Genomic DNA, 57,183 nt, shown 5'->3' on the forward strand with positions numbered 1-57,183 from the left:
CTTCGGACACCGTCACGACTTCGATGGTTTGGTTGTTCCTAGTCATACTCACAGTCATATTCCCATCCGTTAGGATACAGCATCGACTGTGTCTGGTGAATCAAGGGGCTATCTCACCATCGCATACCAATGGCCTCGCTGGCAGCTACTTCGCAGTTACGTTCACCATCCCCTTGAAGTCATACGGAATCACCACCGTCTGCACCTTGCCCTCGGCAATGCCTTCCGCAATCTTCATCTGGGCCTGCGCCTGCATGTAGCTGATCGCGCCCGCATTCGCGTTCAGCGCGGCGATGCGCTCGGCTTCCTTCTTCGCGATCTGGACCTCCACTTCCTTGGTCTTTTCCTCGTTCTTGGCGCGCACCAGGTTGTCGGCGCTGGCCTTCACGGCGTCGCTCGGCACCATGCTGCCCACGCGTACCTGCGAGATCACGATGCCGCTCAGCTTTTCCTCGTTGAGCGTGGCAGCCATGATCTCCTGGATTTCCTGCTCGATCTGGGCGCGGTTGTCGTTCATGTTCAGCGCCTCATACTTGCGCGCGGTTTTGTACACGGCATTGCGTGCGGTCTGGTAGATGTAGGCGTGCATCAGGTAGATGTCGCCGCTGTCGTCCACCGTGTGGAAGGAACGGCTCTTGTTGATGTACAGGTCGGACACCGAAGCCGGCGTGATGTTGTAGATCACGCTGATGTCGAATTCCTTCATGGTCGAATTGTCGGCCGCCAGCGGGGTAAGGTTCTGCACGTCGACGCTCACGTCCTTCACCGGGAAGGTCAGGATCTTGCCGACCATGGTCTGGTTGAAGCTGCCGGCGACGCGCTCTTCCGGCTCGATGGTCTTGTCGAAATTGACGCGCAGGCCCACTTCTCCGGTATCGACGATGGTGCAGCCGCTCACGAGTACGCCCATGGCGCCGGCCACGGCAATGGCGAGGATGCGTTTTTTCATTGTTCTCTCTTTCAGGATGTTCGCAGTGCGCGGCCGTAGCGGCGCGCGCTGCGAAAACGATAGCAGAGCCTGGCCGTGCGGAAATCCTCGCATTCTCACGCTCGCCGCGTCAGAGGGGCATGCCTCTAGCGTCCGGCGCGCAGGAAAGGCAGGGCCCGCGCCAGCAGCGCCTCGGGCGCTTCCTCGGGGATGTAATGGCCGCAGTCCAGCGCCTCGCCCTCCGCCAGCGTCGCGGCCTTGCGCCATTCGGCGAGCGGATCGAAGCAGCGCGCCACCACGCCCTGCGCGCCCCACAGGGCCAGCAGCGGCGTGTCCACCTTGCGGCCTGCTGCGCGATCGAGCCGGTCGTGTTCCAGGTCGATGCCGCTGGCGGCCCGGTAGTCTTCGCAGATGCCGTGGGCGGCGCCGGGCAGGGCCAGGCAGCGGGCGTATTCGGCCAGTGCGCGTGGGTCGAAGGGCGCCAGGCCCGCGCTGCGGCCGCCCAGCACGTCGCGCAGGTAGGCTGCCGGGTCGGCCTCGATCAGGCGTTCCGGCAGCGGGGCGGGCTGGATCAGGAAAAACCAGTGCCAGTAGGCGCGTGCGAAGGCTTCGTTCGTGCCCTCGTACATGGCCAGCGTCGGTGCGATGTCGAGGACGACGGCGCGCTCGACGGCGTGCGGGTGGTCCAGCATCAGGCGGTGCGCGACACGCGCGCCGCGGTCGTGCGCCATCACGGAAAACCGTTCATGACCGAGCGCGCGCATGGCCGCCAGCATGTCGAGCGCCATGCAGCGCTTGCTGTAGTTGGCGTGGCCGGGCGCACCCGGCGGTTTCGACGAATCGCCGTAGCCGCGCAGGTCGCAGGCCACCACGGAGAAGTGCGCGCTCAGGGCCGGCGCCGCCTTGTGCCAGATGGCATGGGTCTGCGGATGGCCGTGCAGCAGCAGGAGCGGCGGACCGGCGCCGCCGGCCACGCCGGCGATCGTGACGCCCTCAGCAGTGGTGATGCCGATGCTGCGGAAGCCGGGAAACAGGGAGGCATTCATGACGGGCTCGCGATGGTGGAAGAAAGCAGTGTAGCAGCCGCCCGCAGCACGGGCTTACGCCATCCTGACGTGCAGGAGGTGTTGTAAATATGCCGATCGTAAATATACGGTTTGACATCTTTTGGCTTGCCCAGCAGTATCGAATGGCGCCCGTTGGAACAGTGTCCAGGCATTCAGGCAAGCACACCGGGCGGCATGCTACGACAACAAAAGGAAAAACCACGATGCAGAAACATGTAACGGAAAAGACGGTCCTCGCACTCGCCATCGCCTCGCTGTTTTCCGGCGCGGCCCATGCCCAGGACGCAACGGGCGCAACGGGCGCTCCGGCGGCCACCGACCCGGGCGCCGCGGCCACGGTGGTGGTCACCGGCACCAGGGTAGCCAACCGCACCGCGCTCGACACCGCAGCCCCGGTCGACATCATCTCCGCCGAGACCCTCAAGAACTCCGGCAGCACCGAGATGACCCAGGCCCTGTCGATGGCGCTGCCGTCGCTGAACTTCCCGCGTCCGGCCATCACGGACGGCACCGACACCATCCGTCCCGCCACCCTGCGCGGCATGGCGCCAGACCAGACCCTGGTGCTGGTCAATTCCAAGCGCCGCCACGCATCCTCGCTGGTGAACGTGAACGGCTCGATCGGCCGCGGCTCGGCGGCGGTGGACATGAACGCGATCCCGACCGCCATCATCAGGAGCGTCGAGGTGCTGCGCGACGGCGCCGCCGCCCAGTACGGGTCGGATGCCATTTCCGGCGTGGTCAACCTGCGCCTGCGCACCGACCGCAGCGGCGGCGAGGCGAGCATCACCTACGGCGCCCGCAAGACCGAATACGATTTGTGGAACGGCGCGGCCCCGGCGGGCGCCACCTGGACCGCGCCCGCCTCGCGCGAGCGCACCGACGGCCAGACCGCGACCCTGAGCATCTGGAAGGGCCTGGCCCTGGGCGAAAGCGGCTACCTGACCCTGGCCGGCGAATACAAGAAGCAGGAACGCACCGAGCGCAGCGGCTACGACATGCGCCAGCAGTACCCGCGCTTAGGCAACGGCGCCTTCGATCCGCGCGAGCTCACCATCAACCGCTTCAATGCCTGGTACGGCGAGCCGGAGATGGAGCAGGTCACGTTCTTCGCCAATGCAGGCCAGAACCTGGGCGACGGCGTCAAGCTGTATGGCTGGGCGAGCGCGCAGAACCGCTTCGCGCGCTCGGGCGGCTTCTTCCGCCCGGCCCAGGATGCGCGCAACATCCCGTCGATCTACCCGGACGGCTTCCTGCCGATCATCGCGCCGACCGTGAACGACTTCGCGGCCACGGGCGGGGTCACCTGGACCACCGGCAGCTGGGACATGGACGCCTCCCTCGGCTATGGCCAGAACAAGATGGCCTATGACATCGAGAACACCCTGAACCGCTCGATCGGCCCGAGCAGCAAGACCGAGTTCTACGCGGGCGGCTATTCGTACGACCAGCTGGTGTTCAACGTGACCGGCGTGCGCGAGCTCCAGGTCGCCAGCCTGTCGTCGCCGCTGAACCTGGCGCTCGGCATGGAAGCGCGCCGCGAAGGCTATGAGCTGTTCGCGGGTGAGCCCGATTCCTGGCGCGCCGGCCCCGTGGTCCTGCCGAACGGCAGCCCGGCGGCCCCGGGCGCCCAGGTGTTCCCGGGCTTCCGCCCGTCCAATGAGGTCGATGAGCACCGCAGCGCGATCGGCGCCTTCGTCGACCTGGAGGCGAACATCACGCCGCAGCTGCTGGCCTCTGTGGCGGTGCGCGCCGAGCACTACACCGACTTCGGCAACAGCCTGGCCGGCAAGCTGTCCGGCCGCTACGACTTCAGCAAGTCCTTCGCCCTGCGCGGCGCGATCCAGAACGGCTTCCGGGCACCGTCGCCGCAGCAGCAGAACTTCACCGCCACCTCGACCAACTTCATCAACGGCGTGCCCTTCGAGATCACCACCTTCCGCCCGACCGACCGGGTGGCGGCGGCGCTCGGCGCCAAGCCGCTGGAAGCCGAGAAATCGGTGAACGCCTCGCTCGGCGCGGTGCTGCGCTTCGCTCCGTTCAGCATCACGGTCGACGCCTACCGCATCGACATCGAGGACCGCATCATCCTGTCGGAGAACCTCACCCAGGATAACGTGCGCAACTACATCATCTCGCAGGGGATCACGGGCGTAGGCGGCGGGCGCTTCTTCATCAACGGCGTCGATACCCGCACCCAGGGCGTGGACGTGGTAGTGAGCTGGCCGATGAAGACCGCAAACGCGGGCAACTTCGACTTCACGCTGGCGGGCAACTTCACCGACACGAAAGTGACGAAGACCCCGGTGACGGCGCAGCTGGCCGCGCTCAGCCCGGCCCCGGTGCTGTTCGACCGCCTCAACGTGCTGTCGCTGGAAAAGGGCCAGCCTGAGAACAAGATCAGCGCGAACGCCAACTGGAAGCTGGGACAGTGGGGCGCGACCTTCCGCGCCACCCGCTACGGCAAGGTGCTGTCGCCGGGCACGACCGCGGCGCTGGACTTCTGGATGGGTGCGAAGACGGTGGTGGACGTCGAGGCGCGCTACGCGTTCACGCCGAAGCTGAGCCTGGCCCTGGGCGCGGACAACCTGTTCGACCAGTATCCGGAAACCCTGCCGCCGGTGCTCAACTCGACCGGCAACACGCCGTTTGCCAACTACGCGCCGTTCGGGCGTGGCGGGCGCTTCATCTACGCCAGGATGAACTACGGCTTCTAAGCAGAGTCGGGCGTAGGGTGGTCGGCTCTGCCGACCGCGCGTTCAAATCATCTGTGAGCAGGTGTCCGGCTGATCGCAAGCCGATGAATGCGCGGTCGGCGAAGCCGACCAAGCGTTCAAATCACCTGTGAGCAGGTGTCCGGCTGATCGCAAGCCGGTTGAACGCGCGGTCGGCCAAGCCGACCACCCTACGGTAAAGATATAGTCAGCGGACCACCGCGCCCGCGCCGGCACTGAGCATCCAGCCGGCCAGCAGCAGGAACAGCATGAACAGGGCGAACAGCTTCGACAGGCGGCGAATGTCGTTTGCGTTCTCGAACAGCGCAGGACGGGTATAGGCCACGCCCGCGAAGTAGGCCGCGAACACGGTTGCCAGGTAGTGTACGGCGCCGAAGGTTTCACCAAGCTCGCCCTTGCGCGGGTGCTCGATCAGCAGGTGCGACAGCGCCACCAGCACCAGGTAGGGAATCGAGGCCGACAGCGGTGGCAGGTACAGGCCCAGTTTCTCGACCCATTGCCGCACCCCCGGCTTCGCGCGTGCGACCAGCGGCAGGATCAGGTTATGGGTGATGCCGGTAATGAAGATCAGCTTGAGCAGCACATTCTTGTGCAGGCTGCCATCGCCGACGGCCAGGTTATGGATGTTGGTCTCGGCCTGGCGGTTATTCTGCAGGAAGAATTCCGGCGACTGCACGTCGAGAATGCGCTGGAACCAGCTGATCTCCTCGAGCGCCGCCAGCGCGCACAGCAGGCTCAGGCCGCCCAGCGCCAATAGTTCCAGCGCGCCGCGGTCGCTGCGCTTGAGCCGCTCCGACAACGTGAACGCGAGCAGGCCGGCGATCACGCTAAAGCAGAGGAACTGCATCCATTCGACGATGCCGTCTTCCACCAGCAGGCGATCGAGACTCGTCCGCTGGTCCGACCAGGCGACGGCCAGCAACAGCACGAACAGGTTGATGACGATCCCGGTGGCGATTGCGGGATGGAGATACCACTTCTTGTTTGCCAAAGACTACTCCTTGATGGGTGAAAACGGTTCGGCGCCGGCCGCGGCCGGGCGCGAGGAGCGGCGGCGCAGGGAGCGCAGCGCGCCGCCGCCGAGCGAGAACAGCGACCAGCCCCACAGCAGCGGGTCGAGCAGGACGTCCCACAGGTTCCCGCTCGGCAGGCGCGCGATCGAGAACAGCAGCACGGCGCCGAGGATGGCGCAAGCCTGGGGCCGGGCCCGGCCGGCGATGATGGCGAGGGCGCAGCCGAGGGCCAGCAGCACGGCCGCCAGGGCGGCGCCCGCGCCGAAGCCGGCGTAATAGTAGCCGCCCGCGAGCAGTCCCATGGCGTCGAGGTACAGCAGCGCCCCCGTCAGCGCCAGCGGCGCGGCCAGCGCTGCCGGCATCAGCTTCGTTTCGTGTGCCGGCGCGCCGCGCCAGCGCGCATGCAGCGCGGCCAGGCACAGGCCCGTCAGCAGGCCGCTCGGGTACTGGAAAGCCAGCCCGAGGTGCCAGGCCAGCGAGGAAGCGCCGGGCAGCGCGACCAGCGCCAGGCAGGCGCAGGCGACACCAAGCAGGGCGGGGCGCGGCAGCGTGCGTGTGCGCGGCCAGAGGCCCACCCACAAGGCCGCCAGCACGACGGCCCAGGCCAGGCGGGCATACAGGAATTGCCACGAGAGCTGGGGCAAGTCCATCAGATATTCTCCCCGATGCTGATCCGGTAGCGGTGGTGCGCGATCGCCTTGCGCTGGTAGGTGTAGGTGATGTGCAGCTCCTTGCCGACCTGCTGCATGGTGGGATACGAAAACTCGTCGCGCGGGCCGCCGCTGGCCACGTCGGCTACGCTGCGCCAGCTGTGGCCGTCCTTCGACAGGGACAGGCGCAGCAGGCTGCGCGCCGAACCGCCCGCGCGGATGTGGTTGTGCAGCATCAGGAATTCGCCGTTAGCCAGGCGCAGCACGGCCATCGACGTGTTCTCGTTGTTCAGTTCGAGCGCCGGCAGGTCTTCCCAGCTGCTGCCGCCGTCGCGGCTGTAGGCATGCTGGACGCGCCGCTCGCTGCTGGCGTCGCGCATCCAGGCGCGCACCTCCAGGCCGGAAACCGGCACGATGGCCGGCTGCAGCGTGGTGGTGCGGGTGCCGATCCGTCCGATCCCGGTCGGCTCGCCGTCGGGGCCGAATGCCATCAGCATCGGATACTTGATGCCGAGCTCGAAATACACGGGCAGCCACCAGCCGCCGCCGACCAGCCCCACCGCATTGGTGCGCACCAGCGTGCTGGTATTGAACAAGGGCGACATCGGCAGCACGCGCTTCATCTCGAAGCTCGCGCCTTCGTTCGACGACACCAGGTGGGCCACGCGCGAGGCCGCCCATCCACCCAGGCCGGTGGCCACCACGTACAGGTGGATGCGTCCGTCCGGGGCGGTCCAGGCGACCGGGTTGCCGATGCGGCGCACGCCGAAACCGAGGGCCTTGCCGAGCGAGGCGCGGCTGGCCACTTCCCAGGGTTCGCCCCACTTGCCGCTTTCCCACTGCGACGCGTATACCTTGACGTCCGGGCCGCTCTCGCGGCTGCCGGCCCACCAGAAAGTGAGCATGCGGTCGCCCGGCAGCGTGGACAGCGCGCTGGCGTGGGCCGACGGCGTGTCGCGCGGCATCGGCACGAGCGAGCGCGACAGTTCGGACAGGGTGAGTTCGCCCGGCAAGCTTGCCTGCGGCGCGGAGGGAACGGCGGCGGCGCGCGCGCCGAGGGTCCAGCGCGTGGCCTCGGCGGCGGCGATGGCCAGCACCACGGCCAGGCAGGCGAGGGCGGTGCGGCTGCGCGCAGGCGCGCGCGGTGGCGGTGAACGCTCCATAAACTCCATTGGCCGGCCCCGGCAGGCCGGGGCCGCGACGCTCTGTGTGATCGGTACGGACAGGCACGGTAGCGCAGGCCATGTGGACGGCGGGTCCACCTCCCCTGGCGAGAAACGCTGGCTGGGCTGCTACCGGGCAAAGGCGTTATCCTACAGGAAAAGACGTCGATCCGGACAGCCCGGCTGCGGTTTCCCGCAACGCCTGCGCTCCGGTTCGGTCGAATGGCACGCCGGTTCATGGGTGGGAAAGCCGGCTTCGTCGCAGCCGGCTTGCCGCACCGGCATCGGCTGGGCAGAATGCTGTTCATTCCGGCAAGCCCGGCGAACAAGCACAGCGAGCGAGATCTTATGAGCAGCGCGACCATCACCGCCATCCCTCCGGCGCCCCTCCAGGCGGAGCGCCTCCTGCCCACCTTGTGGCGTGACGTGCGCCTGGCCGCGCTGGTCAGCGCGCTGGCCGCGGTCATGATCGTGCTGACGGTCGCCAAGCCCGACACCCTGTTCGAACAGCTGGTGTATTCGCTCTGCATCGGCGTGCCCGGCTTCGCCCTGGTCGACCTGGTGCGGCTGCGCTTCTTCCCGGTGCTGGACGGGCATCCGCGCCGCTGGCTGGCCCTCGTGGGCGTGATGCTGGCGGTGGCCGGGCCGGCCCATTTCACCGGCATCCACGCCGGCGCCGCCTTGCTCGGCCATGTGGCCCCAGGCCTGGAGGACTATCCCACGGTGGGAAGGCTCAGCTACGTCGCCTTCACTTTCCTCGGCCTGGTGACCATGTCGCTACTGGTGGCGTACCGCGAGCGCCTGCAGCGCGTGCAGCAGGCGCACCAGGAGGCGCGCCTGCGCGCCGAGACCATCGAGCGCCAGGCGCTGCAGGCGCAACTGCGGCTGCTTCAGGCCCAGATCGAGCCGCACATGCTGTTCAACACGCTGGCCAACCTGCAGGGCCTGATCGCGCTCGATCCAGACCGGGCCAACAGCATGCTCGACCAGCTGATCCAGTACCTGCGCGCCACGCTGGGCGCCTCGCGCTCCGAGAGCACCAGCCTGGCCGAGGAATTCGCGGCCATGGAAGCCTACCTCGGCCTGATGGGCGTGCGCATGGGCGAGCGCCTGGCGTACCGGCTGGCGTTGCCGCCGGCCCTGCGTACGCTGCGCGTGCCGCCGATGCTGCTGCAGCCGCTGGTGGAAAACGCGATCCGGCACGGCCTGGAGCCCAAGATCGAAGGCGGCGAGGTCAGCATCTCGGCAGAGGAGCGCGACGGCCTGCTGCACATCCGCGTCGCCGACACCGGCCTGGGTCTGGCGCACGCCGCCGCCAGCACGGCTTCGACCGGCGGCGTGGGCGTGTCCACCACCCGCGAGCGCCTGCAGGTGCTGTACGGCGAGCGCGCATCGATCCAACTCGAACCCGCGGGGCCGTCCGGCACGCTGGTCCGCCTCAGCCTACCCGTGGAGTCCGCATGAATATTCGCGCCCTGATTGCAGAAGACGAACCGATCCTGGCGGCGACGCTCGCCCGCACCCTCGCCGGACTGTGGCCCGCGCTGGAGATCGTGGGCACGGCGGCCAATGGCGTGGCCGCCGTGGAGCAGGCCCTCGCCCTGCGGCCCGAGGTGCTGTTCCTCGACATCAAGATGCCCGGCCAGACCGGCATCGAGGCGGCCGAGGAACTGGCAGAACGCTGGGAAGGGCCGGGGCCGTTTCCCCATGTGGTATTCGTGACCGCCTACGACGACTACGCCGTGCAGGCCTTCGAGCAGGCCGCGGTCGACTACGTGCTCAAGCCGGTGAACGAGGCGCGCCTGGCGCGCACCGTGGAACGGCTGCAGGGACTGCTTGCCAAGCACGAAGACGGGGGCGAGGAAGATGCGCTGGCCCGCCTGGTGGGCCGCCTGCAGGCACTGATGCCGGCCGCCCGGCAGCCGCAGCGCCTGGACACCATTCGCGCCGCGGTTGGCAACATGGTACGCATGATCCCGGTGTCCGAGGTGGTGTTCTTCCAGGCGACCGACAAGTACGTCAACGTGGTCACGAGCGAGGCCGAGGCGCTGATCCGCGTGCCGCTCAAGGAACTGCTGCCCCAGCTCGACCCCGACCTGTTCCGCCAGGTCAACCGCAGCACCGTGGTCAACATGGCTTGCGTGGCCAGCGCCGGACGCGACGCCATGGGCAAGGTGATGCTGAACCTGCGCAAGCGCCCGGAAAAGCCCCGGGTCAGCCCGGTCTATGCCCACCTGTTCCGGCAGATGTAGCGCGCTGTCGTCATGGTGGGCCGGGGCCGGCGTGCGTGGATGCATTGACGTGCGGCCTGGCTGTCGCTCGGGCGTCGCCGCAGTCGATGGCCGACGGTCCGCGCGCGCTGCGCCCGATCTGCCTGATCTGCCCCGGCCGGCTGAGCGCCTGCTTCAGGCGCGTGGCGGCATTTTCGCCAAGGGCAGCAATCGGTAAGCGATACGTTCTCCCGTTCGTTGCAGGCGCTGTAGCGGCGTTGGAGGAAGCAGCCGGTCCAGGCGGCGCGCGAAATGACTGACTCCGGGAACATCGACGCCGAACAGTTGCTGGCGTTGGGGGGAGTCTGCATAGCGTGCGAGATCGGTGGGGGCAGCGCTCGGCTTCGCTTTCATCCAGAAGTGGCCGTAGGTGTAGATGAGCGACGTGCGGATGTGTGGCGTACGGTTGTCCTCGGCCATATGCAAGACATGGGTGTTGAAGAGGACCGCGTCGCCGGCGCGCGGCACCACCCGCGTGACAGCGGAGGACGTCGATAGCGTCGGCCGATGCGGGTTGACGTGCGCCGGCGGAAAGTGCTGGCTGCCCGGGATGAATGCCAGGCACCCTTGCTCGGGATTGAGGTCTTCGAAAAAAAAGTGCAGTTTGACCAGGAAGTTTGGCGTGTGCGCATGGTTCACGCCCAGCACGTTCGCCAGGTCCGAATGGAAGGGACTGGTAAAGGTCGGGCCCGGGTAGAACAGGCGGGCGCTGGTCTCGTTCAGGGCCAGGTCCTCGCCAATCGTCATGCGCAACAGCGGAAACAGTTCCGGCAGGTCGACCAGGTCAATGAACACCGGGTCGGCGTCGAGGATTGCGGGAAGGTCGAAGAAGCGGGCGTTGTCCTTGCGGCTTTGCGCGATCGCCGCGGCGTGCCGGTCGCGCGCGGCGTTAAAGGCGCTTCGCACACGTGCCGTCAGGGCCGGATCAAGCAAGCCCGGTAAGTGGACAAAGCCCTGGCTGTCGAATTGAAGCTTAAGGTCCAGCAAATTATCTGAGCTATACATGGTAACGGTGAGGGTGGGGGGAAGTTGGGTTGCAGCTGGACGATGGCAGTCTGCGAGCCAGCTATCGAAGCGATGCAGGAGGTGAACGACGAGCAATGGGCGCAAGCCATCACGGCGCTGCCTCATACATCATGGCAGGGCAGCGACGCCAGGCGCCGCGTGCAGCGCCGCCTGTCGGAACAGGCGCAGTTGGCCGCGTGTCGTTTCGTCCCAGCTGAAGCCTTCCGCATACGCGCGCGTGGCAGCCCGGTCGGGGTAGCGTAGACGCAATTGACGTACGCCGGCCGCGACGCCGTGCGCGGTGCGGCTCGAGATCAGCACTCCCGCCGCCGGAGTCCGCACGACCTCCGGTGTGCCCCATACATCGGTTGCGACCACGGGTGTGCCGCAAGCCATTGCCTCGAGAAGCACATTTGCCCAGCCTTCGCGGCTCGACGCCAGCACGAGCGCGTCGGCGACGGCGTAGTAATTGCGCAGCTGGTCCTGTGGCAATGCGCCAACAAAGACGACACGGTCGGCGACACCGAGCCTGCCGGCGAGATTCTGCAGTTTCTTCAGGTCCGCGCCGGTCCCGACAATGAGCAGGCGTACGTCGGGCAGGGCCGGAAGGGCGGAAATGACGAGATGATGCCCCTTGCGCGGGTCCAGGTGGCCGACCGACAACAGGGTAAAGCCGCTCAAGCCCAGCAGCTTGCGCAAGGTATCGCGCGCGAGCGGCCGGAACAATTCAAGATCGACGCCATTGCGCAAGGTGGTGATGCGACTGCCATCCATCCCGAAACCGATCATCTCGGTTCGCAAGGCTTCGCAGACGGTAATCATGGCCGCGGAGCGCTCGCCTGCCCAGCGGATCATGCGCCGGCAAAAGGGGTAGCGTGGCATCAGGTTGATGTCCGTGCCCAGCGCAGAAATAAGGACCGGCTTGCGGAAATACTTGCCAAGCATGATCGCGGCCACGCCGTCCGGATAAAAGTAATGGGCATCGATGACGTCAAAATCGAAGCCCTCGTCGATCATGCGGCCGATCGTGTCCCTGGCAGCATAGGCAAGACTGAATGGGGCGACCCGCATGCTGACCTTCGGCACGAGCGCGTAGCGCGGGTGGAATACGTCGACACCGATCCGGGTTTCCATCGTTGGCGCCATCGCCAATGTGGCGTAGTCGGCAAACAAGGGATGGGAAAACGGAAACCAGGGCACTGGCGCCACGACCTTGGCGGTGACCTGGCCGGTTGCCAATTGATGCCTTAACGAGGTCTCGGTGAATATTCCGTGGTGCGGTTTCGCCGCGTTGGGAAACAGGGTCGTGAATGTCAGGACTTTCATGCCGATAGATCCCGCCGGGTTGCTTTGACAAATTCAGTTCATGTTGCAATTTCATCATCATATCAGTGATGGGCAGCTCCATGCATGCCTTTTTCATGGGCAATCGGATCGGCTATCTGCCGGGAACGGGCCCGGGAGTCCCGCTGCCGCCCTGGAGCCGGTCGGTCAAGTCCACGGGACGCCGCCGCATGCCCTCGATTCAAGGCAATCCGGCCCCTCGGGTGCGGCCGCGACGCGCCAGCCGCAGGACCGTGCCGCGCAGCAGGTGCGCCACGAAGGAACAGGCGGCGATGGTGGAAGCGATCAATACCGGCAACACGGCCCCGAAGGTGAAGCTGAGCGCCAGGGCGAAGCCGAGCACGTACTCCGCGCGCCAGGCCGGCAGCACCAGGGCAAGGGCGAAGGCGCCGAAGAAGATCCAGCTCACGGCCGGGTGGCCCAGCGTAAACGCCAGCGCCAGTGCGGCGCCCCACAGCAGCGCGGCGCCGAAGCGCAGCCGGGTAAGCGTAAGAAAGCGCGCGCGGCTGCCTTCCTGCACCAGGGTGGCGCCGCGGCGCTGGATGCGTCCGACCAGGAACCATACCAGCAGCGGTACGACGAGCAGGCCCCACCAGTTGGAGATGGCCGGCAGGCCGGGGTCGTTCAGCAGGTGGTGCGCAGGCACGCCGCCGTGGGTGTATTCCCAGCCAAGGTGGGCGACTTCGGCGGCGAAGGCGCTGGCGGTGAGGGCGAGACGGGATTGCAGGGCGGAGCGGGGCAGCATGGCGCGGTTCCTTTGCGGTAGGCCAGCGTTGATTGAATGTCAGGCAAGAGATCCATCCTAGCAAACTTGCCTGTCCTGCCACAATCCCCCATGGGTAATCTGGCGTGGCGCCTCAGGCGAGCATCTCCATGGCATGCGCCGACGTGGCGATCGACGCATATTCGCCGGACAGGTTGGCAAGCGACATCGCATGCACCTCGTCGGCGCTGCGCAGCACACCCGCATGGTCGTGGCGCGCGAAAGTGAAGCAGGCATCGGCGGGGACGGTCACGGCGAAGCCCAGGTTGCCGGCGCTGCGCACGCTGCACTCGACGGAGATGTTGGTGCTGACCCCGGCCATCACCAGCCTGTCGATGCCGCGTACCCGCAGCCAGCGCTCCAGGGCCGAGTGCACGAAGGCGTCCGGCACGTTCTTCTCGACCACGTGCTCGCCCGGCAGCGGCGCCAGGGCCGGCTGGAAGGCGGCGCCCGGCCCGCCGGGCGCGAACCCCGACGCCGGCGAACGCGAGATGTGGCGCACGTGGACCACCGGCGCACCCCTGGCGCGCCAGGCCGCCAGCAGCGCCGCCAGCCGGCTTTCCGCCTCCGGGTTGTTGCGCGCGCCCGCCGCCGGGCTGGCCATGCATTGCTGCATGTCGATGAGGATCAGGGCAGGGTGATGGTTCGGCATGGGCGTATTTATTCAAGTCGAAACACACATCATAGCGCGGCGGAGCGGCCATGCACACGGATGGGAGGCCGCGCTTTGCTACACTAGCGGCTTTGATCGAACCGAAGGGATGACGATGGCGCAACCGCTGGAGCTTCGCGCATGCGCTTTGCACGCCTTGCTTGCCACCGACCCGTCCGCCAAGACCGCCGGCGTGGCCGCCATGGCCGGCGCCCACCGTGCCGGCGCCTGGACGGTGCATGCCGACGCCGCCCTGGAAGCGCCGCCGGGCATTCCGGGCCGGCCGGCCCGCCCCGAGCTGGTGCCGCCGCGGCTCGTGGGCCGCCGCTCGATGGCCAGCATCGAGGGCCGCGCCATGCTGGTGCACGCCCTGGCCCATATCGAGTTCAATGCCGTCAACCTGGCCCTCGACGCGTTGTGGCGCTTTCCTGGCATGCCGCCCGACTACTACACCGACTGGCTGCGCGTGGCGAGCGAGGAAGCGCTGCACTTCGACATGCTGTGCGCCCACCTGGCGACGCTCGGCTATGCGTACGGCGACTTCCCCGGCCACGACAGCCTGTGGGAGATGGTCGACAAGACCCGCGCGGACGTGCTGGCGCGCATGGCGCTGGTGCCGCGCACGCTCGAGGCGCGCGGGCTCGATGCGATCCCGCCGCTGCGCGCCAAGCTGGCCCAGGCCGGCGACCTGCGCGCCGCGCAGATCCTCGACGTGCTGTTGCGCGACGAGGTCGGCCACGTAGAGATCGGCAACCGCTGGTACCTGTACCTGTGCGGGCTGCGCAAGCTGGAACCGGTGTCGACCTACGCGGAACTGACCGTGCGCTACGGGGCGCCGGTCCTGAAAGGCCCCTTCAATATCGAGGCCCGGCGCCAGGCCGGCTTCAGCGAAGCGGAACTGGCGCGCTTTTCCTGACGTAACGATGGATTCGACACCCCTGCAGGGCTTCCTGCTGACCCGCCACTGGCGCGACACGGATATAGGAGGCAAGGCCGCCACCGAAGTCGAGTTCTGGATCGCCACGCCGGCCGGTCCGCGCCGGGTGCGCCTGCCGCCGCAGGCGCCGGTCGCCTTCCTGCCGCTCGAACAGCGGGCCGCCGCGGAACTGGTGCTGCACGGCGAACAGCGCGGCTGGGAGCTGCGCGAACTGTCGCTGTGCGACTTCCGGCACCGCCCGGTGCTGGGCCTGTACTGCCGCCACTACCGCCAGCTGCTGCGCCTGGAAAAGCGCCTGCGCGAGTTCGGGGTAGACGTTTACGAGGCCGACGTACGCCCGCCCGAGCGCTACCTGATGGAGCGCTTCATCACCGCGCCGGTGCTGGTGCACGGCAGGCCGGATCCGGACGATCCCTGCCTGCTCCTCGACGCCTGGCTCAGGCCGGACGGCAACTACCGTCCGCAGCTGCGCATGGTCTCGCTCGACATCGAGACCAACCAGCACGGCGAGCTGTATTGCATCGGCCTGGAGGGCTGCGGCCAGCGCCATGTCTACATGCTGGGCGAGCCGAACGGCGCCGGGCGCGACCTCGACTTCGTGCTCGAATACTGTGCCAGCCGCGCCGAACTGCTCGACCGGTTGGAGGAATGGGTGCGCGCGCACGATCCGGACGCCATCATCGGCTGGAACGTGGTGCAGTTCGACCTGCGCATGCTGGTGCAGGCGGCCGAACGCCTCGGCCGCCCCTTGCGCCTGGGCCGCGACGGCAGCCCCATCGAGACGCGCGAGCACGGGCGTTCGGAACACTTCTTCGTGTCGATCGCGGGACGCCTGGTCATCGACGGCATCGAAGCGCTGCGCTCGGCCAGCTACAGCTTTTCCTCGTTCAGCCTGGAGTCGGTATCCCAGGCCCTGCTGGGCGAAGGCAAGGCGATCGACAATCCCTACAGCCGGATGGACGAGATCAACCGCATGTTCGCCCAGGACAAGCCGGCGCTCGCCTACTACAACATCAAGGACTGCGAACTCGTCAACCGCATCTTCGAAAAGACGGGCTTGACCAGCTTCCTGCTCGAGCGCGCCAGCGTCACCGGCCTGCCGGTGGACCGCAGCGGCGGCTCGGTGGCGGCCTTCGAGCACCGCTACATGCCGCTCATGCACCGCCAGGGCTTCGTGGCGCCCAACATCGGCGACGTGGCGGCCGGCGACAGTCCGGGCGGCTTCGTGATGGATTCACGCTCCGGCCTGTACGACTCGGTGGTGGTGCTCGACTACAAGAGCCTGTATCCATCCATCATCCGTAGCTTCCTGATCGACCCGGTCGGCCTGGTGGCCGGCCTGGCCGAGCCGGAAGACAGCACCGTGCCCGGTTTCCGCGGCGCGCGCTTTTCGCGCACGCGCCATTGCCTGCCCGGCATCGTCCGCCAGGTCTGGGAAGGACGCGAGGCGGCCAAGCGCGAGCGCAATGCGCCGCTGTCCCAATCGCTCAAGATCATCATGAACGCCTTCTACGGCGTGTTGGGCACCACGGTCTGCCGCTTCTTCGATCCGCGCCTGGCCTCGTCGATCACGATGCGCGGACACGAGATCATGCACCGCACCCGCGCGCTGATCGAAGCGCAGGGCTACGCGGTGATCTACGGCGACACCGACTCGACCTTCGTCTGGCTGGGCGGGCCGCACTCGCAGGAACAGGCCGAGCGCATCGGCCAGGCGCTGGTCGAGACGGTCAATGGCTGGTGGCGCACGCACCTGCGCAGCGAATACGGCCTCGAGTCCAGCCTGGAACTGGAATTCGACACCCACTATGCACGCTTCCTGATGCCCACCGTGCGCGGCTCCGACGAAGGCAGCAAGAAGCGCTATGCCGGCCTGGTGCTGCACCCGGACGGCGGCGAGGAGGTGGTGTACAAGGGACTGGAAACGGTGCGCACCGACTGGTCGCCGCTGGCCCAGGGCTTCCAGCAGGAGCTCTACCTGCGCATCTTCAAGCGCCAGCCCTTCGAGGCCTGGGTGGCGGATTACGTGGCGCGCACGCTGCGCGGGGAGCTCGACGAGCTGCTGGTCTACCGCAAGCGCCTGCGCCGCCCGCTCGGCGAATACGAACGCAACGTGCCGCCGCACGTGCGCGCGGCAAAAATGGCCGATGCCTTCCACACGGGCCAGGGACGCCCGCCCCAGTACCGCAGGGGCGGCTGGATCCGCTACGTGATGACCACGGCCGGACCGGAGCCGCTGGAGCTGCGCCGCGCGCCGATCGACTACGAGCACTACCTGACGAAACAGTTGGAGCCGATCGCCGACGCCATCCTGCCGTTCGTCGGCGACAGCTTCGCGCGCCTGACGAGTCCGCAGGGCGACCTGTTCTGAGGGGCTGTTCTGCGGGTAGAATGGCCGCTTTCCCCGCTGACGCGATGCCTGCACACGACACCCGATGATCTCCGCCCCGCTACCCGAGAACGAAGAAGAACGGCTCGCACTGCTGCGCGAGCTGCTGTTGCTGGACACGTCGCCGGAAGAACGGCTCGACAGGATCGTCGAATTCGCGGCCGGCGAGTTCGATGTGCCGATCTGCCTGATCAGCCTGGTCGACAGCAATCGCCAGTGGTTCAAGGCGCGCATCGGCCTGGATGCATGCGAGACCCCGCGCGACGTCTCGTTCTGCGCGCATGCCCTGCACGGCGACGACATCCTCATGATTCCCGATGCGCTGCTCGATCCGCGCTTCCACGACAATCCGCTGGTGCTGGGTGCGCCGCACATCCGCTTCTACGCGGGCGCGCCGCTGGTGTGCAGGGACCGGCTGGCGATTGGCACGCTGTGCCTGATCGACACCCGCCCGCGCAGCCTCGATACGGTGGAACAGGCGATCCTGAGGAGCCTGCGCGACCTGGCCGTCCTCGAACTGACGCAAGCGGCCAGCGATGCATAACCCTGCTGCATTCGATATCCTGCTGGTCGAGCCGGCCCACCTGCTGCGCCGCACCGTCTCGCTGACGGTGCGCAGCCTGGGTGCGGCCGAGATCACGGAAGCGGCCGCCTATCCGCTGGCGCACCAGCTGTGCGAGCGGCACGCCTTCGATGCGGCGGTGGTCGCCGTGGAATGGCCGCAGCCGCTCGATGCCTGCCGCGGGCTGACCCTGATCCAGCAGCTCCGGTCGGGCGAATCGGCCAGCGCGGCATCGATTCCGATCGCGGTGCTGGTCGAGTCCTGCGATGCCGAGCTGCTGCAGGTGCTGCGCGCCTGCGGCGTGGCGCGCATCCTGATCAAGCCCTTCCGCGTGCGTGACGTGATCGACACGATCGACCGCATGAAACCGGTGGTCGGGCTGCCTGCCTGAGCGGCGCAGCCCGACCGCGCTGTTAGAGCACCTCACGAAACCCTCTCGTTGCTGATCAAGCAACAGCCGGGTACACTGAGCCGTGGCGACCGTCCGCTATCGGCCAGAAGCGGACGTTGCTCGACCCATCTTTCTCTCAATACATAGCCTTCTAGACCTGCTAGCACGCAGCTGTAAAGTACATCTTCATCATCGGCTTTCAGTAATGATTGGCTGTAGTACTTTGCGATTTCCTGGCAGTATGGCTCGCGCAATCTCGGCACGTCCAATCCCACACACCCGTATCGCGGCCTAAGTTTCGGTAGGGAAGACGCCACTGCGGCCTCATCAAAAGGGTCCCAGCCTTCACCGGACACGCGCAAAGCTGATTTCCCAACGTGCATGGTGTTGACAGGAGAATCGGCAATTGTTGCAATATGGAACGAAATATTGCTTTCCGTATTCAAGAACCCGCTGCTATAGTTCAGCTAAGTCAACAACTAACGGTGTAATTATGATTGCAGATTGGGTAGAGCAGGTACGTGTTTGCTCGTTGGACTTCGGTTGGAAGGTCATCCCTAACCAGTCGTCCACCGAAGACTTAGTGATTGGCTTTGGAGGTGAGGAACATGGAATTGCTTACGCTCTCAGAAAGACATCAAAAGGGTGGTTAAACGTGCACTTTTGGTACTCTACAACCTATAAATCCGATGCCGTGTATTCACTGCGCACTGCAGGCGAGGTCGCTGTTTTTATTGCACTGTTGCGTGACACATATGCAATTCGCTCGCGCAGAAGGATTGGGAAGTGATGACGCAGTCACCTGACGTGGTGGACTTTGCCAATGCGGAGCGACGGTGCGGACAATGCGTCGTCTTGACTGATGATCCTCGCAGCGTTGCAGCAATGCTGGCGGGTCGCGGCGACCGGCGTACTTCGCTATACGATCGTTTCGTTGATCAGGTCGCTCGAGCTGATCCTTTGGCGGACATCGTTGACGTGTCCGCTAAATATTCGCAGTTCGTGTGGTCAGCTTATCTGGCTACATGGCGATTGCCGCATCGCTGGCGTCTTAAAGCTTCCTGGATATTGATCCGCCTCCGCACGTTTTTCCTTACGACTAACCAAAGCTGACGATGGAATTGGAATCCGACTATAGTTGGGGTGGTAGCGTAGGCAAGCCGTTGCGGGACGGTGATGCAGACGTTTGGACGGGCAGCAAAATGTCCTGTCTCTACTTTGACAAGAAATTGAACTCCCAGTATGCGTACACCGACTATCCGTGCTGTGTCACATTTCGTCCAGGCGAAATCGAAATCTCGTATGTTGACGATCCTGAACTGGAGTCGCGGCACGGGAATTTGGCAGTATATAAAGGGAAGGACCTGGGGGACGGTCACTACTATCTCTGGAATGGCAAGAACGGTGCCAAAAAAGGGAATGCACGAATGCATTTGGCGCGTTCAAACGTTCTAGAAGGGTCATGGGAAGAAAACGCCAGTCGGGGCATGTGGATGATCACCCTGAAACGTGGCTGGTAGGCATCGGCTTTTCCAGGAGGAAATAGCTAGAATCGATTTAGTAGGGTTCGCCGAAATGGGAAATGTATGAAAAGCCAAAAGAAACTTAGAACGGAGGCGACCTTTAGAGCCGACCGGCTGCGGCGGAAGAATTTCAGTTTTGCAGGAGACGTGGTAATCGACGGCGCTGTCACTATCAAAGGGGAAATGTTTGTCGGCGGCGATCTCACTGTCACCGGGGAATGCAACATTGAGTGTCTGGTCTGTTTAGGGACTGTAAAAATAGATGGCAATCTGCACATCAATATCATGCATTTTCACGGAATGTTCTCGTGCAGCGGTGACGTTCGCGGTGATAAAATTTATCGCTATGCAGAGCACGAGGACATGAAGTTTCTTTTCGAAGACTCCGCTCCAGGCGAAGCTATTCTTGCTGCCGCATTCGATCATAGAGAAGAATCCGGTTATTTTCCCTACAATCCAATTGAGATTAAGGGGATGCTCGATCTGTACACGCTTGAAGCACGGGGCGACGGTGACGTAGAGGTAGGTGGAGACTGCGACTTACTCGATGCTGATATATCGGGAGGTCTTTCGGTATCCGGTAACTTAAATGCACAGCGTGTACAGATATCGAGTCACCTGTATACAGCTGGACAAGTTTCGATATCCACGCTGTACGCTTCTAGCGCTTCGTGTAGACGCTCATGTAGAGCGAACACAATCAGAACCGAATTCGATTTGGAAGTTGGTCACTCGCTCGTCGTAGTTGGGGATGTCTCTGCAGGAGGCCACATCAAGGCAGAATCGCGCATTCAAGTGCGAGGTGCGCTGGTAGCGGGAAAAAGCATTCAGACTGCATCTTCCATCTTCGCATCAAAGAAGATTGAAGTGGGTGAGGGTTACGGCATCTACGCTGGGTTGAATGTTCCTCAGCGGCTAACGGAAGCTCACGGTTTCGTCGCAACGCGTGAGAAACCTAAAGCTTTGCGGTCGGGTTTTTACGTAAAAGGAAAGCGATTTAAAACACTGACCGAGAGTCAATGTATTAGCTGGCCGGCCGACGACGGCAGCGACGGACTGGATCCGTTTTTTTATTGAAAATGTCTGTCGCTCAAATTAGGCGAAGCCCTCGCGAGTCATGCTAGTGGTTCCGAACGACGAGGCAGGCCCATGAGGGCTCGAAGTAGTCGACCGCGTAGAACATCAATCAAAATCGCTGGACCGAACGCTTTTTGCATTTCTGCTTTGGGTCGATAGCAGCCAGGCTTGCCAATGCAGACGTCTGCACCAACGTGTCGACCCAGAATCCCAAAATGAGCCTGCCGGCTCAGCTGCCTGTCTCAGCTGTAGATAACCTCTGACCGACAGCTCAGCCCGCTCCGCCTAAGATGTCCCTGATCGGCACCGTATTCATCTGGAAGCATGCAAAGATGCGCCGGAACTTAAGACGGTCGTTCAGGACAACCATTAACGGGGCCGGCTTCGGCCAGGAACGGATGTGGAATTGTGGTCAGCGACTTGAAGCATTACGAGAGAGTGCTTCTCTAGAACGAGGTAACGATGTCTTGCATATCAATCGAAGTGAATGGCAGAAGCATCGCGACCATCAGCCTCGCGGGGATGGACGTTGTGGATGTATCTGTTCATGGCGCACTTGATCGAGAACAAAAGGCAATGTTGAGCGCAATGGGCGGTAACTATTCCGAGGGTGGCTGCGGTCATTTGATCTGGATTGCTGAACGTGGCTTGTTTCCAGGCGACGTTTTAAGCGTAAGGTTGAGTGAGGCATGCGACCTTGCTACCCAAAGTAAAACTATTGCCGAGCTTTATCCTGAAGAAAGGCCGTCGACCAAGTCCGACTTCTCCATTAACGACGAAATGGCAGAGGAATTACGTGCTCGTCCTCGATTGCACGAAGGGTTTGTTGTTCAGGTCGAAACTTCATTAGCCCAAGAAGCAAGAGCAACAAGTGACGACCTTAACACTGACTTTAAGTTCAGCTTTTTGTGGGACCGATTTCGGCCGGATCAGGTACGCGTACGGTTGGCGACATACTGTCTCGACGATATACTCGCCAGAACCGGCGGTAGAGAACATCTAAAAACCATACTGTCCATCGGGGACAACGTCACATTTTCAGTTTTGCAATAAGAAAATCCGCTTGGAATGTCTGCAATGGGTCGACTGCTGCCGTACAATGACCGGCCGAGCACGGCCAAGAGCAGACTTCTAGAATCAATAAGGAGGTAACAGTGCTGACGCTAACAATCATGGCACTTCTCCTGATAATTTTCGTTGGAATCCCGAACCAAATTATCGATTACAAGCATCGCAAAAGAAAAGCATATGGACACGGCAATGCATGGGCTTACTAATCGAGCCTCAGCAAGGAAGGTAGTTGGGAAGGGCGATTTATGATGTGGTCGGGCTACCGTGGAATCTAGTTCGTAATTGCGACGCTCTGCTACACCTTCTATGCATTGGTAGCGTAAGCGCCTGTGCAGACAAAGGCCGCTTAGGGGCGGGCCGATCCCTTGTGCCAGTCTGCGATTTTTCGATCCTGGCGACCTGCTATGCTGAGCGCAACGGCTGGGTTCGGCCAGGAGCGGTCATTCATCTGCCAGGACATGCGCTGTTCCGATCAGGCACCTGAGATTTGGCGATGTTCGGCACTGCCTGGCGAAGCTGCTCGGCCCGCTGGTGCGGAACGATCCGCATCACATTTTCTTTCCTAATCAGTCTTGGGCTCGCCAAATGAGGCATTTCCTGTTGTTGTTCTTCAGTTTCATTCGCCGTTATGTCTTGCTGTTCATCGGGATTGTGCTCATGCTTGTGTGCGGAGGATGGGTTCATGACGAGTGGCGGCAAGTGCGCAGCTTTATCGACGAGTTGCCGTTGCTTGAGCGCGCAGAGAGAAACGTCAACCTCTACAAGTCGACGTTGAGCTCCACGATTGTTCTTGAAACGCAGCGACTGGCGGCGATGCCGCTGGACCGTTTGGACGCAGAGATTCGGTCTCTTGACAGCGTCATCCTGCGTCTTGAGCAGACGCAGGATGACTTGTCCATTGTATCGGTTCTCCACAATGGCGTAGACGCACTACCTGCGCGGCTGGAGCGGGCAGCGCTCCATGGAATCGAACTCGATTTACGGCGCCAGCAACGTGCTTATCTTGCCGCATCGCGCGCTCGTCTCGATGTCGTACTACACCGCGAAAAGGCCGGGCGTAATCTTGAAAATCTCCGTCTCGCTTATCTACGTGCGTTCACGGAGCAAGAAGAGGCAAAAAGCAAACTTCGGCGCGCCCTGGCGGATCGTCGATGGATCGATCGCGTGTACTCTGGCTCGGCCGTCAACATCCTGGTGCGTGAACGTGAGGCGGAGGTTTCCACTCTAAAAACACACGCTGATGCAGCGTTGGCGAGCTTTCGCAAGCAGAAGCAACTGGTCGACCAGTTGCCTAAAGCGCCAGCCGTTGCACAGCTGCTAATCGATGAACAACGCTTAATTGCTGCTGCCATACCGCTCCATCAGCGGGCAGCACGCGCCAGAACTCTCGCCGCGCGAAGTCTCGCGTGGCAAGGTTACCAAGCCGTGAAGCCAGTACTTGGTACGGCTATCTGGTTGCTCGTGGCCTGGCTGGTGGTGCCATTTGCCATCCGGTCCGTCTTTTACTTTCTGCTGGCACCTCTGGCCGCACGCGCGCGTCCGATCGTCATTGCGAGGACGCAGGAGAGCGAAGCGTTCAGTTTTGGTACGCCTGACTCGATCGACAAGGGGAGCCCGCTGATCTCCGCCGTGTCGAAACGAGTCGTTCTTGAGCCTGGAGATGAAATGATGATCCGACCAGCTTACTGCCAGAGCCAGCCCGAGCACGTCGACGTCAGGACAAAAGTACTTTTTGACTGGTCATATTGGCTGCCGAGTATTGCCGCGCACTTATGGATGTTAAATCGATTATCAACACACCGGCCGGCTGACATTGTGATCTCGTCGACTGTCAATGCGCTTGAGGAAGTCGCGTTGCTGGAGATCCCCGCCGGGGCGTCCTTCGTCCTGCAGGTACGCGGTATGATCGGCGTGGTGTACCAGCGCGGACGACGGCCCAAGATATGCAGCCACTGGAAGCTGAGAACATTGCATGCGTGGATGACACTTCAACTGCGCTACCTGTCGTTCGAAGGCCCCTGCACCTTGATCGTGAAAGGCTGCCGCGGCGTCCGGCTCGAGAATGTCGCGGCCGGGCGTACAATCAGCCAGGACGCGACTCTCGGGTTCAGCACCAACACCGTCTACTCCACCGTTCGAGCGAAGCCGTTTCTTCCGTACATTCTCGGAAAACGCGCTCTGTTGAACGACAGATTCGTAGGAGAAAATGCGTTTTGCCTTTATGAAGAGATCCCAAGGAGCGGCGACCCGGTTCACCAAAATCGTAACCCTTTGGAAGCCTTATTCGATGCGGGCCTGAAAGCTTTTGGGATCTGATGCCGCTGCCCCGGGTGCCCCAACGTAGAAAACTGAGATTACGGTGTTCGTGAACATTTCTTGAGCGGTTAGGTCTGCTTTAGGTCGATAGCGGACGGGCGCTGGTCCAGTCAGAGCACTAACATGGCGTCCGTGTCCGTAGACGAACTGATGCCATGGCCCGTGCACTTCTTACCGAAGACCTGTGGTGGCTAAAAGCAGCTTATCTTCCGACCCGGCGCCCATCGCCGAAAGGCGGCCGCCCGCGCATCGATGATCGTGCGGCCCCGACTGGAATCCTGTTTGTTCTCAAGACTGGAATACCGTGGGAGTACTTGCCGCGTGAACTCAACTGCGGCAGTGGCATGACATGCTGGCGTCGCCTTCATGAATGAATGCTGGCCGGCGTTTGGCAGCGTATCCACGAGGTGATTCTTTGACGGCTCCGCGAGCACGACCAGATCATATGGAGTCGTGCTTGCGTTGACGCTCCAAGCGTACCGGAACCTGTCCGGGGCGAGCACACAGGCCGAAACCCAACCGATCGCGGCAAACCCGGAAGCAAACACCATTTGCTGGCCAATGAGCGTGGGCTTCCACTGGTAGCTTGGAACCCGGGCCCAAGTACACGACTCGCGTTTCCTCTTCCCGTTGGTAGAGTCAATCGCGGCAGTGAAAGGCTTGGCTGGCCGTGCCCGCAAACATCAAGCTAAGTTGCATGCTGACCGAGCGTATGCTTTGAGAGCCCATCGCGCTTGACTGCGCAGTCGCGGCATCGCCGCTCGTATCGGGCGCGACGGTGTAGCGTCGTGCGAAAAGCTTGGACGGTGGCATCGGCTCGTCGAGCGAACCTTGGCTTGCCTGCACCGCTTACGCAGATCGTGCATCCGGTACGAGCGGCGAGCAGACATCCATCAGGTATTCCCGTCGTTTGCCTGCTCGCTCTTCTGTTGGCGGTATGTCGAGAGGTTTCGTTCGGCGTTTTTAATCTTCCTCATGGAAGGCTTCTTCGCGCTTCTTGCGCAGGGCCGGCAGCAGCACCACGACCAGGCACAGGGCCGCCATGCCCAGCAGGGTGGCGCTGATGGGGCGGGTGATGAAGACGGTCGGGTCGCTATGCGACAGCAGCAGCGCGCGGCGCAGGTGTTCTTCCATCATCGGCCCGATGATGTAGCCGAGCAGCATGGGCGCCGGTTCGGCCCCGAGCTTGGCGCAGATGTAGCCGAACAGCCCGAACAGCGCCATCAGGTAGACGTCGAACTGGTTGTTGTTCAGGCTGAACACGCCGATCGAGCAGAACATCAGGATCGCCGGGAACAGGCGGTGGTAGGGCACCATGATCATCTTAATCCACAGGCCGATCATCGGCAGGTTCAGCACGACCAGGAACAGGTTGCCGAACCACATCGAGACGATCAGGCCCCAGAACAGGGCCGGCTGCTCGGTCATGACAGCGGGACCCGGCTGGATGCCCTGGATGATCATGGCGCCGATCATCAGGGCCATCACCGGGTTCGAGGGAATGCCCAGCGTGAGCATCGGGATGAACGAGGTCTGGGCGCCGGCATTGTTGGCCGCTTCCGGCGCCGCCACGCCTTCGATCGCGCCCTTGCCGAACTGGGCGGCGTTGGGGGAGATCTTCTTCTCGATCGAATACGCCGAGAACGAGGCCAGCATGGCGCCGCCGCCAGGCAGGATGCCCAGGGCCGAGCCGAGCGCGGTGCCGCGCAGCACCGGGGCCACGATGCGCTTCAGGTCTTCCTTGGTCGGCATCAGGCCGGTGACCTTCTTCATCATGAGGCTGCGGTCTTCGTCGTGCTCGAGGTTGCGGATGATCTCGCCGATGCCGAACATGCCCATCGCGACGATCACGAAGTTGATGCCGTCCGCCAGGTCCGGCATGTCGAAGGTGTAGCGCTGGGCGCCCGAGTTGACGTCGGTGCCGATCAGGCCGAGCAGCAGGCCGAGCAGCACCATGCCGATGGCGTTGAGCAGCGAGCCGCTGGCCAGCACCACGGCGGCCACCAGGCCCAGCACCATCAGGGAAAAGTATTCCGCCGAGCCGAACTTGAGCGCGAGTTCCGCCAGCGGCGGCGCGAACAGGGCCAGCAGGACCGTGGCGACGCTGCCGGCGAAGAAGGAGGCGAGGGCGGCGGTGGCCAGGGCCTTGCCGGCATGGCCCTGGCGCGCCATCTGGTGGCCGTCGAGGGCGGTGACGACCGAGGACGATTCGCCTGGCAGGTTGACCAGGATGGCCGTCGTCGAGCCGCCGTACTGCGCGCCGTAGTAAATGCCGGACAACATGATCAGCGAGGAAGTCGGCGGCAGGCCGAAGGTGGCCGGCAGCAGCATCGCGATGGTGGCGATCGGGCCCAGGCCGGGCAGCACGCCGACGGCGGTGCCCACGAACACGCCGACCAGGCAGTAGAACAGGTTGGTGAGGGTGAAGGCCGTTTCCAGGCCGAGTCCGAGGTTGGCGATGATTTCCATGGTCTCAGCCTCCTCCCAGCCACGGACCGACGACCGGCATCGGCAAGCCGAGCAGCTTGACGAACAGGACGACGGCGAACAGGGTCAGGCCGGCCGCCAGCAGCAGGCTGGGGACGAGCTTGAATTTCGGGCTGGCATACGCGCTCAGCAGGACCAGCAGGAAGGCTGCCACGGCCAGGCCGGCGCCGCGCATCAGCACGCCGAACAGCAGCACCGCGCCGAGGATGATCGCGATGTTCTTCAGGTAGAACTTGCCGATCGCATCGTGGGGGGCGGAGGCGCGGCCGATAAACGCGCGCAGCATGGCGAGCAGGCCGACCAGGGCGAGCAGGTAGCCGAGCGCGGTCGGGAAGTAGCCCGGGCCCATGCGGCCGGCGGTGCCCATGCCGAGTTCGCGCCCGAAATAGACGGCGGCGAGCCCGACGCTGATGAAGATGATGCCGATCCAGAAATTCTTCGGATGGCGGACGATGGAAGCCAAGCGAACCCCCTGTTGCTGGTGATGGAGAAGGGCTGCGCAGCGGCGCAGCCCGCGGCCGCGGGACTGGCGGGATCAGTCGGCGTACTGGCCGGCCTTGGTGATGATCGGGCCCCAGCGGTCGATCTCGGCCTTCAGGTGCGCGCGCAGGGCTTCCGGACGGGCGCGGCTGTCGGCCACCGGCTCGGTGCCGAGGTCGGCGAAGCGCTTCTTGACGGTCGGATCCTTGAGCGCCACGCGCAGGGCGTTCGACAGGCTGTCGATGACCGGTTTCGGCGTGCCTTTCGGCGCATACAGGCCGTGCCACACGGCCACCTCGAAGCCCGGCAGGCCGGCTTCGTTCATGGTGGGGACGTTCGGCATCGACGCCAGGCGCGCCTTGGTGGTCACGCCATAGACCTTCACCTTGCCGCTCCTGATCTGGCTGGTGGTGTTGGTGGTCTGGTCGCACATCAGGTCGACCTGGCCGCCCAGCATGTCGTTCATGGCCGGGCCGGTGCCCTTGTACGGGACGGTGGTCAGGTCGACCCCGATGGCGGTCTGGAACAGCATGCCGCACACGTGCGAGGCCGAACCCAGGCCGGCGTTGGCGTAGGTGACCTTGGCCTTGTTCGCCTTCACGTAGGCCAGCAGTTCCTGGAAGTTCTTGGCCGGGAAGTCCTGCTTGGCGATCAGGGTCATCGGCACATCGGTGATGAGACCGATCGGCTCGAAGCTGTCGACCGCGTTGTAGCTCAGCTTGCGGTAGAGGGCCGGCGCCGTGGCCTGGCCGATGTGGTGCAGGAACAGCGTATAGCCGTCGGGGGAGGCCTTGGCCACGCGGGCCGCGCCGATGGTGCCGCCGGCGCCGCCGACATTCTCGACGATGATCTGCTGCTTCAGCGTGTTGCCCATCGACTGGGCCACCAGGCGCGCCACGGTGTCGGTCGGTCCGCCCGCCGCGAAGGGCACGACCATCGTAATGGTCTTGGCCGGGTAGTTCTGGGCGGTAGCGCCGGCCGTGGCGAAGCCCAGGGCAATGGCTGCGGCGCAGCGCAGGAATGTCGTTTTCATCGGTGTCTTCCTCCAAGCTCGATTGTTTTGGGTATATCAGGTCGGGCAGCGCGCAAACACAGCAAGCAGCGGACACTTTCCAGGCCACGACGAACCCGGCTGGCTCGGATGGAACGCGTGCATACGCAAGCTCGTTTTACCAGCAAATAGATGGATGTGCAACTACGTGGAAACCCGTAGAACGGGCCCGGAAACGATGCGGAACGCGGCAGAGATACCGGATGCGCCGCATGCTTCCTGCATGGGTGGCCGGGTTCGCCCGGCCACGGGTTCAGGCACGCCCCGGGGCAGATGCGCAGGCTGCTCGCCCGTGGGTTGAACGCGCGGTCGGCGGAGCCGACCACCCTACGGCAGGATATCGCCTTCGGCGACCCGCTATTTGGCCTGGCGCGGTGCCGGCACCGGAATCTGCTGGTCGCCGAGCAGGATCTTGTCGGGCGTGATCGGCGTGCTGCGCAGCCTGCGGCCGGTGGCATGGAAGATCGCGTTGCTGATCGCCGCCGCCACCGACACGATGCCGATCTCGCCCACGCCCTTGGCCCCCAGCTGCTGGCTGACGACGCGGTCGTCTTCCATGGCGAAGATCACCTCGATGTCATGGACGTCGGCGTTGGTCGCCACGTGGTACTCGGCAAAATTGTGGTTCATGAAGCGCCCGAAACGGTGGTCGGTGAAGCTCTCCTCGTGCAGGGCCTGGCTGATGCCCCACACCACGCCGCCGATCACCTGGCTGGCCGCCGTCTTGGCGTTGATGATGCGTCCCGCCGCCACGGCGCTCACCACCCGCGTGACGCGCACGATGCCCAGCTTCTCGTTGACGCGCACCTCGCAGAAAACGGCCGAGTGCACGGCGCGGGTGTACTTGCGCTGCCTGAGCAGCGCGGGCTTCATGAAGAATTTTTCCTCGATGCGGTCGACCCCGGCCGCCGCCAGTACCGCGCGCAGGGGCACGGCGGTCTCCGGACGATTGCGCAGCTGCACCAGGCCATCGGTGAATTCCAGGTCCTGCCGGCGCGCCCTGGCCAGCGGCGAACCCGGCATCTTCCTGAGCAGCTTGACCAGGCTTTTCTTGAGCTTGTCGCAGGCGCCATGCACGCCGCTGCCTACCGTCGCCACGTGCGAGGAGCCGCCCTCGACCGGGGCGAAAGGCAGGGTCGAGTCGCCCAGCTGGAAGCTGACGCGTTCCAGCGGCAGGCCCAGGCTCTCGGCGGCGATCATCGACATCACCGTGTAGGTGCCGGTGCCGATGTCGGAGGCGGCGCTGCTGACCACCAGGCGCCCATCCGCATGGTACACGGCGCTTACCCGCGCCAGCATCACCAGCGAATCCCACATCCCGGTCGCCATGCCCCAGCCCACCAGTTCCTCGCCCTCGCGCATGGAGCGCGGCTCGATCGGCCGGTCTTTCCAGCCGAAGCGGGCCGCACCCTTGTCGTAGCACTGGCTCAGTTCCTTGCTGGAGTAGGGCTTGTCCTCGAGCGGATTGCGGTCGGCATAGTTGATGCGCCTGAACTCGAGCGGGTCCATGCGCAGCTTGTAGGCCAGTTCGTCCATCGCCACCTCCAGCGCATGCATGCCGTTGGCGGCGCCGGGCGCGCGCATGTCGAGCGGCGAGTGGCGGTCGTGCGCCACCAGCTGGTAGCCGAGCCGGATGTTCTTGCAGGCGTACAGCTGGCCCGACCAGTTCACCACCACTTCGACGAAGTCTTCCAGGCGCGAGGTCTCCTGGATGGCCTCGTGGACGATGGCCTGCAGCTTGCCGTCCGGGTTCGCGGCGAGCTTGACCTTCTGCCAGGTTTCCGGGCGGTGGCCGAAGCTGAACATCTGCTGCCGGGTCAGCACCACGCGCACCGAACATTGCAGCATCAAGGCCGCCATCACGGCCAGCGTCAGCTGGTACTGCGGACGCAGGCCGGAGCCGAAGGCGCCGCCGACGTAGGGATTGCGCACGGTGACCTTGTCCTTCGACAGGCCGAACACGCGCGAGACGTACCAGCGGTTGTTCTGCGAGCTCTGGGTCTTGTCGTAGATGGTCAGGTGCCCGTCCTCGCCACGGACCACGGTGGTGGCGTGCATCTCCATCGGGTTGTGATGCTCGACGCCGTTGTAGAACTGCGACTCGATCTTGACCGGCGCCGCGTCGAAGGCCTGGTCGGCGTCGCCGGTGGAGCTGGGCGGCGTGAAACCCGGCTTGAACGGGCTCGGCTTGTAGGCCTGGTCGAGCGAGGCCAGCAGATCGGTCTCGTGCGGCTCCTGCTCGTAGCTCAGCTCGACCAGCTGGGCCGCATGGCGCGCGGCTTCGAAGCTGTCGGCCACGACGAGCGCGACCGGCTGGCCGCTGTAGAAGATCCTGTCGCTGAACAGCGGACGGAAGGGCGAGCCGGCGGGCGCCGTCATGTCCTTGTAGGCCAGGTCCCAGGAGCGCAGCCTCGGGCGGTTCAGGTGGGTGAGCACATCCACCACGCCGGGAACGGCAAGCGCCGCCCCGGTCTCGATGTGCACGATGCGACCCCGGGCGATGGCGCCGCTGACGACGACGCCGTAGCGCAGGCCCGGGGCCTCGTGCTCGGCCGCATAGCTTGCTTCACCCGTCACCTTGGCGCGCCCGTCCACGCGCGACACCGGCATGCCGCTGCGCACCTGGCCCGTGCCCTCGGGCGCGGTCGGGGTACGCAGTTCCGGAATCAATTCGCTCATCCTCGTTCTCCCTTCGCATGGTCGGTGCCGCGGGCGGCGGTTCGCAGGGCCTGTTCGATGGCGTTGCGAGCCAGCGTCAGCTTGAAGTCGTTCTCGCCATGGCCGCGCGCGCCGCGCAGCACGATGTCCGCGGCGGCCCCGAAAACGTCCGCGCCCGGCGCCTTGCCTTCGAGCGATGCTTCGGCCTCCTCGACCCGCCAGGGCTTGTGGGCGACGCCGCCCAGCGCGATGCGGGCGGCGCGAATCCTGCCGTCCTCGAGGTCCAGGGCGGCGGCCACCGAGACGAGGGCGAAAGCATAGGACAGGCGCTCGCGCACCTTCAGGTAAGTGGAATGGCCCGCGAAGCGGCGCGCGTCCGGCAGGGTGATGTGGGTCACCAGTTCCCCCGGCTCCAGGGTGTTGTCCAGGTCCGGACGGTCGCCCGGCAGCCGGTGGAAGTCGGCGAAGGGAATCTCGCGTGTTGCGCCAGGCGAGCGCACCTGCACCACGGCGTCCAGCGCGCGCAGGGCGACGCACATGTCGGATGGATGGGTCGCGATGCAGTGCTCGCTCGTGCCGAGGATCGCATGCAGGCGGTTCAGGCCTTCCCTGGCCGGGCAGCCGCTGCCCGGCTCGCGTTTGTTGCACGGTGTGCCGAGGTCGTAGAAGTAGTAGCAGCGGGTGCGCTGCAGCAGGTTGCCGCCGTTGCTGGCCATGTTGCGCAGCTGGGGCGAGGCGCCGGCCAGGATGGCGGCGCTCAGCAGCGGGTAGCGCTCGCGCACCAGCGGGTGATAGGCGGTGTCGGCGTTGCGGGCCAGCGCGCCGAGGCGCAGGCCGCCGCCAGGGGCGTCCTCCACGCCGTCCAGGCCCAGGCCGTTGATGTCGACCAGTTCGCCGGGCCGCATCACGCCTTCCTTGATCAGGTCGAGCAGGTTGGTGCCGCCGGCGATGGGACGCGCACCCTGCGCCAGGCGGGCCAGCGCGGCGTCCACATCGCCGGCGCGGGTGAAAGTGAACGGATTCATGCCAGCACCGGACCGGTCGTGAACGGCGCCTCGCCTTCGCCGGGCGTGCCCGCGATACCCATCACCTGCATCACGGCCTGCGTGATCTGCGGGTAGGCGCCGCAGCGGCACAGGTTGCCGCTCATGAGTTCGCGCACGTCGTCGACGCTCCTGGCCTGGCCTTCGGCGATCAGGCCGGCCGCGGAACACAGCTGGCCTGGCGTGCAGTAGCCGCACTGGAAGGCGTCGCAGTCGATGAAGGCCTGCTGCAGCGGATGCAGCGCGTCGCCGTCGGCCAGGCCCTCGACCGTGGTCACTTCGCAGTCATCGTGCATCACGGCCAGGGTCAGGCAGGAATTGATGCGCTTACCGTCCAGCAGCACGGTACAGGCGCCGCACTGCCCGTGGTCGCAGCCCTTCTTGGTGCCGGTGAGGCCCGCGCGTTCGCGCAGGAGGTCGAGCAGCGTCACCCAGGATTCGACCGAATAGCGGTGGTCTTGTCCGTTGATGCGCAGCCGCAGCGGGTAAACCTGGTGCTGGTCCATGGCCGTCCTTTCGTGTGCGAAGCCCTCACCTTAACCGTTCCGGCTTCCCGGTTCGGTTAGTTCGCACACCTACGACCGCGGCCCTCCGGTCAATCCACGGTCAGGGACCTGGCCCCCGGGTCGACCATGCGGACCATGCGCAGCACCGCGTCCGTCGACACGGTATCGATCTGGCCGGCCATGCGCCGGTCGTACGGGTGGTCGTCGAAGGCGACGTTGGCGCGGAACATGCGCGCTCCGAGCCGGGTCGCTGCGGGAATCTCTACGGTCGGCGGCTGGAAGCCGATCGAGCGCAGCCATTTCTGCGCTTCGGCGCGGGTCTCGACCTGTCCCGGCGGCGCCAGCGCGGCGGCGAGTGTCTCCAGCACCCACTGGTTGGAATTCTGGTACTGGGTCGAGTAGACGTAGGATAGCATGTTATAGCGCGGCTCGTGCAGTCGGACCGGCGTACGGGTGGCGACCAGCCGGGCCAGCCTGGCCTGGGTATCGGCGCCGGGGATCACCAGCTGCGCCTCGTGCCGGTACAAATCGGTGAGAAAGAAATTTCCCATGCCCTCATAGTAGAGCCCGGAGCTTGCCGTGCCGCAGTCGTTGAGTGCATGCATGACGGTCCAGCGGCCGCGCGGATGGTCGCGCATCGCAATCCCCATGTGCGAATAGCGCAGCCGGTAGCGGCTCAGGTCCTGGCCCGCGCGCGACACCAGCGCCACCTGGGCGCCGCTCGCGTCCAGCGCCTGCACGGTGCGCTGGGCCAGCTCCATCGACAGCACCACCTCGTGCGGGGCCAGCGGGCGTTCCGCGCAGGGCTGGCCGGCCAGCGCCGGCAGGCTGCACATCAGGACGGACAGGCCGGCGGCAAGTGTCCGGGGCCGCATCAGCGCGCCCTCGCGTGGTGCAGCAGGGCCTTGCCGGCTTCGTTCGGCAGGAAGGCGATCGCCTTGCCGGACATCACCAGCACCTGGCCGGTGGAGGCCGTCACGACTTCCAGCGTGGCGCCGGCAGCCAGCGACACGCCGCCCAGTGCCTTGCCCGAGAGCCGGACGGTGGCGCGGCTGGCGTCGGCGACGTTCTCCAGCACCAGCTCGATGCCGTCGCCGACCGTCCTGACGCTGGCCACGACCACGCTGCCGGTGGCCGCGGCGCTGAGGATCGTACCGCCGACCACCATGCCCGACAGGTTGGCGCTGGCGCTGGACAGCTCCGACTGGGCCGCCGCCTGGGTGGCGGCGCAGGCCAGGCCGAGCAGGGCGGCGAGGAAGATGCGTTTCATGGGGGGGGGGCTCCTTGGTTGACTTGCCGCCATCTTCATCAATCAAGCCGCCTGGGGCAAGGAAAGGAGCCGGAGTAGCGTGTTGCTGGCTTCGCGGTATCGCTTGCCGATACCGTTCGCAGCGCAGGATCTGCGCTAGGCGGCGGCCAGGGAATCGGGCGCAGGCGCGGATGCGGGCGCGGCGTACACGCTCACCGTGTTCTTGCCGCCGTTCTTGGCCCGGTACATGGCCTGGTCGGCCAGCGCGACCAGGTCGCCGGCATCGTCGCAATCTTCGGGGAAGGAGGCAATACCGATTGATGCGGACACGCGCGCCGTGCCGAAGCTGGTGTCGATGGGCTGGCCGATCAGCTCGCGTATCCTTTCAGCGATTTCCAGGGCGCTGGCGCGATTCGTGTGGGGCAGGATGGTGACGAACTCGTCGCCCCCAAGCCTGGCCCCGAGGTCGGCTCCGCGGATGCATGAGCGGATGCGTTCGGCCGTCCGCGACAGGACCTCGTCGCCGGCCGGGTGGCCGAGCGTGTCGTTGACGTGCTTGAAGCCGTCCAGGTCCAGGTAGAGCAGCGTGAGGGCGCTTTGCTGGCGCATCGACTGGCGTTGCAAACGCGGCAGCAACTCCTCGAGGAACAGCCTGTTGGGCAGACCCGTCAGGGCGTCATGCTGCGCCTGGTATTCACTGCTGCTCAGCTTGGCCGAAGCGCTTTCCAGCGCCTCGCCCAGCAGACGGGTCTCGACATAGGGATCGGGCGGCAATGCGATCTTCTCTGAACGGCTCAGGGATTCGGCCGCCGGAATCAAGGCCATGATGGCGCCCTTGATACGGCCCGATATCCGCGACGCCGTCCAAAGCCCGCCGCCCAGGCTCAGGCCCAGCACGGCGAGCACGGCGAGCAGCGACAGGTTCAGCCGGTGCAGCAGGCCGGCTTTCGGGATGCCGACCGCCACCGACCAGCCCGTGTAGCCAGAACGGGTATACGCGGCCAGCACCTCGATGCCTTCGCGCGTCACGCCGTTCAGCGTGCCATGCGGGGCGCGCTGCATGGCGCGCAACAGGTCGGGCGCGGCAGGCCGGCCGAGGAAGCGCGCGGAATCGTGCGACCTGGCGATGAAGCGGCCCGTCCGGTCGTGGATCGACACGATCCAGTGCGAGGGGCTGCCCTGATGGTTCAGCAGTTGCGTGAGGCGCGCCGGGTCAACCGTGGCCGCGAGGACCATCACGACCTGCCCATCGCGTACGACCGGCACCGCAATGGCCACGCGCGGCTCGCGTGCGATTGCGCCAACGAATACGTCGGACACCCCGGCCTTTGCCGTCCCGGCCACCCGGCGGGTCAGTTCCGGGCTGTTCGATGGGGGAAGTGGTGTGCCGAACGGCTTGAGCGTATTCATGAGCTGCTGTCCCGCCGGGTCTGTCAGGTAGACATTGTTGACATTTTCCAGGACAGGCAGGACCGATCGCGCGTGCAAGTGGAAACGGCGCAGGTCGCCGTTGGCGAGGTAGGGGGACGTTGCCAGTGTCGCCAGGCCGACCTGGATGCCCTTTACCGCGGTGTCGACGCTGACGGAGATCGATGCGGTGCGGCGCGCCGAAGAGGCGAAGATCTCGTCACGCGCGAAGTTGAAATGATAGACGACTGCCAGGATGGAAAGGAAACCTGCAGGTATCGTACAAATGCAGACGATCCAGCCCAAGGCGCGGCCAATGCTGGTAACTTTTCTTGACATGAATAGGGGACGGCGGACGCGACGAAAATTCTTGAGCTATGGAATCATATAGTGATTCTAGGAAAAAGTATTGGCATGCGAGGGAATATCACGACATCCCATGAGCCAGGCAGCTTTGAATTGCTGGATATGAGTCAATCGCGACGGAACTTGTCGTATTCTCGAAAGAAATGCCGAAAACGATGCGGGGTGCATACGGCGCCTGGCAGGCTACCAGGCGCTGGGCGCGCTTCATGGGCCGCGGAAGACGATTGTCTTGTTCCCGTGCAGGAACACCCGGCGCTCGATGTGGAACTTCACGGCGCCGGCCAGCGCCATGCATTCGTTGTCGCGGCCCACGCGCACCAGTTGCTCGGGACGGAAGTTGTGGTCCACCCGCGTGACCATCTGCTCGATGATCGGCCCTTCGTCCAGGTCCGGCGTCACATAGTGGGCGGTGGCGCCGATCAGCTTGACGCCGCGGTCGAAGGCCTGGTGGTAGGGCTTGGCGCCCTTGAAGCCGGGCAGGAAGGAATGGTGGATGTTGATGCAGCGGCCGGCCAGGCGCCGCGCCAGCTCGTCCGACAGGATCTGCATGTAGCGCGCCAGGATCACCAGTTCGGCCCCGGTTTCCTCGACCACCTCGAGCAGCCTGGCCTCCTGTTGCGCCTTGTTCTCCCTGTTCACCGGCAGGAAGATGAAGCGGATGCCTTCGCGCTCGACCATCGGGCGCAGGTCGAGGTGGTTCGACACCACCGCCGTGACCGACATGTTCAGTTCGCCGTTGCGGCGGCGGTACAGCAGGTCGTCGAGGCAGTGGTCGTCCTTCGACACCATGATCACGGTCTTCACGGCGTCCGCCGGGTCGTGGATCTTCCACGCCATGTCGAGGCGGGCGGCGCAGCCCTCGCCGAACTGTTCGCGGATATTGCCGATGCCGGGTGAGCCGGCCTGCAGCCGGAACACGGCGCGCATGTAGAAGCGCTCGGTGGAGTCGTCGTCGAACTGCTCGAGTGCGCAGATGTAGCAGTCGCGCTCGGCCAGGAAAGTGGCCACGGCGGCCACGATGCCGATCCCGGCGCGGCAGCTGGCGTTGAGGATGTATTCGGTCGGCGCGTGCGGCGGCCTGGCGGTGTCGTTGGGGGTCATGCGTCGTCCTGTCGGTTGGTGGCCTGCGGTCAATCGAAACGGGGTGACGCCTGCGCTTTGCTGGCGGCGGGCAGGGCGCTGCGACGGGTGGCCGCGAGCCGGTGGCGCCGCCATGCAAGCCTCGTGGACGATGCAGACGTTGTCATTCTATTAGCATGGCGCAAGCCGCCGGGGCCGTCAAGACGTGCACGCTACTCGTGCCGGCCCCGGAAGGCCTCAATCGCGGAACAGATGGGTGAACGTGCGGCTCACCGGCAGCTTTTCCGCCGAGCCGCGCAGCAGCACCTGCATGCGCTCGGCGTCGAGCTTTTCGACCGCCGCGATGGCCTTGACGTTGACCAGGGTGGCGCGGTGGATCTGCCAGAAGCAGTCGCGGTCGAGCCCGCCAAGCAGATCCTTGAGCGGGATGCGTACCAGCGCTTCCGAACCGGCCAGCACCACGCGGGTGTACTTGGTGTCGGACTGGAAGAACAGCACCTCGTCGACGTCGATCAGGCGGATCTGCTTGCCCACCGTCGCCTTGATCCATTTCATCTTTTCGCTGCGGGCGCCGGGCAGGGCGGTTTTCAGGTGGCGCAGCAGGTCGCCCAGGTCGGCCGGCGCGTCGCGCAGCTTGGCACGGATGCGCGCCAGGGCGCGCTCGATGCGGTCGAGCTGTACCGGCTTGAGCAGGTAGTCGACGGCGCCGGCATCGAAGGCGTCGACGGCATACTGGTCGTAGGCGGTGACGAACACCACGTGTGCGCTGTCGCCGATGCGTTCGGCCACTTCCAGCCCGGACAGGCCCGGCATGCGGATGTCGAGGAACACCACCTCCGGCTCGTGCTCCAGAAAGCCGTCCCAGGCGTCGTTGCCGTTCTCGGCCTGCAGCACGATCTCGGCTTCCGGCCAGCAGGCGGCCAGCATGCCCGCCAGGCGCTCGCGCATCAGCGGTTCGTCTTCGGCGATCATCACGCGGGTCATGCGGCTTCCTTCGCCATGCGGGGGATGTTCAGCTCCGCGCTCAGGCCGGCCTCGGGATCGGCCTCGCGCAGCACCAGGCTGGCGCCCTCGCCATAAGCCAGTCGCAGGCGCTGCCGCACATTGTCCAGGCCCGCTCCGTCGCCCGGGGTGTCGCTCATGCCGACCCCGTTGTCGTGCACCGTGACGCGCAATCCCTCGCCGCAGCGCTCGACTGTCACGCGGATCTCGCCGCCGCGCAGCGCGGGCTCGATGCCGTGCTTGATCGCGTTTTCGACCAGGGTCAGCACGATCATGCTGGGCACCTCGGCGGACGCCAGCGCCTCCTGCAATACGAGCTCGAAGCGCAGCCGCGCGCCCATGCGGGCCTGCATCACCCGCAGGTAGGACTCGATCGTGGCGAACTCGGACTTCAGGCTGACCTGCTCGCAGCGCATGTCGCTGAAGCTGGCGCGCAGGAAGGCGATCAGGTCGGCCGTCAGGGCGGCGGCGCGCGGAGCGCCGTCGGCGGCCAGCTGCTGCACGGCGCCCAGGGTATTGAACAGGAAGTGCGGTTCGATCTGGGCGCGCAGCATGCGCAGCTGCGATTCGCTCAGCTCGCGCGCCAGGCGCTCGCGTTCGGCGTCGCGCTGCAGCGTTTCGAGCAGGGCCGCATGCTGGCGGCGGCGGTAGACGGTGATGACCAGCAGCGGCGCCGTCGCCAGTGCACCGATGATGGCCACGCGCGGCAGCATGTGCCAGAACATCGGCAGTTGCTCGGCCAGCGGCCTGCCGTCCGCCAGCGCGATGCCGACGAAGGCTCCCGTAGCGCCGCACAGCATGCCGACGATGAACCGGCGCCAGTTGCGGAATGACTGGCTGGCGTTGAACCAGACGCCGATGCCGCCGAAGACGATCGCGAAGCCCAGCACGTTGCAGGCGACGATGGGGGCGATCCAGCTCTTGCCGGTGGCCAGGGCCAGCAGGGCGCCGGCCAGCGTGAAGCAGGCGCACAGCTTGGCAACCGCGATCCACAGGCGCCGGCCGCGGTAGGTGAGCGAGAACTCGCGCATCTGCCGGCGCTCGATCGGCGACAGGGCAGCGATGCTGTCGGCGAGCTTGCGCCGGTAGCCGGAAGGCACCTGGGCGGCCAGCTCCGGCCGCTCCATGATCGCCAGGTGCTCCTGTTCGAGGTCCTTGTACCAGTCAGTGATCTTGCGCCACATGTTGCTCTCCTTGCTGTCGAATATAAGGCAATGTGGGCAGTCTAGGAAAGCATCGGGCGGCAGGACAGCGCGGCGCGACGAACGACGAAGCGGCGGCGACGAACGACGAATCGGGGCCGACGCCGTGCTACCATGCCGCCCTTTGACCCACGTTCCCATGCGGCCCGCAGTCCCATTCCACATCCGCGCCATGCACCCCGCCGACCTGGATGCCGTCCTCGGCGTGCAGGCGGCGTGCTATCCGCCGTCGATGCAGGAGGCGCCGCAGGTGGTGCTGGCGCGCATCCGCACGGCTGGCGACACCTGCGTGGTCGCGCAGGACGAGACGGGCGTGTGCGGCTACCTGTTCGCCTATCCGGGCCGGATGGGGAACATCACGCCGCTCGGCGCCCATTTCGTGCCTGCCCCGGGTGCCGACACGCTGTACCTGCACGACCTGGCGGTGGATCCGCGCGCGCACGGGCGGGGCCTGGCGCGACGGCTGGCAGCGCACCTGCTGGACGCAGCGAGGGGACGGGGATTCGGCTTCTCCGCGCTGGTGTCGGTGCAGGACAGCGCCGGCTTCTGGACTGCGCTCGGCTACGCACCCTGCGCGACCGGCTGCCCGGATGCACACGCCGCGTTGGCGAGCTATCCAGGCATCGCCTGCTACATGGTGCGGCCGCTTACTGGACCCGGCGCACCTTCGCCGAATTGTTAGTGCCTTCGACCTTCAGGAACAGGGTTCCGAACAGGTTGCGCTCGATGGTGACCTTGGGGTTTTGCGTGCGAGGCAGCACCGCTTCGCTGCCGTCGATGACGCGCCACACCTGGCCGTTGGCGAGGCGGATCTGCGAGCCGGGGCCCCAGCCCTGGAAGTCGCCGACCACCGTGCTGGTGATCGACTTCGGCTGCTCCTCGCGCTGCTTCCTGGCTTCGATGCCGAAATTCTCCTCCTTGCTGCCCATCGGCGCGGCCGCACCAGCAGGCGCCGCGCCGGGACCTGCGGTCGCGGATGCGGCTGCCGGCCGGGCGCCCAACTGGATGGCGTCGTAGCAGGCCAGGCGCGCGCCGCTGTCGGCGAGCGAGCGGCACTTCAGGATGGCGGCGTCGTCGGCCAATGCGGCGCCGGACAGGAGCAGCAGGGACAGGGGCAACAGCGGCATTGCTTTCATCGTTTTCCTCTGGATTGTTACGCAACCCATGGATTATACGGCGAAGGAACAACAAAAAAGTCGGAACCAGGGTCCCGCCAGACCAGGAATCCTGCCAGCGCCGGCCAGGCTAGCGCTCCGGAGGCGCGTACTGGAGGATGAAGGCAGGGCAGTCAGACGCCGCCAGCGGGCGGGCGTAGTAGTAGCCCTGGATCTGGTCGCAGTCCGCCTCGCGCAGCGCCGCGACCTGGTCGGCATCCTCGACGCCTTCGGCGATCACGGCCAGCTGCAGGCGGTGCGCCATCGCCACGATCGCCTGCACGATGGCGGATGATTCGACGCTGATCGCCATGTCTTGCACAAAAGACTTGTCGATCTTGAGCTTGTCGAGCGGGAGGCGACGCAGGTAGCTGAAGCTCGAGTAGCCGGTGCCGAAGTCGTCGATGCTGAGCGACACGCCCAACGCGCCCAGCCCGCGCATCACGACCACGCTGCGTTCCGGATCGGCCATCGACACGCTTTCGGTCAGTTCCAGTTCCAACAGTTCGGGGGGCAGGCCCGATTCGGCCAGCAAGCCGCCCACCATGGCGATCACGTCGCTTTGCAGGAACTGGCGCGCCGACAGGTTGACAGCGACCGGCGCCAGCGGCAGGCCCTGTTCGCGCCAGGCCCCGAGCTGGGCCACCGCGGTGCGCATGACCCACTCGCCAATCGCCACGATCAATCCGCTTTCCTCGGCGATCGGGATGAATTCGTCAGGTGCGATGGTGCCGTACTCCGGGTGGCGCCAGCGCACCAGCGCCTCGAAGCCGGCCAGCTTGCCGGAACGCAGATCCACCTTCGGCTGGTACTGGACGAACAGCTCTTCTTGCGCGATCGCGCGCCGCAGATGGCTTTCCAGGGTCAGGCGGCGGGCTGGCGCGGTCCGCAGGCCGGGCGTATAAGGCAGCATGGCCCCGCGGCCCAAGGTCTTCGCATGGCGCAGTGCGGTAACGGCGTTGTTGAGCAGGGCATCCGCATCTTCGCCGTCCTGCGGCAGCAGCGCGCTGCCGATGCAGCAGGTGAGCGCGATCTCGCCTCCCGGCGTCGGGATCGCCCGGCTGGCCGCCGCCATGATCCGGTCGAGCGCGCGAGGCAGGGTAAACCCGGGTTCGGGATGCTCGCCGCGCGCATGGAGCAGGACCAGGAATTCGTCGCTGCCGGCGCGGGCCAGCATGTCGCCTTCGCGCAGCAGCGCCTGCAGGCTGGTGGCCACTCCAACCAGGATGTCGTCGCCCACGCGGTGACCGAGCAGTTCGTTGAAATGCTTGAAGCGGTCGACATTGATGCAGGCAACCAGGGCCTGGGTGCCCTCCGAGCGCCACAGCGCGATGCTGCGCCCGATGGCGCGCAGCATGGCCTGGCGGTTCGGCAGCCCGGTCAACAGGTCATGCGCGACCAGCCATGCCAGTTCGCCCGCCCCCGGGCCGCCTGGCGCCTGCGCCGTGTCCTCCAGGCGCTCGCTCAGGGACTGGGCCGCCATCGCGAGCTGGCGGTGGTAGACCAGCTGCTCGACCATGCGCGCCAGGTCGCGCAGCGCGTCCAGGTCTCCCGGGCCAAGCTGGCGCGGCTTGCTGTCGATGACACACAGCGTGCCGATCTTCTTGCGGTCCACCGAGTACAGCTGGACGCCGGCGTAGAAACGCAGGTTCGGCGAGCCGGTGACCAGCGGGTTGTCGACGAAGCGCGCATCCTGGGCCGCATCGGGCACCACCAGCGGTTCGTCGGCCAGGATCGCGTGGGCGCAGAACGAGACCTCGCGCGGCGTCTCGCAGGCGTCCAGGCCGATGCGCGACTTGAACCATTGGCGGTCCGTGTCGATGAGGGACACAAGGGCGATCGGCACCCCCAACAGGCGGGCCGCCGTGCGCGTGATGCGGTCGAAGCTTTCTTCGGGGGCGCTGCCGAGCAGCCGGGTGGCGTGGAGAGCGGCCAGTCGCTGGGCTTCGTCCAGCGGAAGTCGGGGTCGTTCCATGTGCTTGCCTTGCCGAATCGATGGGTTCTTTTAATGTATTACGCCAGAACCACATATAGTTTGCAATCTTGTCGCAGGCAAACGAACGCAGCTGTCGTGTTCAGGCGAGCACTGCCAGCAGGGCAGCCGTGTCGTGCGCGCCCATGCGCTGCGCTGCGGCCAGCGCCGTGACGCCGTCGGCATCGGGGACGGCCGGGTCGGCGCCGTGCGCCATCAGCAGGCGCACGATGTCGGTCCGGTTGAACATGGCGGCGAACATCAGCGCCTGCTTGCCGTTCGGCCCGGCCGTGCCGACCCGGGCGCCATGCTCCAGCAGCAGGGTGGCCACCGCCAGGTCGCCCTTGAAGGCGGCGCCGGCGAGCGGGGTCTGGCCGGCATCGTTCATCAGCTCAGGATCGGCGCCCCGTACCAGCAGCACCCGCGCCGTGTCGACGTGTCCGTGGTAGCTGGCCAGCATCAACAGGCTGTCGCCGCGTTCGTTGCGCAGATTGGGCGGCAAACCCTGGTCCAGCAGGCCGGCCATTGCCGCGGTGTCTCCCGCGCGCGCATGCTGGAACACCCGGCGCACGAAAGCCAGTGTCTCGTCGTCGAGCCCGGCGGGGTCGGGGCGGGGTGGCTGCATCGCAGGCTCCATCGAAACGGTCATGTGCGGATTAGAGCACAGGGAGGCCGCCCCGGTGCACACGCTTCCCTTGAGCGCTACGCTTCCATGGATGATCGAAAATTTCGATGGATGGCCGGTAAATTATCCGTTTTTCAGTGGCGAGTACGGCGCGCATAATGGCTCCATCGCATCAGGCGAAGTCGGCGCAAGGGCCAGGGAAGCGGGGCCCGGCGAAGATCAGGCGCTTCGATGGTCTAACTACGAAAAAGGAGAACACCATGTTGAACATCCGTAAAAGCAATGAACGCGGCGCCGCCAGTTTCGGCTGGCTCAAATCGCAGCACAGCTTCTCGTTCGGCCACTACCACGACATGAAGCACATGGGCTTCGGCCCCCTGCGCGTCATTAACGAAGACCACGTCGCCCCGGGGCGCGGCTTCGAATCGCATGGTCACCGCAACATGGAAATCATCTCCTACGTGCTGGACGGCGCGCTCGAGCACAAGGACAGCATGGGCAACGGATCGGTGCTGCGCTACGGCGACGTGCAGCGCATGAGCGCGGGCAGCGGCGTGGTGCACAGCGAGTACAACCACTCGAAGGACGAGGGCGTGCACTTCCTGCAGATCTGGATCGAGCCGAACACGACGAACGAGCCGCCCGGCTACGAGGAAAAGCACTTCGACGCCGCCTCGAAACAGGGCCGCCTGCGCCTGATCGCTTCCGGCGACGGGCGTGACGGTTCGGTCTCGATGCGCCAGGATGCGGCGATCTACGCCACCATCATGAACGGCGAGGACCGGCTTGCGCATCCGCTCGCGGCGAGCCGCCAGGCCTACGTGCATGTGATCCGCGGCGCCGCCACCGTCAACGGCCTGCAGCTGGCAGGCGGCGACGCGCTCAAGATCACGGGCGAAGACGCGGTGCGCCTGGAGCGGGCGGAAGCGGCCGAGATCCTGGTCTTCGACCTGCCGGCCTGAGGCAGGGGCAGGCGCCAGCCCGCGGACAGGCGACGCACGGCCTGCTCTATGCCGCCCGGTCCGCCTGCGCACGTTGCGCCTCGTGGCAGTGGCGCGTGATCATGCGGGCAAAGGGCGCGCACTCGCGCATGCGCCTCAGCCACCAGGCCAGCGCGGCGCCTTCCTCGCCGCTGCGCCAGGCCAGATAGAAGGTCTCGTCGGGCTTGGGCTCGACCGTCTCCTTTTCCACCAGCAGCCCGGCCTCGATGGCGGGCCGGGCCCAGGCATCGGGAAGGAAGCCGACGCCAAGCCCGCGCAGCTGGAAGGCATACTTGGTCTCCATGTCCGGCACCGCCAGCGTGTCCTGGCCGAACAGCAGGCCCACCGTGCGCGCACCTAACTGGCGCGCCGAGTCCGATACCGCCACCACACGGTGCTCGAGCAAATCGGCCTTCTCGAGCGGACGGTCGAGGACGGCCAGCGGGTGCGAGGGAGCCACCGCGAACACGAAACGGCTGCTGCCGATCGGCTCGGCCGTGTAGCCGCCGCCCGATGGGCCTCCGCCGGCCGCACCCACCAGCAGGTCGACGCGGCGGTCGAGCAATGCATCCCAGGTGCCGGACAGCACCTCGCTCACCAGGCGCAGCCGGGTCTGGTCGGCCACGCCGTAGAAGGCTACGATGTCAGCCTGCAGGCCGCTTGGGGACAGCATCGAATCCATGCCGATCGCCAGCTCGGTCTCCCAGCCGGAGGCAACCCGCCGCACGCGCGACTCCAGGTCGCCGGCGGCGCGCAGCAGGTAGCGTCCTTCCTTGAGCAACTCCTTGCCGGCCGCCGTCAGCGCCACTTTCGGTCCGAAGCGGTCGAACAGGCGCACGCCCAGGTCATCCTCGAGCTTGGCGACCGTATACGAAATGGTGGAGGGAACGCGAAACAGCTCCTTCGCGGCGCCGGCGAAGGAGCCCTTGCGGGCAATGGTTTCGACGATCTCGAGTGCATCGAGGCTCAGCTTCAGCAATGGCAGTCCTTTATGGGTGTGTTGAACATTCCCGCGAATGAGCGCATGGTACCGGAGCCGGGCCGCCACGGCCATGGGCACCCAGCACGCGGCCTGGCGGGAACGCTTGCGGGCGCTGGCATTGTTGACAACATGCTAGGGTAGGGGCTGTCTTGTCTACAGTCATCCACCATGTTCGAATTCATCACCAGTTTCCTGGAAACGAGCGGCTATATCGGTGTCTTCCTCCTGATGGCGGTCGAGAACATCTTTCCACCGATTCCGTCCGAGCTGATCATGCCCTTTGCCGGCTTCGTCGTGGCGCGCGGCGACCTGAACCTGGTCGGCGTGCTGCTTGCCGGCACGGCAGGCTCGGTGGCTGGCGCCTTGCCCTGGTATTACGGTGCGCGCAAGTATGGCAAGGAGCGGCTCAAGCAGTTTGCCGACCGTCACGCGCGCTGGATGACGGTCACCTCCGAGGATATCGACAAGGCCATCGCGGCCTTCGACCGTCATGGACGCTCGGTCGTGCTGTTCGGGCGCCTGATCCCGGCGATCCGTACCCTGATTTCGGTGCCGGCCGGCCTCGCCTGCATGTCGTGGGGACAGTTCCTGTTGTTTTCCACGATCGGATCGCTGGCCTGGACCGGCGTACTGACGGGGGCAGGCTTTTTGCTTGAAAGCAATTTTGAACAGGTCGGCAAGTACCTCGACCCGGTATCGAAAGCCGTGCTGGGGATCCTGCTGGCCTGGTACTTCTATCGCGTGATCACCCACCGTCCGGCGAAAACCTGAGCGCGCCGCGCAGGTCCGGCGGCATTCCTGCCGCACCGCAGCACCCGGCGCCGCGCCCACGTTCGCGGCGATTGGGCTACACTCGGGCTGTTCGAAAGCAGGTCAGCCCATGAAGAACCGTTTGTTGGAAGACATCGACGACAGCCAGTCCCGCGTGTCGGCGCTCCCGATCCGCCCGGTCCAGCGTACTCCCGCTGCGCCTGCGCGCGAGCAGGATTTACCAGCTCCATCCCAAGCGCCGCCGCCCGCACAGGCCGACCGCCAGCGCGCGGGCGTCTGGCGCAGCCGACCGGCTGCCGCGCCGCTGCAGGTGCAGCCGCCTTGGCCTGATCCGACGTTGCCGCCGGACGCGCGGCCTCGGCGCGCTCACGCGTGGGAGCAGCCTGCGGCACAGGCGCCCTACATGGCCACCGACAGCGCGCCGGAACCGGCCTCCTTCTCCAGCCGCGAACCGGACTGGAACGTTCCACTCGAGCCCGCGTCGCCGCCCTGGACCGAACGCTGGGGCCGCAAGGCGCTGGGCTGGACTGCCGGGCTGGCCGCCGCCGTGGCGCTCGCCACCGTAGCGGTGTGGATGTACCGCGACACCCAAGTCGAGTCGACACTGGCGGTGGTGGCCGACCACAGCGCCGCGCGCCCCGCCCCTACGCCGGCTGTGGATGCGCCGCCCGCGCAGGGCGCATCCGTGGCGGAAACCGGGCCCGTGTCGGCGCCGGACGAGCCGCCGCCGCTCAGGATGCTGCCGCCCGAACTGCCGCCCGATACGCCGCCCGATACGCCGCCCGTGGTGCAAGCGCAGGCGCAAATGCCGAACCCGACGGCTTCAGCGCGCGAGCCTGCGGCAGCCGCGCGGCCGGCGCCATCGGCCGTAGCGACATCCCCGAAGCAGGCGGCGCGCGCCGCGAAGCCCGCCGCGAAGCCCGCCGCAAAGCCCGCCACAAAGCCTGCCGCCAAGCCCGCCGCCAGGCTCGCCGCAACCCGCGCTGCCGAACAGCGTAGCGCCGCGGCGCCTGCGAAGCGCAGCCGGCCGGACGCGCAGAAGCCTGCCTCCAGGCCGGTGCGCGAACGCGTGGTGGCGCGGGCTCCCGTGGCGCCGGAGCGCCCAGCCCCGCAACCGGCGGCCGCGCCGGCAGATCCAATCGACCAGTTCGCGGAAACCCTGCGCCTGTGCCGGGCGGCGGGCTACCACGCCAACGCCTGTCTCAAGCGCGGCTGCCAGGCAACCCGCTTCGGCCTTGTCTGCCGCGGTTGATCCCGCGGGCCGGCACAAGGGTCCAGGAAGGCCCTGGGGGGCCGTTTTGTTCGTTGTACTGGATCTCCACGCCGTTCATGCCATGCCCTCCAGATCGCGTTCGAGCGCGCTTGCGAGCGCCGCCAGCGGGCCTTCGGCCGCGGCGTATTCCAGCTCCCTTACCGCACGCCCCAGTTCGGCCAGCGTGGCCGTATGGGGCCCGTGCTCGAGCAGGGCTTCCAGCTCGGCCAGCGCATTGCCGGCGCGCGCGTCTTCGGCGCGCAGGTATTCCTGCAGCCGCGCCAGCACGGCGTCCGGCCGGGGCGGATCGACCGGACGTGGCTGCGCCGCATCCGCCAGCGACGACAGCGCCGCCAGTACCGATTGCGCCGCGTGCACCAGGCCCGGCACCTGCGCCGCCAGGCGCCCGGACTGGCCGTTGCGCAGGTCCTGCTCGAGACGCTGCGCCGCCGCCGACAGTTCGTAGGCGCCAACGTAGGCCGCGCTCGATTTCAGGTTGTGGGCCAGCGATTGCAGGCGCGGGAGGTCGCCGCCGTCCAGCGCTTCGCGCAGGATGCGCGGGACATCGGCGTATTCGCGCACGAAGCTGCTGGCGCGCTTTTCCAGGCGGCTGCGCTGGCCGTCCACCTTGTCCAGCGCCTGGCGCCAGTCCAGGCCCGGCACCGGCGGCAGCGCGCTCAGGAAGCCGGACGCGCGGCCCGCTTCGTCAGCCGCTTGCGCGCCGGGCGCCGGCGGCAGCGCGCGTCCCCGCAGGCGGACCGGGTCGATCCACTTGAGCAGGGTGCAGAACAGCAGGTCGGGATCGATCGGCTTGGTGAGGTGGTCGTTCATGCCCGCGGCGACACTCCTGGCGCGGTCGCCCGGCCGGGCATGCGCCGTCATCGCCACGATCGGCAGCTCGCGCAGGCGCGGGTCGAGGCGGATCGCACGGGCCGCATCCAGGCCGTCGAGTTCGGGCATCTGGATGTCCATCAGCACCAGGTCGTAGTCGCCGGCCAGCGCCATGCGCACCGCCTCGCGCCCATCGACAGCGACGTCCACCTGCATGCGGGCGGCGGCCATGAAGTCGAGCGCCACGTCGCGATTGTCGGCATTGTCCTCGGCCAGCAGAATGCGGGCGCGGTCCAGGCGCGGCAGCTCGGCCATCGCCGCAAACGCCGGGCCGGCCAGGTCAAGCATGCCCGCCCGGGGATGCAGCAGCTGCAGTATGCGGTGGTACAGCAGTTCCGGTCCGACCGGCTTGTGCAGGAAAGCGGCGACCGGCAGCTCGCCCTGCTGTTCGCGCACGGTATCGCGTGCGCTCGAGGGCAGCATCAGGACCATAGGCGGGACCTCGCCTGGGGCCGCCTGGCGGATGCGCCGGATCGTCTGGAGCCCGTCCATGCCCGGCATGAAGTGGTCCACCAGCACCAGTGCATAGGGTTCGCCGGCGGCGCGCGCGCGCGCCAGCGCGGCCAGGCCGTCCTCGCCCGAAGCGGCCGTGTCGGCCCGGATCCCGAGCCCGGCCAGCATTCCGGCCAGCGCCTCGCGCGCGGCGGCGCTGTCGTCGACCACCAGCACGCGCACAACCGGCAGCGGGGGCGGGCGCGACGCGCCGGCAGGCGGACCCGCATCGGCGACGCCGAGCGGAACCTCGAATCGGAACCGGCTGCCGGCGCCCTCGGCGCTGGCAGCCGAGATCGTGCCGCCCATCAGCTCGACCAGCTGGCGCGAGATCGACAGGCCAAGGCCGGTGCCGCCGTATTTGCGGGTAGTCGAGCTGTCGGCCTGGGTGAAAGACTGGAACAGGCGGCCTAGCTGCTCGGGCGTCATGCCGATGCCGGTGTCGGCGACCGAGAATTCGAGCGTCACCTGGTCGAGCGGGTCGCCGTGGCGTTCCAGCCGTTCGACGGCGACGACGATCTCGCCGCGTTCGGTGAACTTGGCGGCATTGCCGGCCAGGTTGACCAGCACCTGGCCCAGGCGCAGCGGATCGCCGAGCAAAAGTTGAGGAACACCGGGGCCGATCCGGAACACCAGTTCCACGCCCTTGGCCTCGCACTTCACGCTGGTGACGCTCGCCACGTGATCGAGCACGGTGTTCAGGTCGAATGCCTCCTGCTCGAGCGCCAGCTTGCCGGCCTCCATCTTGGCGTGGTCGAGGATGTTGTTGACGAGGCCGAGCAGGTGTTCGCCCGCGCCCAGGATCCTGGCCAGGTAAGTGCGCAACTTGGGCGGCGCCTCGCCCATCAGGGCCAGCCGGCTCATGTTGATGATCGCATTCATCGGGGTGCGGATCTCGTGGCTCATATTGGCAAGGAACTCCGACTTCATGCGCGCCTCGGCTTCGGCGCGCAGCATGGCCGCTTGCATGGCCTTGCCGCGCAAGCCGAGGATGCGCAGGAACATCAGCATGTCCACGGTCACGCCCAGTTCAAGCGAGTGCAGGGTCCAGAAGTTGGCCGGCAGCTTGCCGGCGACCATCAGCGACTGGACCACCGCGCCGCCCGCGCTGAAGAACCAGCTGAGCAGGAAGTAAGCGCCGATCGGATCGCGCTCGCGCACGCGGCGCAGGGCGCCGGGCAGGCCGAGGAACATCGGCGCGCTGCCCACGGTGACGGTGAATGCGATCATGGCCATGTACGAGATCAGGTCGAGGCACCAGAGCACGCCGACTACGCCGCACGCCGCCGCGCCGGCCCGCATGATGCGCCGGAAGCGCCGGTCGCGTCCCGGGCGCGCCAGAACCTGCTCCACGAACAGATAGGCTCCGCTTGATGCGACCATCGAGGCAAATCCCATCATGTGCCTGCTGATCCAGTCGCTCCCGCGCCAGAAGAACTGCTCGCCGATGCCGAACCAGACGATGGAGTACATGGTCAGGCCGCCCACGTACATGGCGTACTTGAGGTAGAGCGCGTCGCGCATGGTGAGCCACTGCCCGAGGCTGTACGCGACCAGGCAAGCCGCGATGCCCATCAGGACACCCTGCAGCATCTGTTCGGCCAGCGCGTCGCGGTGAAACGCGTCGGGCCGCATGAAGCTGACCGGCGCCACGCGCGGCCCCCTGGCCTGGACACGGACCAGCAGCGTGTACTCGCCGCCGGGGCGCAGGGTCAGTACGGTGGCAGGCACGCGTCCCTTGAGTGCGCCGGTCTCGTCGAGGCGGCGTCCGCTGCTGGCCAGCTTGCGCACCGATCCGCCTTCCTCCAGGTAGAACTCGACGTAGTCGAGGATGCCGAAGTCGATCTGCACCACCCAATCGCCGGGCGCGTCCGGCGCGATGCGGAAGGGAATGCGCATCCAGCTGGGGTCTTGCATGACGCCCAGCACGCCGTTGGCTAGCCGGGGCGGCGCGAAACGGTCGGCCGCCGCCAGCGCCCCCCGCGCATCGAGCTGCGCGCCTTCGTCGACCAGGACGGTGACGGCAGGCCAGGCGTCGACGCGGGACATGGCGCGTCCGAGTTCGAGCGGCGCCGGGCCGGCGGCGGCGGCGCTCGGGAGCGCGCCCAAGGACAGCACCAGCAGCACCAGCGGCACCAGCAGTTCCAGCAGCGTCGGGACGACGCGCGATGGCGCCGGCAGGCGGCGCAACAGGGAGGGCGGGCGGAGCATCTGGTTCATGGGCGCCCGGCCTCGTCAGAAGCGCAGGTCGAGCCGCAGGTCGGCCGTGCGCGGCGCCGACGGCGTGCTCATGCCGAAGCTGTCGATGAGGGTCGGACGCACCTTGTCCTCGATATTGCGCACACGCGCCAGCAAGCTCCATCGCGCGCCGTCAGGCTGCCACGACAGGGTCGCGTCGGTGCTCGTATGCGCAGGCACGTGGTAGCTCAGCAGCTGGCTCGGCACCGCCAGCACGTAGGCGGCGCTGGCGCGCCCGAACACGCCTCCCGTCAGCTGCCCGCCTGCCACCGGCAGGCGCTGCTGGTAGCCGAGCGCGAGCACGTGGGCGGGCGCGCGGTCCAGGCGCCTGCCCGCCCAGGACACCGTGGGCGTCGCCATGTAGTTCACGTAGCGGGCGTCGAGCAGCGTCAGGGCGTAGCTCAGGCGCCCCTGGGATCCGATCCGCAGCTCGCCATCGAGCTCGATGCCACGGCTGCGCGCCACGCCCGCATTGGTCGTCAGCAGGCGTGGCGCCCCGGCCACGATTGCCGTGCCGGTCAGCTGCAGGTTGGTGTAGTCGTAATGGAAGGCCGCAGCGTTCACGCTCAGGCGGCCGCCGAACAGGCGGGCCTTGACGCCCGCTTCCCAGGCGCGCAGTTCTTCCGGCTGGTAGTACAGGAATTCCGGGGTCACGGCCGACGCGGCCGGGCAGGCCACGCCACGCGCGCTGGTGCCGGCCACGCAGCCGTCGTTGAAGGCGCCGGCCTTGTAGCCGGTGGACAGGCTCAGGTAAGCCATTGCGCCCGGGGCCAGGTCGCGCTCCGCGGCGAGGCGCCAGGTGGTGCGCGCCGTACTGAGCTCGGCGGCGTTCAGCAGGCGGCGGTCGGTGCCCGGGTTGAAGACGGGGGCCTGCTGGAAGTCGGTCGAGCCGATGCGCGCCTTGTGATCGATCGTGCGCCGCGCGCCGGCGGACAGGCGCAGGCCGTCGCGCACGCGCCAGGCCAGGTGACCGAACAGCGCGCGGCTCCTGGCTTCGGTCACCAGCGGGAAGGAATAATAGGGCGGCAGGCCGGCCGGACGCAGGCCCTGGAAGGTATAGGTGGTGTCGGATTCCTCGCTGAAGTGGTACAGGCCAACCTGGGCGCCGAGCGGTCCGCCGCCATTGCTTGCCATGCGCAGTTCATGCGAATCCTGGGTGTTGGCGCCGTCGTAGCTGTTGATGACGCCGAGCGCGATCGCCGGGGTGATCCGGTAGTAGTAATTGTTGACCATCTGCTGGTCGATGTCGCGGCGCGAACCCAGGTAGTGGAGGGCGGCCGGTCCCAGGTTCCAGCTCAGGTCGGCAAGCAAACCGCGCACGCGGCGGTCCTGGACGCCCTGCACCGGCGCGATGTTCACCGGGCGGAAAGCGTTGGTCAGGCGCTGGTCGGTGCTGCCGGGACGCCACACGGGCTTTCCGGCCGCGACGCCGGTATAGAAATTGGTGTCGGGGACGGTGCGGTCGTTATTGCTGGCGGCCTCGCTGTGGTCGTAGCGCAGCAGCAGGGTCGCGTCGGGTCCGGCGGCGAGCCTGGCGCTCAGGCGGGCGTCGCGGTCGTCGCGGTCCATCCCGGGCTGGTGGGGCGTGCCCTGGCCATTCCTCAGGAAGGGATCCTGCCTGCGGGCGCTGACGGCGGCGCGCAGGGCCAGCGCGGCGCCCACGGGCACGTTGATCACGCCTTCGAGCTTGCGGTTGGCCCAGGCGCCGGCTTCGACGGCCACGCGGCCCTCCAGCCGCTGGACCGGGGCGTTCGAGATCACGTTGACCAGCCCCGCCGTCGTATTGCGGCCGTACAGCGTCCCCTGCGGGCCGCGCAATACTTCGACGCGGTCGACGTCGAGGAAATTGGCGGTCTGGGCGGCCGGGCGCGCGATGTACACGCCGTCGATCATGAAGGCGGCCGAGGGGTCGCTCTTGTCGCTGGTGTCGACGTTGCTGATGCCGCGGATGGTGACGCGCAGGCCGGAAAAGGCCTGGTCGACGTGTACGTTCGGGAGGCGCGCGCCCAGCGCTGCCGGGCTGTCGATGCCGAGTTCATGCAGCCGATCTTCCTGCATCACGCTGATGGCGATCGGCGTGCGCGAGGCCGGCGCAACGATGCGCTGCGCGGTCACCAGCACTTCCGGCACGGTATCCTGGCGCTCTCGCGCCGCTTGCGGGTCATCGGCCTGGCCGGCGCGGGCTGCTCCCACGTTCCAGGCAAGGCTTGCTACGCCGGCAGCCAGCAAGGTACGCGCCGGCCAGGCCTGCATTACTTTCATCTAGGACAACCCCCGAATTCTTCTCATACGTGCCCCGGGACGGGTAATCCCGCTTTGTCAGTTGACAACATTTGTTGCTAAGCTGGCATTCTAGCAGGTAGTAAAGATGGGCAATAGTCCTACAAAAGTATTTGAACGCAAGCTGGCGCACTGTTACAACATATAGAGCACTGTCGGCCAGGAATCGCCACGCTTGGCCAGCGGCGGCGGCCACGCGTGCGCCGCGCGTCATCAGATTGAATTATCTTTTGAGCAACAACACCGCAGCACCGAGACAGCACGAGACAGCGCCGGCGGCGCGACGAGGAGACAGCATGATCCTTTCCCTGCGAACCTGGAGTGCGGCGCTGCTGCTGGCGTGGACGGCGCATGCAGGCGCGCAGCAAGCGCAGCCGGCGTCCCCGTCAAGCTATACCAACCCGCTGCCCCTGCGCCTGGCCGACGGCACCCTCGCCGAGAGCTGCGCCGATCCGGCGCTGCTGCGCGACCGCACTTCTTCGCCCACGGTCTGGTACCTGTACTGCACGATGGACCCGATCAGCAAGAAGGAGCGCGACGGCAAAGGGTGGAGATTCCACATGATGCCGGTCTATCGCTCGGTGGACCTGGTCAGCTGGTACTTCGTGCGCGACGCCTTCGACCGCCGTCCGAAGGGGCTGGCCGGGCCCAAGTCGGGGCTGTGGGCGCCCGAGCCGGTGTACCAGAACGGCAGCTATTACCTGTACTTCACCGTTACCGACGTGGCCGACGCCCACAGCCCGGAAAAGGGCTGCGAAGCCGACAGCGGCATCGCCGTCGCCACCAGCGCGTCGCCCGCCGGCCCCTGGAAGGCGGCTGGGCAGCTGGTGGTGGCGCCGCGCCGCGCCGGCGCCGGCTGCAGCTTCCACTGGAGCTTCGACCCCGACGTGGTCGAGGACGCCCAGGGCGACCGCTTCCTGTTCTACGGCAGCTACGGCGGCGGCATCCATGTCCAGCGCCTGTCGAAGGACGGGCTGAAGGTCGAGGGCGCCGCAAGGCGCATCGGCGCAGCCAACCGCTATGAGGGCGCGGAAGTGGTCCGGGTTGGCGAGTACTGGTACCTGTTCGCCTCCGCGACCGATTGCTGCAGGGGACCGCTGACGGGATACACGCTCCATGTCGGCCGCGCGCGGAGCGCGGAAGGCCCCTTCCTCGACCGCCAGGGCAAGGACCTGGCGGCGGCCCGGGCCGGCGGCACGCCGGTGCTGGCGCAGAGCGGCAACCGCTGGGTCGGCGCGGGCCACAACACGGTGTTCCAGGATCCCTCGGGCCAATGGTGGACCTTGTACCATGCGGTCGACCGCAAGCAGGGTTACTTCAGCGTCGAGGACAAGCTGACCCGTCGCCCGCTGCTGCTCGACCGGATCGACTGGGTGGACGGCTGGCCGGTGATCAACGGCGGACGTGGTCCCTCCGATGCGGCGCAGGCGCGCCCCGCGCTGCGTCCGGGAGCGCCGCTGCCCCCGCTGCCCGCGCCGGCGGCGCCTGCGGCGGCCACGCCGCTGTGGAGCGACCGCTTCGAGAACAGTGCGCTCGATGCGCGCTGGCGCTGGGTGCGCCCGGAAGCCGCCGGCCACTGGGCCAGCGGCCAGCCTGGGCTGCGCATGTCGACCCAGCGCGCCGACCTGCACGAAGATACGGACAATGCCGCCGTCCTGCGCACCGCGCTGCCCGACGGCGACCTGCGCATCGAGGCCCGCATCCGGCTGGATGCGCCGCTCGACTGCTGCGCGTCGCCGGTGCAGGCCGGCCTGGTCGTCATGCGCGACGACGACAATTACGTCAAGCTGGTCGAACTGGCGCACCAGGGACTGCGCCAGGTGGAATTCGGCAAGGAGCTGGCGCCGGTGGCGCGCGGCTATCCGCGCTACGGCAATACGGTGGCCGGTACACCGGGCGATTGGACCTGGCTGCGGATCGACATCCATCGCAGCCCGGGAAGCGCCAAGGGGATGGACGCCGGCGAGGAGCGCTATACCGCGTGGTCGAGCCAGGACGGCAGGAACTGGGTGCAGGGTGGCGCCTGGACCCACCGCCTGGGCGCCGGCGCCAGGCTAGGCCTGGTGGCGATGGGCGGCGCCGGCCACGCCGTCACCTTTTCCGAGGTCAGGGTCGGACGGCTGGGCCCCTGACGGCGCCGGCGCGCCCGCGTGGGCGCGTACCGACCAGGTCACGCCCGCCACCAGCAGCGCGATCGCGGCCATTTCCAGCGGGCGCGGCCCGTGGCCACGGTACAGGAAACCGTAGAGCAGGGCGAACAGGGTCTCGAACAGGATCAACTGGCCCGACAGGGTGACCGGCACGCGGCGGCTGGCCACGTTCCACAGGCCGTTGCCGATCACCGAGGCGCCGAGTGCGATCACGACGTTGCAGGCCCAGAACAGGGTCCAGTCGCGCCCGGGTGCTGCGGAAGCCGGCGCCGGGCCCTGCGTGAATGCCCAGGCCAACAGGCCGGTCAAGAGGGCAAGGACGCCCGTGGCGAGGCCGTACAGCGCCGACCACTGGGCGCTGGAGAAGCGCGGATTGCGCTTGAGGTAGCGCGCATTGTCCAGCGCATACCAGCTCCAGCACAGCAGGGCGCCGGTGGCGCAGGCCACGCCCAGTGCGATGTCGCCGCTCGACGCGCCAGGGCCGGGATGCAGGAAGACATCGACGTTGATGCAGGCGATGCCCGCGCCCACCAGCAGCAGCGGCCAGGCCAGGCGGCGCAGCGGCGCAGCGCCATGGTCGTTGCGGCCCATCAGGGTCACGAGCACCGGCAGCATCCCGATGATCAGGGAAGTCGGAGCGACGCCCGCATACTTCACGCCGGCGGCCAGCAGCATGTAGTACACGATGTTGCCTGCCAGTGCATGGCGCAGCAGGGCCGCATAGTCGCCTGGCGCCAGGCTGGCGAGCAGGGGTTTCAGGCGCGGCAGCAGCAGGCCGAAGGCCATGGCCCCGTAGGCCAGGTAGCGGCCGACCGCCAGTTCGAGCGGCGTGAAGGCGCCCAGCAGTTCGGGCACGATGAACACCATGCCCCACATCGCGCCCGCCAGCAGGCCGCACAGTACTCCGATCCACATCCCTCGCACCACCCGGCAAAACCCGGATTCTACCGCGCCCGCCTGCAAGCCATCAGGACGGCCCCTGCCAATAATTATTTGCTAGTATTAATAATATAGAGCAGACAACAATGCGGCGGCGCAGCGCCGGACCGCATGGAACCACCCAGGAGACAGGCTTGACCCCATTTACCGTGCGCCCCGCCGGCGCGACGCGCCTTGCGGCCATCGCGGCCTGCGCCTGCCTGTCGTGCGCGCCCGGCGCCGCCATCGCGCAGGTCGAGGTGCGTATGTGGACGCTGCTGAGCGGCGGCGACGGCGCGCGCATGGCGGCGCTGGTCGAACGCTTCAACGCCAGCCAGCGCGAGGTGCGGGTGCTGAGCACGACGCTGAAGTGGGGCGAACCCTTCTACACCAAGCTGATCACCTCCTCGGTGGTCGGCGCCGGTCCGGACCTGGCGACGGTGCACCTGTCGCGCATGACCAACCTGGCCGGCGGCGGCGTGCTGCGTCCGATCGCCCCGCACGAACTGCGCGAGGCGGGTCTCGAGCCTGCCGACTTCTACCCGCGCCAGTGGCAAAAATCGCAGCATGCGGGCCGCACCTATGCGGTCCCGCTCGACCTGCATCCGCTGGTCCTGTACTACAACAAGACCCTGGTCGGCAAGGCCGGGCTGCTCGACGCGGATGGCAGCCTGACCCCGATCCAGGGCATCGATGCGCTCACCGAAGCCTTCCGCGCCGTGCGCCAGGCCACCGGCCGGCCCGGCATGACGATGGAGAGCAGCCAGAGTTCGTATGCGATCTGGCGCCTGTGGGTCTCCATGCTGGCGCAGCGCAACGCACCCCTGATCGAGAACGGCCGCTTCGCCTACGGCGCGGCGGGCGTGGACTCGCTGGCGCGCATCAGCCGCTGGTTCCGGCAGGGATATGCCCAGCCCGGCCTCGACTACGCGGCGTCCACCAGCCAGTTCATGGGCGGGAACGCCGGCTTCATGATCAATGGCGTGTGGGAAGTGCCCGAACTGGTGCGCGGGAGCAGGCGCGGCACGCTCGGCTTCGAGTACGGCATCGTCCCTCTGCCCCGCATGTTCGGCAACGACAGCGTCTGGGCCGACTCGCACGCCTTCGCCATTCCCGCCAACGAAGGGCGCCCGATGTCGCTGCAGAAGGCGCGAGCGGTGCTGCGCTTCGTCGCTTTTGTGAGCAAGAACTCGCTGGGCTGGGCCGAGGGCGGGCACGTGCTGGCCTACCGCCCCGCGGCCGAATCGCCCGCCGCACGGGCCCTGATGCCGAACCGCCTGTATGCGGACGTGCCGCGCAGCGTGATCTACGACCCGGACGCCTGGTACATGGGCGCGGCCGGCCCACTCCAGGCGATGGCCTCGAAGTACCTGCCGGCGGCGCTGTCCTCGCAGCTGACGCCCGCGCAGGCCCTGCGCATGTTCGAAACCGAAGCGGCGCGCATGATCAGGAAGCGCGCGCCGCGCTACTAGGGGACACCGATGGCATCCATCCGTTCGAGCGGGGCCAGGCGCGGCGACGCGCTGCCGGCGGCAATGCTGCTGGCCCCGTTCGCCATCGCCTTCCTGCTGTTCTTCTTCCTGCCCGCCCTCGATACCTTCTACATGAGCCTGACGGAGAGCAGCCTGACCCGCACCAACGCCTTCATCGGCATCGACAACTACGTGACGCTGGTGCAGGACCCGTCGTTCTGGGCGGCGGTCGGCAACACCTTCTATTTCGCGCTGCTGACCGTGGTCCCGCTGACGGTGCTGGGCCTGGTGATGGCGCTGCTGGTGAACCGCTTCACCCGGGCCGGCGGCTGGCTGCAGGGCGCCTTTTTCCTGCCCTACGTACTGCCGATCTCGGTGATGACCCTGATCGCCGACTGGATGCTGCAGCCCTCGAGCGGCGTGGTGAACCACGTCCTCGGGATGCAGCGCGCCTGGTTCGCCGACCTCACCTGGGCCATGCCGATGGTGGCGATTGGCACCATCTGGTGGACCGTGGGCTTCAACATGCTGATGTTCCTCGCCGGCCTGCGCAACATCCCGGCCGACCTGTACGAAGCCGCCGCGCTGGATGGCGCGCGCGGCTTCACGCTGTTCCGCA

Annotated in this window: 48 protein-coding genes and 1 pseudogene (1 of these 49 only partly in view); 21 read left to right on the forward strand and 28 right to left on the reverse strand. The window is 66.4% G+C overall.

The annotated features are described in order from the left end of the window. Positions 1–145: 145 nt before the first annotated feature. Both AC56KL_RS09015 and AC56KL_RS09020 read right to left on the reverse strand, forming a co-directional pair. Positions 146–949, reverse strand: a complete 804-nt coding sequence (locus AC56KL_RS09015; protein ID WP_497179810.1) for an SPFH domain-containing protein — start codon at positions 947–949, stop codon at positions 146–148. A 125-nt stretch (positions 950–1,074) separates the two neighbouring features. Further along, complete coding sequence (locus AC56KL_RS09020; protein WP_497179811.1) at positions 1,075–1,974, reverse strand: alpha/beta fold hydrolase; 900 nt, start codon at positions 1,972–1,974, stop codon at positions 1,075–1,077. A gap of 224 nt (positions 1,975–2,198) precedes the next feature. Between AC56KL_RS09020 and AC56KL_RS09025 the strand changes: the two genes are divergently transcribed. Next, positions 2,199–4,712, forward strand: a complete 2,514-nt coding sequence (locus AC56KL_RS09025) for a TonB-dependent receptor plug domain-containing protein (protein WP_497179812.1) — start codon at positions 2,199–2,201, stop codon at positions 4,710–4,712. Between the two features lie 205 nt (positions 4,713–4,917). On the opposite strand, the gene AC56KL_RS09030 is transcribed toward AC56KL_RS09025, so the two are convergent. From AC56KL_RS09030 to AC56KL_RS09040, 3 genes are read right to left on the reverse strand one after another with little or no spacing between them, the layout of a single operon-like run. Continuing rightward, positions 4,918–5,721 (reverse strand): hypothetical protein, encoded by an 804-nt coding sequence (locus tag AC56KL_RS09030; RefSeq protein ID WP_497179813.1) that lies wholly within the window; start codon positions 5,719–5,721, stop codon positions 4,918–4,920. 3 nt (positions 5,722–5,724) lie between these two features. After that, the gene (locus AC56KL_RS09035) at positions 5,725–6,393 is read right to left on the reverse strand and encodes a hypothetical protein (RefSeq protein WP_497179814.1); all 669 of its coding nucleotides are present in this window, start codon (positions 6,391–6,393) and stop codon (positions 5,725–5,727) included. Continuing rightward, a complete protein-coding gene (locus tag AC56KL_RS09040; protein WP_497179815.1) occupies positions 6,393–7,556 on the reverse strand; it encodes an exo-alpha-sialidase in 1,164 nt (387 codons plus the stop codon). The genes AC56KL_RS09035 and AC56KL_RS09040 overlap by 1 nt, the downstream gene beginning before the upstream one ends. Before the next feature lie 348 nt (positions 7,557–7,904). Between AC56KL_RS09040 and AC56KL_RS09045 the strand changes: the two genes are divergently transcribed. Beyond that, entirely contained in the window at positions 7,905–9,020 is a 1,116-nt protein-coding gene (locus AC56KL_RS09045) for a sensor histidine kinase (RefSeq protein ID WP_497179816.1), read from the forward strand. Beyond that, the gene (locus AC56KL_RS09050) at positions 9,017–9,808 is read left to right on the forward strand and encodes a LytR/AlgR family response regulator transcription factor (protein WP_497179817.1); all 792 of its coding nucleotides are present in this window, start codon (positions 9,017–9,019) and stop codon (positions 9,806–9,808) included. Before AC56KL_RS09045 ends, AC56KL_RS09050 begins: the two co-directional genes overlap by 4 nt. 153 nt (positions 9,809–9,961) lie before the next feature. On the opposite strand, the gene AC56KL_RS09055 is transcribed toward AC56KL_RS09050, so the two are convergent. The 4 genes from AC56KL_RS09055 to AC56KL_RS09070 all read right to left on the reverse strand — a co-directional run bounded on the left by AC56KL_RS09055 (position 9,962) and on the right by AC56KL_RS09070 (position 13,590). After that, a complete protein-coding gene (locus tag AC56KL_RS09055; RefSeq protein ID WP_497179818.1) occupies positions 9,962–10,813 on the reverse strand; it encodes a phytanoyl-CoA dioxygenase family protein in 852 nt (283 codons plus the stop codon). A gap of 147 nt (positions 10,814–10,960) precedes the next feature. Continuing rightward, positions 10,961–12,157, reverse strand: a complete 1,197-nt coding sequence (locus AC56KL_RS09060; RefSeq protein WP_497179819.1) for a glycosyltransferase family 4 protein — start codon at positions 12,155–12,157, stop codon at positions 10,961–10,963. Between the two features lie 199 nt (positions 12,158–12,356). Beyond that, positions 12,357–12,920, reverse strand: coding sequence for a hypothetical protein (locus AC56KL_RS09065; RefSeq protein WP_497179820.1), 564 nt, complete (start codon positions 12,918–12,920; stop codon positions 12,357–12,359). A gap of 112 nt (positions 12,921–13,032) precedes the next feature. Then, entirely contained in the window at positions 13,033–13,590 is a 558-nt protein-coding gene (locus AC56KL_RS09070; protein ID WP_497179821.1) for a cysteine hydrolase family protein, read from the reverse strand. Positions 13,591–13,705: 115 nt separating this feature from the next. Between AC56KL_RS09070 and AC56KL_RS09075 the strand changes: the two genes are divergently transcribed. From AC56KL_RS09075 to AC56KL_RS09120, 10 genes and pseudogenes are all read left to right on the forward strand, one after another. Further along, on the forward strand, positions 13,706–14,506 hold the full coding sequence (locus AC56KL_RS09075; RefSeq protein WP_497179822.1) for a ferritin-like domain-containing protein: 801 nt from the start codon (positions 13,706–13,708) through the stop codon (positions 14,504–14,506). A gap of 7 nt (positions 14,507–14,513) precedes the next feature. Then, positions 14,514–16,898, forward strand: coding sequence for a DNA polymerase II (locus AC56KL_RS09080; RefSeq protein ID WP_497179823.1), 2,385 nt, complete (start codon positions 14,514–14,516; stop codon positions 16,896–16,898). Between the two features lie 64 nt (positions 16,899–16,962). Continuing rightward, positions 16,963–17,460, forward strand: a complete 498-nt coding sequence (locus AC56KL_RS09085) for a GAF domain-containing protein (RefSeq protein ID WP_497179824.1) — start codon at positions 16,963–16,965, stop codon at positions 17,458–17,460. Then, the gene (locus tag AC56KL_RS09090) at positions 17,453–17,869 is read left to right on the forward strand and encodes an ANTAR domain-containing protein (RefSeq protein WP_497179825.1); all 417 of its coding nucleotides are present in this window, start codon (positions 17,453–17,455) and stop codon (positions 17,867–17,869) included. Before AC56KL_RS09085 ends, AC56KL_RS09090 begins: the two co-directional genes overlap by 8 nt. Positions 17,870–18,362: 493 nt before the next feature. Beyond that, positions 18,363–18,659 (forward strand): hypothetical protein, encoded by a 297-nt coding sequence (locus AC56KL_RS09095; protein WP_497179826.1) that lies wholly within the window; start codon positions 18,363–18,365, stop codon positions 18,657–18,659. A 325-nt stretch (positions 18,660–18,984) separates the two neighbouring features. Next, a complete protein-coding gene (locus tag AC56KL_RS09100) occupies positions 18,985–19,389 on the forward strand; it encodes a hypothetical protein (RefSeq protein WP_497179827.1) in 405 nt (134 codons plus the stop codon). 66 nt (positions 19,390–19,455) lie between these two features. Beyond that, entirely contained in the window at positions 19,456–20,469 is a 1,014-nt protein-coding gene (locus tag AC56KL_RS09105; protein ID WP_497179828.1) for a hypothetical protein, read from the forward strand. 522 nt (positions 20,470–20,991) lie between these two features. Beyond that, positions 20,992–21,522 carry a hypothetical protein gene (locus tag AC56KL_RS09110; RefSeq protein WP_497179829.1) on the forward strand — a complete coding sequence of 177 codons (531 nt, stop codon included), beginning with the start codon at positions 20,992–20,994 and terminating at the stop codon, positions 21,520–21,522. 603 nt (positions 21,523–22,125) lie between these two features. After that, a complete protein-coding gene (locus AC56KL_RS09115) occupies positions 22,126–23,856 on the forward strand; it encodes a hypothetical protein (protein ID WP_497179830.1) in 1,731 nt (576 codons plus the stop codon). Between the two features lie 155 nt (positions 23,857–24,011). Beyond that, positions 24,012–24,807 (forward strand): annotated as a pseudogene (locus tag AC56KL_RS09120) (IS5 family transposase); the annotation flags it as partial. Between the two features lie 12 nt (positions 24,808–24,819). Here AC56KL_RS09120 and AC56KL_RS09125 read toward each other — a convergent pair. From AC56KL_RS09125 to AC56KL_RS09180, 12 genes are all read right to left on the reverse strand, one after another. Further along, positions 24,820–26,325: a tripartite tricarboxylate transporter permease gene (locus AC56KL_RS09125; RefSeq protein ID WP_497179831.1), complete on the reverse strand. Its 1,506-nt coding sequence runs from the start codon at positions 26,323–26,325 to the stop codon at positions 24,820–24,822. A 4-nt stretch (positions 26,326–26,329) separates the two neighbouring features. Then, on the reverse strand, positions 26,330–26,806 hold the full coding sequence (locus AC56KL_RS09130; RefSeq protein ID WP_497179832.1) for a tripartite tricarboxylate transporter TctB family protein: 477 nt from the start codon (positions 26,804–26,806) through the stop codon (positions 26,330–26,332). 72 nt (positions 26,807–26,878) lie between these two features. After that, entirely contained in the window at positions 26,879–27,856 is a 978-nt protein-coding gene (locus AC56KL_RS09135) for a tripartite tricarboxylate transporter substrate binding protein BugD (RefSeq protein ID WP_497179833.1), read from the reverse strand. A 375-nt stretch (positions 27,857–28,231) separates the two neighbouring features. After that, complete coding sequence (locus AC56KL_RS09140) at positions 28,232–30,553, reverse strand: xanthine dehydrogenase family protein molybdopterin-binding subunit (RefSeq protein WP_497179834.1); 2,322 nt, start codon at positions 30,551–30,553, stop codon at positions 28,232–28,234. After that, positions 30,550–31,557: an FAD binding domain-containing protein gene (locus tag AC56KL_RS09145; RefSeq protein ID WP_497179835.1), complete on the reverse strand. Its 1,008-nt coding sequence runs from the start codon at positions 31,555–31,557 to the stop codon at positions 30,550–30,552. Before AC56KL_RS09145 ends, AC56KL_RS09140 begins: the two co-directional genes overlap by 4 nt. Continuing rightward, entirely contained in the window at positions 31,554–32,081 is a 528-nt protein-coding gene (locus AC56KL_RS09150) for a (2Fe-2S)-binding protein (RefSeq protein WP_497179836.1), read from the reverse strand. The genes AC56KL_RS09145 and AC56KL_RS09150 overlap by 4 nt, the downstream gene beginning before the upstream one ends. A gap of 89 nt (positions 32,082–32,170) precedes the next feature. Beyond that, positions 32,171–32,956: a DUF2145 domain-containing protein gene (locus tag AC56KL_RS09155; protein WP_497179837.1), complete on the reverse strand. Its 786-nt coding sequence runs from the start codon at positions 32,954–32,956 to the stop codon at positions 32,171–32,173. After that, complete coding sequence (locus tag AC56KL_RS09160) at positions 32,956–33,351, reverse strand: hypothetical protein (protein WP_497179838.1); 396 nt, start codon at positions 33,349–33,351, stop codon at positions 32,956–32,958. Before AC56KL_RS09160 ends, AC56KL_RS09155 begins: the two co-directional genes overlap by 1 nt. Before the next feature lie 135 nt (positions 33,352–33,486). Further along, positions 33,487–35,076 carry a diguanylate cyclase gene (locus tag AC56KL_RS09165; protein ID WP_497179839.1) on the reverse strand — a complete coding sequence of 530 codons (1,590 nt, stop codon included), beginning with the start codon at positions 35,074–35,076 and terminating at the stop codon, positions 33,487–33,489. A gap of 231 nt (positions 35,077–35,307) precedes the next feature. Next, positions 35,308–36,204 (reverse strand): formyltetrahydrofolate deformylase, encoded by an 897-nt coding sequence (purU, locus tag AC56KL_RS09170; RefSeq protein WP_497179840.1) that lies wholly within the window; start codon positions 36,202–36,204, stop codon positions 35,308–35,310. A 216-nt stretch (positions 36,205–36,420) separates the two neighbouring features. Next, on the reverse strand, positions 36,421–37,167 hold the full coding sequence (locus AC56KL_RS09175; RefSeq protein WP_497179841.1) for a LytR/AlgR family response regulator transcription factor: 747 nt from the start codon (positions 37,165–37,167) through the stop codon (positions 36,421–36,423). Continuing rightward, entirely contained in the window at positions 37,164–38,369 is a 1,206-nt protein-coding gene (locus AC56KL_RS09180) for a sensor histidine kinase (protein WP_497179842.1), read from the reverse strand. Before AC56KL_RS09180 ends, AC56KL_RS09175 begins: the two co-directional genes overlap by 4 nt. Positions 38,370–38,559: 190 nt before the next feature. Here AC56KL_RS09180 and AC56KL_RS09185 point away from each other — a divergent pair, with 190 nt between their 5' ends. Continuing rightward, positions 38,560–39,069: a GNAT family N-acetyltransferase gene (locus AC56KL_RS09185; RefSeq protein WP_497179843.1), complete on the forward strand. Its 510-nt coding sequence runs from the start codon at positions 38,560–38,562 to the stop codon at positions 39,067–39,069. On the opposite strand, the gene AC56KL_RS09190 is transcribed toward AC56KL_RS09185, so the two are convergent. The 3 genes from AC56KL_RS09190 to AC56KL_RS09200 all read right to left on the reverse strand — a co-directional run bounded on the left by AC56KL_RS09190 (position 39,035) and on the right by AC56KL_RS09200 (position 42,138). Beyond that, positions 39,035–39,523, reverse strand: coding sequence for a hypothetical protein (locus AC56KL_RS09190; RefSeq protein ID WP_497179844.1), 489 nt, complete (start codon positions 39,521–39,523; stop codon positions 39,035–39,037). The genes AC56KL_RS09185 and AC56KL_RS09190 overlap by 35 nt on opposite strands. A 109-nt stretch (positions 39,524–39,632) precedes the next feature. Next, positions 39,633–41,516, reverse strand: a complete 1,884-nt coding sequence (locus AC56KL_RS09195) for a putative bifunctional diguanylate cyclase/phosphodiesterase (RefSeq protein ID WP_497179845.1) — start codon at positions 41,514–41,516, stop codon at positions 39,633–39,635. A gap of 100 nt (positions 41,517–41,616) precedes the next feature. Further along, positions 41,617–42,138, reverse strand: coding sequence for an ankyrin repeat domain-containing protein (locus AC56KL_RS09200; protein WP_497179846.1), 522 nt, complete (start codon positions 42,136–42,138; stop codon positions 41,617–41,619). A gap of 91 nt (positions 42,139–42,229) precedes the next feature. Between AC56KL_RS09200 and AC56KL_RS09205 the strand changes: the two genes are divergently transcribed. Together AC56KL_RS09205 and AC56KL_RS09210 are read left to right on the forward strand one after the other, a co-directional pair. Continuing rightward, complete coding sequence (locus tag AC56KL_RS09205; protein WP_497179847.1) at positions 42,230–42,415, forward strand: hypothetical protein; 186 nt, start codon at positions 42,230–42,232, stop codon at positions 42,413–42,415. Further along, the gene (locus AC56KL_RS09210; protein WP_497179848.1) at positions 42,399–43,100 is read left to right on the forward strand and encodes a pirin family protein; all 702 of its coding nucleotides are present in this window, start codon (positions 42,399–42,401) and stop codon (positions 43,098–43,100) included. The genes AC56KL_RS09205 and AC56KL_RS09210 overlap by 17 nt, the downstream gene beginning before the upstream one ends. 46 nt (positions 43,101–43,146) lie before the next feature. Here AC56KL_RS09210 and AC56KL_RS09215 read toward each other — a convergent pair whose 3' ends face one another. Beyond that, positions 43,147–44,097 (reverse strand): LysR substrate-binding domain-containing protein, encoded by a 951-nt coding sequence (locus AC56KL_RS09215; protein WP_497179849.1) that lies wholly within the window; start codon positions 44,095–44,097, stop codon positions 43,147–43,149. 171 nt (positions 44,098–44,268) lie between these two features. On the opposite strand from AC56KL_RS09215, the gene AC56KL_RS09220 reads away from it, so the two are divergent. Together AC56KL_RS09220 and AC56KL_RS09225 are read left to right on the forward strand one after the other, a co-directional pair. Then, positions 44,269–44,871, forward strand: a complete 603-nt coding sequence (locus tag AC56KL_RS09220; protein WP_497179850.1) for a DedA family protein — start codon at positions 44,269–44,271, stop codon at positions 44,869–44,871. 109 nt (positions 44,872–44,980) lie between these two features. Then, positions 44,981–46,123 (forward strand): hypothetical protein, encoded by a 1,143-nt coding sequence (locus tag AC56KL_RS09225; protein WP_497179851.1) that lies wholly within the window; start codon positions 44,981–44,983, stop codon positions 46,121–46,123. 75 nt (positions 46,124–46,198) lie between these two features. On the opposite strand, the gene AC56KL_RS09230 is transcribed toward AC56KL_RS09225, so the two are convergent. Further along, the gene (locus AC56KL_RS09230) at positions 46,199–49,726 is read right to left on the reverse strand and encodes a hybrid sensor histidine kinase/response regulator family protein (RefSeq protein WP_497179852.1); all 3,528 of its coding nucleotides are present in this window, start codon (positions 49,724–49,726) and stop codon (positions 46,199–46,201) included. 15 nt (positions 49,727–49,741) lie between these two features. Further along, complete coding sequence (locus tag AC56KL_RS09235; protein WP_497179853.1) at positions 49,742–52,006, reverse strand: TonB-dependent receptor; 2,265 nt, start codon at positions 52,004–52,006, stop codon at positions 49,742–49,744. Positions 52,007–52,320: 314 nt separating this feature from the next. On the opposite strand from AC56KL_RS09235, the gene AC56KL_RS09240 reads away from it, so the two are divergent. Beyond that, entirely contained in the window at positions 52,321–54,156 is a 1,836-nt protein-coding gene (locus AC56KL_RS09240) for a glycoside hydrolase family 43 protein (RefSeq protein ID WP_497179854.1), read from the forward strand. On the opposite strand, the gene AC56KL_RS09245 is transcribed toward AC56KL_RS09240, so the two are convergent. Next, positions 54,079–55,089 carry a DMT family transporter gene (locus AC56KL_RS09245; RefSeq protein WP_497179855.1) on the reverse strand — a complete coding sequence of 337 codons (1,011 nt, stop codon included), beginning with the start codon at positions 55,087–55,089 and terminating at the stop codon, positions 54,079–54,081. The two genes, AC56KL_RS09240 and AC56KL_RS09245, sit on opposite strands and share 78 nt — an antisense overlap. Before the next feature lie 158 nt (positions 55,090–55,247). Between AC56KL_RS09245 and AC56KL_RS09250 the strand changes: the two genes are divergently transcribed. Both AC56KL_RS09250 and AC56KL_RS09255 read left to right on the forward strand, forming a co-directional pair. After that, on the forward strand, positions 55,248–56,564 hold the full coding sequence (locus AC56KL_RS09250) for an extracellular solute-binding protein (protein WP_497179856.1): 1,317 nt from the start codon (positions 55,248–55,250) through the stop codon (positions 56,562–56,564). Between the two features lie 9 nt (positions 56,565–56,573). After that, on the forward strand, positions 56,574–57,183 hold the 5' portion of the coding sequence (locus AC56KL_RS09255) for a carbohydrate ABC transporter permease (protein WP_497179857.1). The gene runs 275 nt beyond the window's last position; the window shows 610 of its 885 coding nt (coding positions 1–610); it begins with the start codon at positions 56,574–56,576; its stop codon lies off the right edge, out of view.

The organism is Telluria sp. ZB4P34 (assembly GCF_059686055.1).

Bases quoted from the DNA above. Each gene is read 5' to 3' on its own strand.
- AC56KL_RS09015 (WP_497179810.1), bottom strand. From the start codon at position 949: ATGAAAAAACGCATCCTCGCCATTGCCGTGGCCGGCGCCATGGGCGTA.
- AC56KL_RS09020 (WP_497179811.1), bottom strand. From the start codon at position 1,974: ATGAATGCCTCCCTGTTTCCCGGCTTCCGCAGCATCGGCATCACCACT.
- AC56KL_RS09025 (WP_497179812.1), top strand. From the start codon at position 2,199: ATGCAGAAACATGTAACGGAAAAGACGGTCCTCGCACTCGCCATCGCC.
- AC56KL_RS09035 (WP_497179814.1), bottom strand. From the start codon at position 6,393: ATGGACTTGCCCCAGCTCTCGTGGCAATTCCTGTATGCCCGCCTGGCC.
- AC56KL_RS09040 (WP_497179815.1), bottom strand. From the start codon at position 7,556: ATGGAGCGTTCACCGCCACCGCGCGCGCCTGCGCGCAGCCGCACCGCC.
- AC56KL_RS09045 (WP_497179816.1), top strand. From the start codon at position 7,905: ATGAGCAGCGCGACCATCACCGCCATCCCTCCGGCGCCCCTCCAGGCG.
- AC56KL_RS09050 (WP_497179817.1), top strand. From the start codon at position 9,017: ATGAATATTCGCGCCCTGATTGCAGAAGACGAACCGATCCTGGCGGCG.
- AC56KL_RS09060 (WP_497179819.1), bottom strand. From the start codon at position 12,157: ATGAAAGTCCTGACATTCACGACCCTGTTTCCCAACGCGGCGAAACCG.
- AC56KL_RS09065 (WP_497179820.1), bottom strand. From the start codon at position 12,920: ATGCTGCCCCGCTCCGCCCTGCAATCCCGTCTCGCCCTCACCGCCAGC.
- AC56KL_RS09070 (WP_497179821.1), bottom strand. From the start codon at position 13,590: ATGCCGAACCATCACCCTGCCCTGATCCTCATCGACATGCAGCAATGC.
- AC56KL_RS09075 (WP_497179822.1), top strand. From the start codon at position 13,706: ATGGCGCAACCGCTGGAGCTTCGCGCATGCGCTTTGCACGCCTTGCTT.
- AC56KL_RS09080 (WP_497179823.1), top strand. From the start codon at position 14,514: ATGGATTCGACACCCCTGCAGGGCTTCCTGCTGACCCGCCACTGGCGC.
- AC56KL_RS09085 (WP_497179824.1), top strand. From the start codon at position 16,963: ATGATCTCCGCCCCGCTACCCGAGAACGAAGAAGAACGGCTCGCACTG.
- AC56KL_RS09090 (WP_497179825.1), top strand. From the start codon at position 17,453: ATGCATAACCCTGCTGCATTCGATATCCTGCTGGTCGAGCCGGCCCAC.
- AC56KL_RS09095 (WP_497179826.1), top strand. From the start codon at position 18,363: ATGATTGCAGATTGGGTAGAGCAGGTACGTGTTTGCTCGTTGGACTTC.
- AC56KL_RS09100 (WP_497179827.1), top strand. From the start codon at position 18,985: ATGGAATTGGAATCCGACTATAGTTGGGGTGGTAGCGTAGGCAAGCCG.
- AC56KL_RS09105 (WP_497179828.1), top strand. From the start codon at position 19,456: ATGAAAAGCCAAAAGAAACTTAGAACGGAGGCGACCTTTAGAGCCGAC.
- AC56KL_RS09110 (WP_497179829.1), top strand. From the start codon at position 20,992: ATGGACGTTGTGGATGTATCTGTTCATGGCGCACTTGATCGAGAACAA.
- AC56KL_RS09115 (WP_497179830.1), top strand. From the start codon at position 22,126: ATGAGGCATTTCCTGTTGTTGTTCTTCAGTTTCATTCGCCGTTATGTC.
- AC56KL_RS09125 (WP_497179831.1), bottom strand. From the start codon at position 26,325: ATGGAAATCATCGCCAACCTCGGACTCGGCCTGGAAACGGCCTTCACC.
- AC56KL_RS09135 (WP_497179833.1), bottom strand. From the start codon at position 27,856: ATGAAAACGACATTCCTGCGCTGCGCCGCAGCCATTGCCCTGGGCTTC.
- AC56KL_RS09140 (WP_497179834.1), bottom strand. From the start codon at position 30,553: ATGAGCGAATTGATTCCGGAACTGCGTACCCCGACCGCGCCCGAGGGC.
- AC56KL_RS09145 (WP_497179835.1), bottom strand. From the start codon at position 31,557: ATGAATCCGTTCACTTTCACCCGCGCCGGCGATGTGGACGCCGCGCTG.
- AC56KL_RS09150 (WP_497179836.1), bottom strand. From the start codon at position 32,081: ATGGACCAGCACCAGGTTTACCCGCTGCGGCTGCGCATCAACGGACAA.
- AC56KL_RS09155 (WP_497179837.1), bottom strand. From the start codon at position 32,956: ATGCGGCCCCGGACACTTGCCGCCGGCCTGTCCGTCCTGATGTGCAGC.
- AC56KL_RS09160 (WP_497179838.1), bottom strand. From the start codon at position 33,351: ATGAAACGCATCTTCCTCGCCGCCCTGCTCGGCCTGGCCTGCGCCGCC.
- AC56KL_RS09165 (WP_497179839.1), bottom strand. From the start codon at position 35,076: ATGTCAAGAAAAGTTACCAGCATTGGCCGCGCCTTGGGCTGGATCGTC.
- purU (WP_497179840.1), bottom strand. From the start codon at position 36,204: ATGACCCCCAACGACACCGCCAGGCCGCCGCACGCGCCGACCGAATAC.
- AC56KL_RS09175 (WP_497179841.1), bottom strand. From the start codon at position 37,167: ATGACCCGCGTGATGATCGCCGAAGACGAACCGCTGATGCGCGAGCGC.
- AC56KL_RS09180 (WP_497179842.1), bottom strand. From the start codon at position 38,369: ATGTGGCGCAAGATCACTGACTGGTACAAGGACCTCGAACAGGAGCAC.
- AC56KL_RS09185 (WP_497179843.1), top strand. From the start codon at position 38,560: ATGCACCCCGCCGACCTGGATGCCGTCCTCGGCGTGCAGGCGGCGTGC.
- AC56KL_RS09190 (WP_497179844.1), bottom strand. From the start codon at position 39,523: ATGAAAGCAATGCCGCTGTTGCCCCTGTCCCTGCTGCTCCTGTCCGGC.
- AC56KL_RS09195 (WP_497179845.1), bottom strand. From the start codon at position 41,516: ATGGAACGACCCCGACTTCCGCTGGACGAAGCCCAGCGACTGGCCGCT.
- AC56KL_RS09200 (WP_497179846.1), bottom strand. From the start codon at position 42,138: ATGCAGCCACCCCGCCCCGACCCCGCCGGGCTCGACGACGAGACACTG.
- AC56KL_RS09205 (WP_497179847.1), top strand. From the start codon at position 42,230: ATGATCGAAAATTTCGATGGATGGCCGGTAAATTATCCGTTTTTCAGT.
- AC56KL_RS09210 (WP_497179848.1), top strand. From the start codon at position 42,399: ATGTTGAACATCCGTAAAAGCAATGAACGCGGCGCCGCCAGTTTCGGC.
- AC56KL_RS09220 (WP_497179850.1), top strand. From the start codon at position 44,269: ATGTTCGAATTCATCACCAGTTTCCTGGAAACGAGCGGCTATATCGGT.
- AC56KL_RS09225 (WP_497179851.1), top strand. From the start codon at position 44,981: ATGAAGAACCGTTTGTTGGAAGACATCGACGACAGCCAGTCCCGCGTG.
- AC56KL_RS09230 (WP_497179852.1), bottom strand. From the start codon at position 49,726: ATGAACCAGATGCTCCGCCCGCCCTCCCTGTTGCGCCGCCTGCCGGCG.
- AC56KL_RS09235 (WP_497179853.1), bottom strand. From the start codon at position 52,006: ATGAAAGTAATGCAGGCCTGGCCGGCGCGTACCTTGCTGGCTGCCGGC.
- AC56KL_RS09240 (WP_497179854.1), top strand. From the start codon at position 52,321: ATGATCCTTTCCCTGCGAACCTGGAGTGCGGCGCTGCTGCTGGCGTGG.
- AC56KL_RS09245 (WP_497179855.1), bottom strand. From the start codon at position 55,089: ATGTGGATCGGAGTACTGTGCGGCCTGCTGGCGGGCGCGATGTGGGGC.